Origin of the sequence: Phenylobacterium sp. SCN 70-31, assembly GCF_001724605.1 — a bacterium.
Classification (GTDB): domain Bacteria; phylum Pseudomonadota; class Alphaproteobacteria; order Caulobacterales; family Caulobacteraceae; genus Phenylobacterium.
In genome coordinates, this window is record NZ_MEEX01000018.1 from 1 (window position 1) to 54,866 (window position 54,866).

The window sequence follows — 54,866 nt, forward strand, 5'->3', positions numbered from 1 at the left end:
AAGTCTCCAGCTCCTCCCCCATCTCGATGGGGGAGGGGGACCGCGAAGCGGTGGAGGGGGCGCTGGCGACATCCGCAGACCCATGCCGGGCCATCCAGGCGCGGGTCACGTCCGGGTCGTCGACCGTCGCGCTCAGCCCCACCCGGCGCATGTCCGGCGCCAGCACCTGCAGGCGCGCCAGATCCAGGGCCAGAAGGTCGCCCCGCTTGCTGCCGTGCAGGGTGTGGATTTCGTCGAGAACGACGCAGCGGAGATCCTCGAAATAGGCCCGCGCGCCCTCCCACGCGCAGAGCAGCGCCAACTGTTCGGGCGTGGTCAGCAGGATGTCCGGCGGCTTCACCCGCTGGCGCTGGCGGCGGGCCAGGCCCGTATCGCCGGTCCGGCTCTCGGCGACGATGGGCAGGCCCATCTCGGCGATGGGCGCGTTCAGGTTCCGCTCCACGTCCACGGCCAACGCCTTCAGCGGCGAGATGTAGAGGGTGTGCAGCCCCCTCGGCGCGCCGGGCGGCGTATTGGCCGGCGGCCGCTCCGAGAGTTCGATCAGGCTGGGCAGGAATCCCGCCAGGGTCTTGCCCCCGCCCGTGGGCGCGATCAGCAGCACGTCCCGCCCCGCCCGGCCCCTGGCCACCATCTCGATCTGGTGCGGCCGGGGCGTCCAGCCGCGCTCGGCGAACCACGCCCGGAAGCGGGGCGGCAGCAGGTCAGGCTCGGGTCCCGCGGCGTCGGGCATCGGCGCGCTATATCACGTTCCCGTTCCGTTTCATCGACATCCGGATCGCGAGGGCTGGAATTTCGCCCGGATTCCGGGTGAGAAGATGGCCGATGCATTTCGGTTTCGCCCTGATCGCCGCCACCTTGCTGGCCGCCTGCTCGCCCCTGCCCGAGGCCGGTTCGCCCGAGGCCGGAGCTGCGGCGGCGCGAGACGCGGCCGGCTTCCCCGCCGCCGACCGGCCGGTGGCCGGGATCGTAGCGTCCGAGTGGTCGTCCGGACCCGACCGCGACGCGGCCGACGAGTCGGGCCAGCTCATCCGCGGCCTCGACATCCGGCCGGGCATGGCCGTGGCCGACATCGGGGCCGGCTCGGGCTACCACACCCTGCGCCTGTCGCCGGCCGTGGGGCCGCAGGGCGTGGTCTACGCCGAGGACATCGTCGAAGCCTACGTCTCGGGCTTGCGTCGCGAGGCCGAGGCGCGCGGCCTGAAGAACGTCCGCATCGTGGTGGGCACGGCCGAGGACCCGAAGCTGCCCGCGGCGTCGGTCGACCGGGCGGTGATGGTCCACATGTACCACGAGGTCGAGAGCCCCTACGCCCTGCTCTGGAACCTCGCCACGTCGCTGAAGCCCGGAGCCCAGGTAGGCGTCATCGACCTGGACCGGCCCATCGACCGGCACGGCACCCCGCCCGCTCTGCTGAAGTGCGAGTTCGAGGCCGTGGGCTATCGCCACGTCCGCACCGCGCCGATGACGGGCGGCGTCGGCTACCTGGCCGTGTTCGAGGCGCCGACCCAACGGCCGAAGCCGACCGACATCCAGCCCTGCGAAGCCCCCTGAAGTCGGACGGCCCGGGAAATGTGCGACACCCTGGTCAGTCTGGCGCCCTCCACGACCCGCGGGGCCACGCTGTTCGCCAAGAACAGCGACCGCGAACGCAACGAAGCCCAGGGCCTGGAGCTGTCGCCCGCGCGGTCGGGACCGGCCGGCGCACCGCTCCGGCTCACCTACATCACCATCCCCGACGTCGCACGAACCCACGCCTGCCTGCTCAGCCGGCCGTTCTGGATGTGGGGCGCCGAGATGGGCGCCAACGACAGGGGCGTGGTCATCGGCAACGAGGCGCTGCACGCCCGCGTCCCGGCCCAGCGCCGTCGCGCGCTGACCGGGATGGATCTGGTCCGGCTGGGCCTGGAGCGCGGCGGAACCGCCCGCGAGGCGCTCGAGGTGATCGTCGGCCTGCTGGAGGCGCATGGCCAGGGCGGCGACTGCGGCCACCTGGGCCGCTTCTACTACCACAACGGCTTCATCGTCGCCGACCCGGCCGAGGCCTATGTGCTGGAGACCGTGGGCCGGGACTGGGTCTGGCGGCAAGTGGAGGATCGCCGCGCGCTCTCCAACGCCTACTCCATCGCCGACGACTACGACGCCCTCAGCCCCGGCCTGGCGCGAGCGGGCCGCTACGACGTCGCCGCCAGCCTGATCGACGAAGCGCGCGATTCAGTGAGCTTCGGGCGCGGGCGCTGCGCCCGGGGCCAGGCGCTGCTGGACCGCGCCGCCCCCGCCCTCGCGCCGGCCACGATGCGGGCGATCCTGCGCGACCACGGCGACGCCCCGGACTGGAGCCCGGCCCACACGCGCGACCGTACGATCTGCATGCACGCCTCGTGCGGCCCGCGGCGCAGCCAGTCTGTGGCCTCCATGGTCAGCGAGCTTCGGCCCGATCGCGCGGTCCACTGGGTCACGGGCACGTCGGCGCCGTGCGTCAGCCTGTTCAAGCCCTTCGTATTCGGCGCCGCGACGCCACCCTTCGGGCCGTCGCCGACCGACCGGGCGGACACGGCGTCGCTCTGGTGGCGGCACGAGGCGCTGCATCGCGCCGCCCTGCCCGACTTCACCGCCGCGCTGGCCGCCATCGCGCCCGAGCGCGACGCCCTGGAGGCCGAATTCCAGGCGCAGATCGACGCCTCGCCCGCGGGCGAGGCCCTGGACGCCGCCATCGCCGCCTGCTGGGCCGAGGCCGAAGCGGCGGAGGCGCGCTGGCGCAGGACCTTGGCGCCGTCGATCCGGGAGCCGGCCCGCCATCGCGCGAGTTGGGCGCGCCTGAACCACGTCGCCGGCTTCACCGTCTGATCCCGAGCAGCCCGATCGCACGCACCCTGCGGGAGAGATGGAGCAGATTTCATTTCGCCCGCTCCCCTGAGGGCCGTAAGCCTCGCCCGCACATCGTTTCCGAGGGTCACATGCACCGCACAGCCTGTTCCGTCCTGGCGCTCAGCGCGGCCCTGATCGCCGGCCCGCTCCTGGCCCAGCCCACGCCCACCCCAACGGCCGCAACGACCAAGGCCCCGTCGGAAGACGCCCGCCTGGCGGCCTTCTTCCAGGAGGCCTTCATGGAGGCCGCCCGGCTGAGCCCCGAGACCCTGAGCCAGATCGGCCTGAAGGAGCGCTACGACGAACTGGGCGACTACACCTTCGCGGGCCAGAAGAAGGCCGTGGGCCTCGCCGAGAGCCGCCTCGCGCAGATGCGGCGCGAGTTCGATCCGGCGAAACTGAACGAGGCCTCCCGGCTGTCGTTCGCCCTGTTCGAGAAGTCGGTCGCCACCCAGAAGACCCAGTTCCGCTGGTACTGGCAGACCTACGCCGTCGCCTCGTTCGGAGGCCCGCTGGACGGCGTGCCGGTCTTTCTCATCAACACCCATCGGGTCGACACCGTCGCGGACGCCGAGGCCTATGTCTCGCGCCTACGCGCCGTCGAGCGCGTGGCCGGAGAAGCGGCCGACGATCTGGACCAGCGTACGGCGCGGGGATTCCTGCCGCCGGCCTTCGTCTTCGGCCGGGTGATCCCGGACGCGCGCAACCAGCTCAAGGGCGCCCCCTTCGACGACGGTCCCGATCATCCCGTCTGGGCCGACTTCAAGAAGAAGGTCGAGGCGCTGAAGACCGAGCCGTTCGACAGGACCCGGCTGCTGGACGCGGGCCGGGCGGCGCTGACCGGGCCGTGGAAGACCGGTTACACGCGCTATATCCGCGCGCTGGAGGCGATGTCCGCCAAGGCGACCACGGTGAACGGCGTCTGGGCTCTCCCCGACGGCGAGGCCTTCTACGCCGACATGGTGCGCTTCTACACCACCACCCCGCTGACCCCCGACCAGATCCACCAGACCGGTCTGGACGAGGTGTCCCGCATCCGCGGGGAGATGGAGGCGATCAAGGCGAAGGTGGGCTTTCAGGGCTCGCTCGAGGACTTCTTCGCCCACATCCGCAACGACGCCCGGTTCAAGTACCCCAACACCGAGGCGGGCAAGCAGCAGTACCTGGCCGACGCCAAGAAGGTGATCGCAGACTACATGGCCGTGGCCGACCGCCAGTTCTCGACCCTGCCGAAGCAGGCCCTGGAGGTGCGCGCCGTCGAGCCCTTCCGCGAGAAGACCGCCGCCGTGGCCTTCTACAACATGGGCGCGCCGGACGGTTCACGGCCGGGGATCTTCTATGTGAACCTCTCCGACATGGGCCAGGTGCTGAAACCGCAGCTTCCCGCCATCGCCTTCCACGAGGGCGCGCCGGGCCACCACTTCCAGATCGCCCGCTCGCTGGAACAGGCCGATCTGCCGCTCTTCCGGCGCTACGCATTCCAGGGCGCCTATATCGAAGGCTGGGGCCTGTACGCCGAGGCCCTGGGCAAGGAGGCCGGCTTCTATCAGGACCCCTACGACGACTTCGGGCGTCTCAGCCTTGAGATCTGGCGGGCCGCCCGGCTCGTGCTGGACACCGGCGTCCATCACAAGCGCTGGAGCCGCGAGCAGGCGGTCGACTACATGCGCCGCAACACCATCAGCTCGGACCGCGACATCGAGAGCGAGATCGACCGCTACTTCACCCTCCCCGGCCAGGCGACCAGCTACAAGGTGGGCCAGCTCAAGATCTCGGAAGCACGCGCCCGGGCCGAGACGGCGCTGGGGCCGAAGTTCGACCTCCGGGCCTTCCACGAGATCGTCCTGTCGGCCGGCCCGCTGCCCCTGGACGTGCTGGACTCCCGCGTGGACGCCTGGATCGCGGCGACGAGGTAGGGACGACCTTCACCGTCTCTGGTCCGCTACGAACCCACGAAACACGAACGGGTGGGTCATCCCCGAGCCTCCGCGCGAGCGGGGGCGCCGTCATGGAAACCACGGAAGACACGGAAATCGCAGCTTCGGCTTCCGTGGCCTTCTGCGTTTTCCTTGGTCCCTTGAATTCGAGAGGTGCCGCTTCGCGGCCCCGTCCGCGCCCGTCAGTTCCGCCTGGGGATGATCACCGGGAGGGTCTCGTAGCCCTTCACGAAGCTGGAGTAGACCCGCTTGGGCTCGTCCACCAGGATGACCTCCGGGAACCGCTTCAGGATCTCTTCCCAGATGATCTGGAGCTGGAGTTCCGCCAGCCTGTTGCCCACGCAACGGTGGATGCCGAAGCCGAACGAGATGTGCTGGCGCGGCCGCTCGCGGTCGATGATGTAGGCGTTCGGGTTCTCGATCACCTCGTCGTCGCGGTTGCCCGAGACGTACCACATGACGACCTTGTCGCCCGCCTTGATCGACTTGCCGCGGAACTCGACGTCCTCGACGGCGGTGCGGCGCATGTGGGCCAGCGGCGTCTGCCAGCGGATGGTTTCGGACACCATCGACGAGATCAGGTCGGGGTTGGCGCGCAGCTTGGCGTACTGGTCGGGGTTCTTGTTCAGCGCGTAGATCGAACCCGAGATGGTGTTCCGCGTGGTGTCGTTGCCGCCCACCGTCAGCAGCACGACGTTTCCGAAATACTCCCGCGGCTCCATGTCCCGCGTGGCCGGGCTATGGGCCAGCAGCGAGATCAGGTCGAAGCTGGGCGGGGCGTTGACCTTCTGGTTCCACAGCTCGGTGAAGTAGGCGTGGTATTCCCTGAAGATCTCCATCTTCTGCTCGAAGGTCTCGACGATGGCGCCCGGCATCGGCGCGGCCGTGACCACGTCGGACCAGTAGGTTATCTTGCGACGGTCTTCCTGCGGGGCGTCGAACAGCGTGGCCAGGGTCATGGCCGTCAGTTCCTTCGAGACCAGGTCGACCCAGTCGAATTCCTCGCCGATGGGCAGGCCGTCCAGGATCTTGCCGGCCCGCTCGCGGATCTGGGGCGCCATCTCGTTCAGGGCGTGGGGCGCCACCGCGGGCGACACCGCCTTGCGCTGGATGTCGTGCTTCGGCGGGTCCATGGCGATGAACATCGGCAGCGGGTCCATGTTCTGCTGGCCGCCGGCGATGGTGATGCCGCCCTTCATGAAGTCGGACGAGAACCGGTTGTGGTCGGTGTCGATCGCCATGATGTCGTTGTACTTGGTGATCGACCAGTAGGGTCCGAACTCGTGCTCCTCGGTGTAGTGGACGGGGTCCTCGGCGCGCAGGCGCTCGAAGATCGGCCACATGGCGTCGGCCTGGAACAGCGCCGGCTGCGCCGGGTCCAGCTTCTCGATCGGCAGCGAATAGGCTTCGGCCCGCGCCTGTTCCCTGGTGATCCCCGCGACGTGCCCGTCGGCCATACCGTTCCTCCTGGTTCTGTGGCGACAGTGAACGCCGATCAGTCACGTTTGGCTAGAGGGCAGCGTACGCATCCCGAGATTGCCCCTCGTAAAGCGCCGTGCTCCGCTGCCTCCATGCCTCGGCGGACTCTCGCTCCGCAGGGCGGGGAGTGGCCGGCATGGCGGGATCGATCGTGACGCGACCGGGGCGGGCGGGGCGCCGCCGGCTGCTGGCCTTCCTGCTGGTCGTGGCGATGCCCCTGGCGATCGTCGCCGCGGTCGTCTTCGCGGTCTTGGGCCGCGGCGCGATCCCCAGCGTGGCGGACGTGCAGGGACCGCCCGTCCGCGCCACCACCCCGGCGGGCGAGCGCGTGATGCTGCTGACCAGCCAGTGGCATACCTTCCGCTCGCCCGGCCGGACCAACCGCACGTCGTACACGCGACTGTATGTGGACGTCTGGGGGTTCGACGGCCGGACGGGACAGCCGGTCTGGCGGCGCCGCATCAGCGACGACCGCGCCGGGGTGAACATGGGCCGCACGCTCCTCGGCGTTCATGGCGGCGTGCTCTGGCTCCTCGACGGTCAGCAGCTTCTGGGGCTGGATCCGGCCACCGGCGCCGTCACCGCCGACGCCGCCGCCTTCGAGGCCGCCAACCCCGCCCTGCGCGGCGTCGTGCCGGCCGAGGCGCGGTACATCCGCTTCGATCCCAAGGGCCTCTCGTCCGACGGGCGCGACTGGCGGCTGACCGGAAAGGGCGCGCAGACCGCGCCGGACGGCCCGCGCCTGGACCTGGACGCCCAGCGCGCCGAGCCCGAGGTCGGCGTGTTCCTCCCCGCGCGGGTGGCTGGCGGCAACGGGACCTGGGCGTTCTACAGCCGCGGCCTCAGGGTCGGGGACCGCTGGCTGGGCCTGCTGGCCGAACCCGAGGTCGAGGGGTTCCAGAAGGCCGGCGGCATCGGCGGCGTCGATCCCAAGCGTTATCCGCGCACGCGGGTCTGGTCGGCGCGGGTCGGGTCGCGGAACACCTTCTTCGGGCCGCGTCCCACCTTCGGCGATTTCGCACCCCTGCCCGAGGGCCCCGAATTCCTGACCGCCGGCCTGGTCCAGGACGGCCGTTGCTGCCATGACACCCCGATCCTCGTTCGCGAGCCCGACAGCGTTCTGGTCCTCCATCGCGACCGGCTGGGCGAGGGAAGCCGCCTGCGCCTCACCCGCGTCACGGGGCCCGTCGGCGAGCCGGCCTGGACCGCCGACCTGCCGGTGGAATCGCTGGAGGCGGTGATGCCCGGCGAAACCACCCTGGTGCTGCTGGGCGCCCGCAACGAGCCGCCGCTGGTCCGCCGACGCGGGTGGCGGCCCGAGAGCGTGGATCACCTCGTGACCATCGATCTGGCGACCGGCCGCCAGTCGGTCTACGGCCTTCGCGTCGCGCCCACGCCGGGCGAGCGGATCCCGGCGTCCTCCACACCGTCCCCGCCGGCGCCGGCCGCATCGGCCCAGTAGGCGGCGCTCCATCCGCGGTGCTATCCGCAGGCCATGCCCCTGCTGCGGCGCCATCCCGATTCGCCCGAAGCCCCCGTGGACGCGATCGACGCCACGGTCGCGCGGCGTCCGGACGGCGGCCTGGACGTCCGGTTCACGCTTTCCGGCGACCTGTCGGCGCTGGCGATCCCCGGTCCGGCGTCGCCGGCGCGCCGCGACGAACTCTGGCGGCGGACGTGCTTCGAGGTGTTCCTGCACGCGCCGGCAGGTCGGGGCTATCTGGAGTTCAACCTCGCGCCCTCCGGCGCGTGGGCCGCCTACGCCTTCGCGGGATATCGCGAGCGCGCCGCCGATCCCGACATCGACACCCCCGCCATCGCCGTGGAGAGACAGGACGGGGCCCTGGTCCTCGACGCCCGGTTGGACACCCCCGCCGACCTGCCCGTCGATCAGCCCTGGCGCGCGAGCCTGACGGCCGTGATCGAAACGGCGGACGGCCGGCTCAGCTACTGGGCCGTCGCCCACCCGCCGGGCCGGCCCGATTTCCACCACGCCGACGGCTTCGTCGTCGACCTTCCCCCGCCCACACCGGAGGCCGCATGAACTTCGGCATCGACCGCCTGCTCGCCGAGCCCGGACTGCGCCGCCCCCTGGCTGGGCGCCGCGTGGCGCTGCTGGCCCATCCGGCGTCGGTCACGGCGGACCTGACCCACAGCCTCGACGCGCTCGCCGCCTGCCCCGACATCACGCTCTCGGCCGCCTTCGGCCCGCAGCACGGCCTGCGCGGCGACAAGCAGGACAACATGGTCGAGAGTCCGGATTTCGCCGACCCGATCCACGGCGTCCCGGTCTTCAGCCTGTATGGCGAGGTACGCCGGCCCACAGACGAAATGATGGACAGCTTCGACGTCCTGCTGGTCGACCTGCAGGACCTGGGCTGCCGCATCTACACCTTCGTCACCACCCTGCTCTACGTGCTGGAGGCCGCCGCGACGCACGGCAAGTCGGTGTGGGTGCTGGACCGGCCCAATCCGGTCGGCCGGCCGGTCGAGGGCCTGACCCTCCTGCCCGGCCACGAGAGCTTCGTCGGCGCCGGCCCCATGCCCATGCGCCACGGCCTGACGATGGGCGAGATGGGCCGCTGGTTCATCGCGCATTTCGGCCTCGACGTGGATTATCGCGTCATCGAGATGACCGGCTGGGACCCCGAGGCCGCCCCCGGCCGGGGCTGGCCGCTGGGCGAACGCGTCTGGGTCAACCCCAGCCCCAACGCGCCGAACCTCTGGATGGCGCGCGCCTACGCCGGGACGGTGATGCTGGAGGGGACCACCCTCTCGGAGGGCCGCGGCACGACGCGCCCGCTGGAACTGTTCGGCGCCCCCGACATCGACGCCCGCACGGTGATCGCCGGGATGCAAACCTTGGCGCCGCACTGGCTGGAGGGCTGCCGCCTTCGCGACGTCTGGTTCGAGCCCACCTTCCACAAGCATGTCGGCAAGCTGTGCGCCGGGGTCCAGATCCACACCGAAGGGCCGGACTACGACCACCGCGCCTTCCGCCCCTGGCGGCTCCAGGCGGCGGGCTTCAAAGCGATCCGGCGGTTGCGGCCCGACTATCCGCTCTGGCGCGACTTTCCCTATGAATACGTCCACGACCGCCTCGCCATCGACGTGATCAACGGCGGGCCGGGCCTGCGCGAATGGGTGGACGACCCCGCCGCCGGGCCCGACGATCTGGACGCCCTGGCCCGGCCCGACGAGGCTGCGTGGGAAGAGGCCCGCGCCCCGCACCTGATCTACTGAGCCCCTCTCCATTCCTCCCCTCTCCCGCCCATCTTGACGTGGGGTGACGGCTTACGCGGCCTGCGCCCGACGCTATCGTCCGCGGGAAGAACGGGAGGAACGGCCATGAAGGACTTCGCCGGAAAATTCGCCGTGGTGACGGGCGGCGGCACGGGCATGGGTCGCGAACTGGCCCGCCAGCTCATCGCCGAGGGATGCAGCGTCGCGATGTGCGACGTCTCGGACAAGGCCATGCAGGAGACGATCGCGCTCTGCCGGGCCGACGGCGTGCCCCAGGGCGCCAGGATCACCGCGCATGTCGCCGACGTATCGGACGAGGCGGCCCTGATCCGCTTCCGCGACGAGGCGGCCAAGCTGCACGACGCCGAGAAGCTGCACCTGCTGTTCAACAACGCCGGCATCGGCGGCGGCGGTTCGATCGTGGCCGACGGCCGCGACGAGTGGGAGCGGACGTTCAACGTCTGCTGGGGCGGCGTCTACTACGGCGTGCGCACCTTCCTGCCGATGATGCTGGCCGCCGACGAGGCGCACATCGTCAACACCTCCAGCGTCAACGGCTTCTGGGCCAGCCTGGGCCCCAGCGTCTCCCACACGGCCTATGCCGCGGCGAAGTTCGCGGTGAAGGGCTTCACCGAGGCGCTGATCACCGACCTGCGGCTGAACGCCCCGCACATCAAGTGCTCGGTGGTGATGCCGGGCCACATCGGCACCATGATCGCCGGCAACTCGCGCAAGGTGATCCGCGGCGTCGAGGACGACACGCTGTCGACCGACGAGATCGCCCGCGCCCGCCAGCAGATGACCCGCATGGGCGTGGACGTCTCGCAGGTCCCCGATGCGGCGATCCAGGCCCTGGCCGACGAGCGGGCTCGCCGCTTCCTGGAAGACGCCCCCACCACGGCGGCGCAGGCGGCGACGATCATCCTGGACGGGGTGAAGGCCGAGCGCTGGCGCATCCTCGTGGGCGACGACGCCCAGAAGATGGACGCCCTGGTCCGCGCCGATCCCGAGAACGCCTACGAACCCGCCTTCTTCACGCGGCTGGCCAAGGATGTCGGCTGGCAGCTCAACGGCATCGTCTCGGACGAAAGCGCCTGAGCCGCCTCCGCCGCTGACCGGCGTCAGCTTCGCGCCCGCCCACGGGCGGACAGCAGGTCGGACCAGCGCCAGGCGCCCGCGCCCAGCACCAGTCGCGGGCCGTCGTCGGTCTCGCCCAGCGCGATCTGGACCAGGCCGCGCACCGGCTGGGTCCGGCAGGCGTCGGGCGCGAAGCCCACCTCCCAGATGATCGCCTCGCGGACGGCCGCCAGACCGCCTCCCGCCTCGCCGGGATGGCGCACCCAGTCGCCGTTCCAGACCCGGATCGCGGGCGCGGCGCCCTCGTCGGCGCGGTCGGTCAGCGCCCGGCCCACCGCCGCCCGGACACGGGCGTCGCGGCGCAGCCGCGCCTCCAGGCGCTCCAGCATGTCGCACTGGCCGGCGCCCGAGCCGCCCGCGCCCCCTCCCCCGCCCGCGCGAGCGGCGCCGGCGAGTTCGGCGGCGCTGACGCCGCTGGCGTCCGCGAACACCGATGGCGCGGGTCGAGCGATCGGCGCGGCGGCCTCCACCTTCCGCGCCGGCGGCGCGGGACGCGGCGTCACGGGCGGGGCCGATGCGGCCGGCGCGTCGTCGGGCGGGCCAGGCGGCCTGTCGGGCTCCGCCGCCCTCGCCGGAGGCGGCGCCGGGCGCGGCGGAACGAGGGCGACCTCGACGACACGCGGCGCGACGACCGGCGGCGCCTGCGGCGCGGCCAGGAGCATGACCGCCAGAAGCCCGCCGTGCAGCACCGCGCTCAGCGCGGCCGCCCAGCTCCGCGCGCCCTTCCGCAGGCCGCGGCGGGCCGCCTTCATGCCGCGGCCGGGTCCGGCGTCAGGTCAGAACCACCAGGACGACACGCCGGTTCTGCTGGCGGCCGTCGCGGTTGTCGTTCGGCGCCATCGGCGAATCCGGGCCGTACGAGATCGTGCCCATGCGATTCAGGGCGACACCCTTCTGGTTGAGATAGCGCCGCACGGCCTCGGCCCGCTCTTCGCCGAGCCGATAGTTGTGGTCCTTGGAACCGGTGGCGTCGGTGTGTCCCTGGACCTCGACATAGACGTTGCGGTTCTCGGTCATCAGCCGCTCGACGAAGGCGTCCAGCCGGGCCTGCGCCTCAGGCGAGAGCGTCGCCTTGTCGACCGGGAACTTCATGCTGTCGTCTGACAGCACCTCCGTATAGAGGAACTTGCCCTCGGCCAGCTTGCCGGCGGCGGTCGCGCGGTCCAGGGCGTCCCGGGCCGTGCCTTCCACCGTCGCCACCCGCGTCTCCACCACATCGACGCGGCTTCCGACCAGCGCCGTCTGCTCGCGCACGAACCCCTTGGTGGCGCAGCCCCCAAGGCCGGCCATACCCAGCATCAGCGCCCCCGCCATCATCACCTTCGATCCCGCATGGATCATGTCTGGACCTCTCCGTTCGGTCGGCCCCACCAACCCAAACGCTCGCACCGGAACGCACGGTTTCGCCCGAAGACGGCCCTTTTCGGGCGCAGCTTGGCCGTGAAAGTCGCCGACCCCACACGGCATCTTAGGATTTTCCGGGTCTCATCTCCGCCGAACGACGACCGATCCAGAAAGGATCTGACAGATGGCTGACCTTTGCCGCCGCCGCCTCATGTGGGCGCTGGGCGCCGGCCTCGCCGCGCTGCCCCTCCACGCCCTGGCCGAAGGCGGGATCGAAGACGAAGCCACGCCCAAACCCAAGCCGAAGCCCCGCCCCAAGGCGCCCGCAAAGCCGGCCGCAAAGCCGTCCGAGGCGGCCAAGCCCGCCGCCGCCGCGGAACCGGAGGCCGCCCACGCCGCGCCGCCCTCGGTGACGCCAGAGGCGGCGATGACGCGCCTGATGGAAGGGAACGCCCGCTACGTGGACGGCCGCGCCACCCATCCCAACGCCGACGGCGCACGCCGCGTGGCGGTCTCGTCGGCCCAGCGGCCCTTCGCGACCATCCTGACCTGCGCCGACAGCCGCGTGGCGCCCGAGCTGATCTTCGACCAGGGCCTGGGCGACCTGTTCGTCATCCGCGTGGCGGGCAATGTGGTGGACGACGCGGTCCTGGCCTCGATCGAATACGCCGCCCTGCACCTGGGTTCGACGCTGGTGATGGTGCTGGGCCACGAACGCTGCGGCGCGGTGAAGGCCACGCTGGACGCGCTGGCCGGCCGGGGCGACCCGACGGACCGCGACACCCATATCGGCGCCCTGGCCGCGCTCATCACGCCGGCGGCCCAGGCGGTCCCGTCCGACGCGGACGACCGGCTGGACGCCGCGGTCTCGCTGAACGCCGCCCATGCCGCCGGCGAGATCTTCGCCGGCAGCCGGACGCTGCGGACCCGCGTCCTCGAGGGAAAACTGCGGATCGTGGCGGCCCGCTACGACCTGGACGACGGCCGCGTGACGCCCACCCGCGCCCGGCAGGCCTGACGGACCGGGAGGCCGAGCCCTCAGGGCGCCTTCGGTGGCCCCGCCCGCCGGGCCCGCCGCACCGCCGTCGCCAGGGCGCCGTCGTCAAGCGCTCCCTGAAGCAGGTAGGGCCCCACCACATAGGACGGCGTCCCCTGCAGCCCGAGGCCGAAGGCCTGGGCGTTGTGCCGGCCGATCTGCCGCTCGAGCGCGTCGGCATGCGCTTCGAGGTCCGCGGCCAACCGTCCGGGATCGGCGCCCGCCGCCGCCGCGATCGCCAACGACCGTTCGGGCGTGAGCGCGCCGGGCGCCGCCATCAGCGCGTCGTGGACCGCGTCGTAGCGCCCCTGGCGATGGGCCGCGAGCGCGACCCGCGCGGCGAAGATCGATCCCTCGCCGCGGATCGGCCAGTCCTTCCAGACCACCTGGACGCCGGAATCGTCCGCCAGCAGCCGGCGCAGGGCCGGGTCGGTGCGCTTGCAGACGCCGCACTGGTAGTCCGTGAACACCACCACGACCACGTCCGGCCGCGCCGCCCCCGAACGCGGAGAGCCGGGGTCGTCCAGGACCGAGGCGACCACCGGCGTGCGTGTCAGCACCGGCCCGTCCGGCGGCTGCATCCCGAGCGCCAGCGAGACCAACAGGCCGGCCCCCACGGCCAGCGCGAGCGACAGCCCCGGCCGGCGGCCCAGCCAGCGCCCGATGTCCGAGGCCGCCCTCATCCGCCCACCCTCATCCGCCCGCCATCCGGCGCAGTCCCGCAGGGTCCACCACGGTGAGAACCCCATAGGACCGTCGGATCAGCCCCGCCCGCTCGAACGCGGCCAGATGGACGTTGGCGGTCTTGCGGGTCAGGCCCACCATTTCGCCCAAGGCCTGCTGGGTGGCGTGGACCGTCCTGTCGGGCGCGGCGCGGGCCATCAGCTCCAGCCGGCGCGCCAGGCGTTCGCGCGGAGGCAGCGCCGTCAGCTCGGCCACCATCTCCAGCAGGTTGCGGAGCTGGAGATAGAGCAGGGCCGAGACCGCTTCCCACACCCGCGGGGCGTCGTGCGCGATGCGCGACAGCGCGCGGTCCGACACCTGCAGGATACGGCTCTCCGTCCGGCAGATGGCCGTCACCAGGCGCGGGCCGCCGCCGAAACGCGTGGTCTGTCCGAGCGCCGCGCCGGGCGGAAGCTGGCCGATCAGAACCTCCCGGTCGCCAGGCGCCTGGCAGTAGAGCTGGAGCACGCCGTCCAGCAGCACCAGCACGCCGGTCTGGTCGTCGCCCTCGGCCTGCACCCACTCACCCGGCCCCAGCGCCACGACCCGGCCGTGCGCCAGCAGCGCCCCGACGAGGTCGTCGCCACCCTGTCGCAGCCATTCGGCGCGACGCAGGCAGGCTTCGGCGAGGGCGCGATCGTCCGGAGACATTCTTCCAGTGTAACGATCGTGACATTCCTGTCCAAGTCCGCGTGGCCTGATCCGTTCAAAGACGAGGGAGGAGACGATGGCGGACGTCCTGGACATCGATCAGGTCGAGGGTTGCGGCGCGCGGGTTCGCGGGCTGGACGTGCGCAAGGCGTCCGACGCCCAGATCGACGCCATCCGCGAGGCCGTCTTCCATCGCGGCGTGGTGGCCTTCGACGATCAGGTCCTGACGCCGGACGACCAGATCGCGTTCGCGCGCCGGATCGCGCCCATCGTGGTCAACCGCTACTTCCCCAAGACCGAACGCTGGCCCGAGATCGCCAAGGTCGAGAAGACCGAGGACCAGAAGGCCAACATCGGTGGCGGCTGGCACACCGACCACAGCTACGACGCGGCGCCGGCCATGGGGTCGGTCCTGCTCGCGATCCACACCCCGCCCACGGGCGGCGACACCCTGTTCGCCGACATGTACGAGGCCCTCCCCGACGCCACGAAGGCGCGGATCGCAGGCCTTGAGGCGCCCCACGCCTCGGCCCATGTGTTCGGTGAGGGTGGCGCCTATGCCGGAACCGATCAGGCGAACCTGTCGGGCCACCCGGACACGCCGGAGGCGGTGCATCCCGTGGTCGTCACCCATCCCGGCAGCGGCCGGAAGGCGCTGTTCGTGAACCCGGCCTTCACGCGGGAGGTCGTCGGCCTCCCGGCGGAAGAGGGCGCCGCCCTGCTGACGGAACTGTACGCCCACGCGATCCAGCCCCGTTTCGTGGCCCGCTACGCCTGGCGTCCCGGGACGATGGCGGTGTGGGACAACCGCTGCACCTGGCATTTCGCCATGAACGACTACCACGGCCACTACCGCCTGATGCACCGGATCACCCTGGACGGGGGCCCCCTGGATGCCTGAGACGGGCCCAAGACGGGCCTGAGGGGTTCGAGACGGGTCGCCTACTCGGCCTGGGCGGGGCGGAACGCCGAGGGCGGAGTCTTGGCCCACTCGGATCGCCGGCAGTCGCCCTCCGGCTGAAGCTGGAACTCGGCGGCCGCCCGCCAGCAGGCGGCCTCCTCGCGCTGGATGTTCCAGGCCCACGCCAGCCAGACGCACATCAGGCCGAGCCCCACGCACAGCCCCGCCATCACGAGGATCGCAAATGGGGTTCCGGTCCGGCGGCGCATCTCAGCCATGTGCTGGCTTTCGCGCAACCCGAGGCGTCCGGCAAGAGGGCTGGATCTCAGCGGGCCGTATCCAGGCGCCCGACGGCCCCCACCTGGCGCTCGCCCTGCCACACGACGACCTCGACGGCGCTGTCGTGCTCGGACAGCACCCGACCGGCCCGCACGAGAGCGTGGGCGTCATCCTGATGCTCGAACGTCTCGAAAGCCGTCGACGACCCGTCGGACCGGCAGGGGTAGAACGTGAACAGCGGCATGACGCAACTCCCCGGCGACGAACAGGAGCGCAAGCACTCAACTTTGGATGCGCGGCCCCCCGCGCGGGTCTCACACCCTTATACATCCTTCACCGGAAAGTTGTGTCAGGCGCCCGACACTTTCGCGCATCAGGCGTATTTCCCGCTACGGTGACCGGCGGCCGCTCCGTTCCAGCGCCGCAGCGAGCCGATCCATCGCGACCTTGAGCTGGACCCGCAGTTCGTTGGCCGTCGCCAGGACCAGGGCTGAAACCGCCCAGAAGGTCAGCAGCGCCGCCGCGGCGCCCGGGTGGACGGCGCCCCCGGGGCTCAGGAACAGCCGCCAGCCGATCGCCCCTCCTGCGGCCATCACCAACACCCCGCAGAACGGCCCACGGGCCAGCCCGGCGGCCAGGACCGCCGCGACGTACAGCATGAACGGCGAGAGCGCGCCGAGGTCGCCGTTGAGCATGAGGCGGACGAGCGTCGCCGCCCCCACCAGGACCGCCGCCACGGCCAGGCTGATCGACGCCTGAAGCGCCCGGTTTCCGGAGGGTCTCGGCGAGGCGGCCATACGTCAGCTTTGTCGGACGCGGCGGGGGAAGGCAATCGGCTTCGCGGGCGATGCGAAGACCCGCCCGGGGAACGGGCGTTGTGGGAAGGGACGGCCAGGCTGGTTTCGGCCACCCGTGAAGGCCGATCCGGCGGGATTTCGCATGGGGGCGTCACCCCACCGGAAGAACCTGCGCGGAATCACGGATGGCCGAAATGAGCCCGGCCGCCAGCCCTCATCCCGTCGGCGCGTCCACCGGCGCCGCATCCCCGGCCGGCGCGGCTTCGTAGCCCGCGGGCGGCTCGTACGCCGGCGGCGCGGGAGGCGCATCGCAGCCCTTGCCCGAATAGAGGCCCACCATCACCGCCTTGCGGGTCGTGGCGGTCTGAACCTGGGCCTCGGCCTCGGCGCGCACCTGCGCGGCGCGCTGCTTGGCCATCGCCGCGGCGTTGTTGGCGAACATCCCCGCGCCGGGCACGCGGCCCAGAACGCCTGCCCGCAGCATGCCTTCGACCGCCACGGTCGAAGCCAGTCCCGCGCCCTGGGCCGAGCCGTCGGCCTTGACCACCCGGGCGTTGGCCTCGGCCACGATCTGGTCCATCCGCGCCGACTCGTTCGCGATCGCGTTGCAATCCATCTGGGCGTCGCCCGGATAGCTCACCTGCAGGCCCTGGGCCGAAGCCGGCGACGCGAGCATCAGCGCCGACGCAGCGGCCGCCATGATGATTGTACGTTTCACTCTCGCCCCCATGAACCCGCTTTCCAGCAAGCTACGTCCGGCCGGGCTGCGAAACCTCCCCCGTTTGGGGGTGCTGCGTCTCCCGCGCCGGTCCCAACCCTGGGACCGGGGGCTTCAGGCCAGCAGCTTCACGATCTCATCGGGATGCGTGAACTGGAGGAGGACACCCGCGCCGTCGATCAGGGCGCGCCTCGCATCCGGAATGGGCAACCAGGAGAAGTCGCCCTGGTCGGGCAGCGCTGCGGAAACCGCCACCGTCCAGCCGGCGCCGGCGCCCAGGTCCGCCGGCGGCTCCCAGCCTCCGGCGTAGACGGCGTGCTCCCCGGCGAAGCCCCAGGTCGACCGCGCGCACATGGCCTGGATGTCGCGCACCAGGAACCCCCGCACTTCCGGGTCTTCCAGGGCGCGGCCATCGACGGCCACCTCGCTCAGCGCCCGGAACATGACGCGCTCGATCGTCGGCGTGGTCAGTTGCCGACGCAGGAACTCGGCGAACACCGAGACGAGTTGCGGATTGCGCAGCAGGTGCTTCTGAACCGAGGCGACGAAGGTGGAGTGCGGCTGGCTCCGCGACATCGGCGGATGCGGATTCATCAGCACGGACGGCCCCAGAAGGTCCGGATAGGCGCTGGCGAACGCCAGCCCGGCGGGGACCCCGGTGTCCCGCACGATAAGGCGGACGCGCTTCAACCTGAGCCGCTCGACCACGGTCGCCATGTCTTCGGCCGCCGCCGCCGCGTAGTCGCCCCCCGCAGGGTCCGAAAGGCCGAAGCCCGGCCGCTGGATCACGATGGGCCGAAACCCGGCGCCGACGAGGCCGTGGCGGTAGGCGTCGGGCAGCCGCCGTCCCGCCGCCGAGCCGTGGAACACGAAGACCGGCTCCCCGTCGTAGGGTCCGTAGTCGATCAACGCGATACGCCGCGCCCCGTCCCGGGACGGCAGGATCCGCAGCCGCCCGCCCCCGGCCTCGTCGCCGAACACGGCTTCGGCCGCCGAGGCGACCGTGACCAGCTCCCGTCCCTCCGCGAACAGGCGCGCCAGATCCTTCGCCCCCTTGGCCCCGGTCTTCTGGAAGACGGCCTTCATGTGCGACTTGACCGTTTCGGGGCTGAGACTCAGCGCCTGCGCCGCCTCGGGCGTGGTGGCCCCCCGCGCGACCCGCACCGCCACCCTGGCCTCGCCAGGCGTGAGGCCGAGCGCTTCCTCGGCCAGGCTCTCGTCGTCCTCGCCCTGGGCCTGGACTTCGCACATCACGCCGATCAGGCGGGCGATCAGTTCCGGCGCGCGGCGCACCCCGGCCTTGGCGTTGATGCGCCGCAGCGCGTCGCGAGCCGTCTCGCGGCCCACCCCGGCGTCGGCCGCCGCGACCTCGAGGTTGGGCGCGAACAGAAGCGCTTCCGCCAGCCGGGCCTCCAGCGCCGTGAGATCCAGGGCCCGCGCCGCCCGGCGCGCCAGCTCGGACGAGCGCGACGGCGCGCTCACCACCACGACCAGACGCTGGATCCCGGCCTGGAGCGCGGCGGAGGCGTCGGGCGAAAGCGGCCAGCGGGCCGCCGCGGCCTCGTCGCCGATCCAGACCGTATAGGCCTCTCCGTCGGCGCCCTCGGCCAGGCTGACCACAGGCCCCTCGCTCAGGGCGCGCTTCAGCAGCGGACGCAGGTCGGCGGTGTCGGCGAACAGGGCGCGGAACGCCGGTTCGGCGAAGTACAGGGTCCCCTGCGCGGACGTAACGGCCTGCGCCAGCGCCCGCCGGTCGGCGATGGCCCCGGCCACCGGCGGAAGGTCCCGGTTGACCGCCGTGAAGGCCTCCATCGCCCGGCGGCCGTCAGCCACCAGCGCGTCCTCGACGTCCGACCAGGAATCGAGCAGCAGATCGACCGGCGCGCCCAGCGGAGCGCGGGCGCGCAGGAGGTCGGAAAGTCGGTCGCGTCTGAGTCTCATCGCTCGCAAGGAGTACGGCCCCGCTGTCCGTCCAGTTTCAAGGCCGGTTCGATCATCTTCCGTGCAAACCCCGCGCCACAGCGGGCGGCGCCGGAGTGGCGCAAGATGAACCGAATCTGAAGCTGCGGGTTCAGGACGGGTTCAGTCCGGCCCGTGTCTATGGCCGACCATGGGACAAGTAACCCGAGGAGCTGTCATGAAACATCTGCTGTACGCCGCCGTCGCCCTCGCGACCGTCGCCGCGCCGGCAGTCGCCTCCGCCCAGCCCGGATGGCAACAGGAGCGCCGGGAAGACCGCCGCGACCTGCGGGAAGATCGCCGCGACTATCGAGACACAGTGCGGGACGCCCGTCGCGACGGCGTCATCACGCCCCGCGAAGCGCGTGAGATCCGCCGCGACGCCGCCGAGGTCCGGCGCAGCGAGCGCGAGGTGCGCTACAACCGCCATCGCGCCGACACCTGGCGCGGCCGGCCCGAGTGGCGCGACTATCGCGGCGCCCGGTCCGGATACTGGTACGCCCCCGGCTACGGCTATCGGCCGGTGATGCGCGGCTACACCTGGCGCCAGGGCGCCTATGTGCCGCGCGCCTACCGGACCTACTATGTGCAGGATCCCTACTACTACGGCCTGCGCGCGCCGCCTCCCGGCCACCGCTGGGTCTACGCTGACGGCAACTTCGTCCTGATGGCCCTGGCCACCGGCCTGATCGCCAGCGTCGTGGCGAACGCCTACTAGCGGCCGCTCCGGAACGCCCGGAGAGTCGAAGAACGAGGCCGCGGCCGGCTCACGCCCGCCGCGGCCTTTTCGTGTCCGCCTTGCCGAAGGCGTCGGTTGGCGCGATAGGCGGGGGATGAACGACCGGGATGTCTTCCTCAAGCTGTCGGCCGTCGCGGAAGAGCTGATGGCCCTGTCCGAACAGGCCGAGACCCTGATCGGCGAGGCGGCGCTGCGCACCGCCGCCAACACCATCGGAGGCACGGCGAAGGCCGTTTACGAGCATGCGCTGAACGGCGACGCCCACTGAGGCGTCCGCCGGGCCTGGGCAGTGGGTCCTAGACCCTGGGCCCTGGCCGCCGGCGACGGCCGCGGCTAGCGTGACGCCATGCTGCTCCGGACCCTTGCCGCCGCCTGCGCCCTGGCGCTCGCCGCGCCCGCCGTCGCCGAACCCGTTCCGCCTCAGGCCGCCGATCTCGTGATCTGGGGCGGGCCGATCTACACCGGCGCACAACCCGCGACAGTCCAGGCGGTGGCCGTCCGCGGCGGCCGCATCGTCCAGGTCGGCGCCCGTGCGGACGCCCAGGCCCTGGTCGGCCAGGCGACCCGGATCGTCGACCTCGGGGGCGCGGCGCTGTTCCCGGGCTTCACCGACAGCCACGCTCACCTCCGCGGCGTCGGCGAACGCGAACTGTCCCTGAACCTGGAGGGCGCGGCGTCGGCGGCCGAGGCCGCGCAGCGGGTGAAGGCCCACCTCGACGCCCGAAAGCCCGAGGGTCCGATCTGGGGCCGCGGCTGGATCGAGACGGGATGGCCCGAGGGGCGCTTCCTGGAGCGCGGCGACATCGATCCGATCGCGCCGGATCGGCCGGTCCTGCTGACCCGCGCCGATGGCCACGCGCTGGTCGCCAACTCCGCCGCGCTGAAGGCCGCCGGAGTAGACGAGACCACCGTGGCGCCCCCCGGCGGCGAAATCCTCAAGGGACCCGACGGCCGGCTCACCGGAGTGCTTGTGGACAACGCCATGCGGCTGGTGGCGTCCCTGCGCCGCGCGCCCACCGAGGCGGACCGCCGCGCCGCGTTCGAGGCCGCATTCCGCGTGGAGACCGCCTACGGCTGGACCGGCGTGCATTCCATGAGCGTCGCCTGGGACGACGTGGACCTTCTGGAGCGAATGAACGCCGAGGGCGGCACGCCACTGCGCATCTACAACGCCGTGGACGCCGCCCAGGCGGGGCCCCTGTTCGAGGGCGGTCCCCGCGCGACCAGGGACGGCCTCATCGTCACCCGCGCGGTCAAACTCTACGAGGACGGCGCCCTGGGTTCGCGCGGCGCGGCCCTCTTCGAGCCCTACGCCGACGCGCCCGGCGCGCGCGGCCTGGTGGTCACCCCGCCCGACCGGATGCGGGCGTTCATGGCCCGGGCGCACGCCTCGGGCATACAGGTGGCCGCACACGCCATCGGCGACCGGGGCAACGCCGAGGTTCTCGACATGATGGCCGCCGAGAACGTGCGCGGCCTGCGTTGGCGGATCGAGCATGCGCAGGTGGTGCGGCCGTCCGACATCCCGCGCTTCGCCGATCTGGAGGTCATCGCCTCGATGCAACCCAGCCACGCCATCGGAGACCTGCACTTCGCACCGGCCCGCCTGGGCGACGCCCGCATGCGCGGCGCCTACGCCTGGACATCGATGCGGCGGGCGGGCGTGGTCGTGGCGGGAGGCTCGGACGCCCCGGTCGAGCGTGGCGATCCGCTGATCGAGTTCTACGCCGCGGTGGCGCGCAAGGATCTGAACGGCTTCTCCGCGCCCAACTGGGCGCCGCAGGAGGCCCTGAGCCGCGAAGCCGCACTGGCGATCTTCACCTCGGCGCCGGCCTACGCCCGCTTCGCCGAAGTCGAACTCGGGACCATAGAGGTCGGCAAGCGCGCCGATCTCTCGGCCTTCTCGGTCGACCTCATGACCGCCCCCGAGTCCGAAATTCCGAAGGGTCGGGCGGTCCTGACCATCGTGGACGGCAAGGTGGTCCACCAGGCGCCGTGAGGATCGGACCCGCACGGACCTTGCGCCCGCCGATCATGGCGGTGGATGTGGACCGGCCGGCGCGAGACTGGAATCCGCCAAATACAGGTCGACGCGCAGCGGGGACGATTCAGGCACAGCCATCTCGCCGGGAGGTTCTACTGAGACGTAGATTTCCGATATTCGCGCGTTTCGGCGCGACACAACTTCGCAGTGTCGAGTTATCGACAGTTTTTGTCCTTCGTGGCCGCTAGCGTGAAACCTGAGCCGGAAAACGGCGTTTCAGGTCCCGATGCAAAGGCCCGTCTCCGCGTTGCAGAATCGCCTGCTCGAAGCTGTCCCTCCCGGCGACGCCGCCCGGATCGCGCCGCACCTGGTGTCCGTGACGTTCGAGCGCGGGCGCGTCCTCTACGACCCGGGCGACCCGATGGAGTTCGTCTATTTTCCGCACGAAGGCGTCATCTCGCTGATGACGCTCATGGAGAGCGGCGCGGCCATCGAGAGCGCCATCATCGGACCGGAAGGAGCCGTGGGGCTCATGGCGGCCGTCGCCCCGCGCCAGTCGCTGTCGCGGGCCGTCGCGCAGACGCCCCTGCGGGCGTCGCGGATCGCCGCCGAGCGACTGAGGGAGATCTGCGCCGTCAGTTCTGCGGTGCGCGACCTCGTCGACCGGCACACCGAGGCGGTCTACGCCCATTCGATCCAGGCCGTGGCCTGCAACGCGCTCCACTCGGTCGAAGCCCGTTTCGCGCGCTGGCTGCTGAGCTGCCACGAACGCGTCCGAAGCGACACCATCGCCCTCACGCAGGAACTTCTGGCCGACATGCTCGGCGTCCAGCGCACGACCGTGACCGCCGTGGCGCGAACCCTCCAGGCCAGGGGCCTCATCCGCTATCGCCGCGGCGTCGTCGACATCCTCGACGGAGACGGTCTCGAAGCGGTGGCCTGCGAGTGCTACGGGGTCGTCCGCGGCCACTACCACCGCCTGCTCGGCGTGCCGCCGAAGCGGTCGTCGCCGCAGCGGGCCGAGCCCGCCCGACGCTGACATCGGCGCCGCTCGTCGCTCGAAGGTTGCCTTGGAGCGATATTCCCCCTTTCTTGCGCGGCCACGCCGCTTCCCACGCGGATCGGCCCGAATTGCTGTCGAGAAAAGGCCTATGATCTTCCATACACGCAAAATCCTGCTTTCGGCCGGCGGCGCCGCCGCCCTCGCCTTCGCCGCCCAGGCCGCGACGGCGCATGAGCACGACGGCCTGGATGCGACGCGCGCCGCCCAGGCGTCGTTCGCCGCGGCCGACACCCCCCAGGGCGCCGCCGCCTCGCTGGAATCGCCCCGGTTCGGGACGTGGGGTTTCGACATGTCGGGCATGGACCGCAGCGTGAAGCCGGGCGACGATTTCTACGCCTTCGCCAACGGGAAGTGGGCCGAGCGCACCGAGATTCCGTCCGACCGCACCCGCTTCGGCAACTTCGACATCCTGGCCCAGCTCTCGGAGAACCGGGTCCACGCCATCCTCCAGGAGGCCGCCGCCGGGCGACTCGACGACCGTGACGCCGCCAGGATCGGCGCCGCCTTCACCGCCTTCATGGACGAGGCCCGGGTCGAGAAACTGGACGCCAAACCCATCGCCGGCGACCTGGCCAAGATCCGCAAGGTCCGCACCCGCGACCAGTTCACCGCCCTGATGGGCCGCGCCAACGTCAGCAGCGTCTCCAGCATCCTGCCGGTCTACGTCACCATCGACGCCAAGAATCCCACCCGCTACGCCGTGGGATCGACGACCGCGGGGCTGAGCCTGCCCGACCGCGACTACTACCTGCTCCCGGCCTTCGCCGAAAAGAAGGCCAAGTACGAGGCCTATGTCGCGCAGATGCTGACCATGATCGGCTGGCCCTCGCCGGCCGACAACGCCAAGGCTGTCGTCGCGTTCGAGACCCGCCTGGCCGAGGCGTCCTGGACCCGCGCCGAGCGCCGGGACCGCGACAAGACCTACACCCCGATGTCGCCGGCCGAGCTGAACGCCGCCACCCCCGGGTTCGACTGGAACCGCTACCTCGCCGCCGCCGGCCTGCCGAACGTCGACCGCATCGTGGTGGCGACCGATTCGGCCTATCCGAAGTTCGCGGGAATCTACGCCGCCACGCCGGTCGAGACGCTCAAGGCCTGGCAGGCCTTCCGCGTGGCCGACGGCGCGGCGCCCTATCTGTCGAAGCGGTTCGTCGACGCCAACTTCGAGTTCCGCAACCGCACCCTGATGGACCAGCCCGAGCAACGGCCCCGCTGGAAACGGGCGGTCGCCTTCACCAACGGCGTGATCGGGGAGTCCGTGGGCCGCGTCTATGTGGCCCGCTACTTCCCGCCGGAGTCCAAGGCCAAGATGGACGAGCTGGTCGCCAACGTGCGCTCGGCCATGCAGGCGCGGATCCAGAAGCTGCACTGGATGGGTCCCGAGACCAAGGAACGCGCCCTCGACAAGCTGGCCAAGTTCACGGTCAAGATCGGCTATCCCGAGGAATGGCGCGACTACTCCGGCCTGCGCCTCGATCCGACCGACCTCTACGGCAACGCCATCCGCTCGGCCGCCTACGAGTGGCGCCGCGACGTGGATCGCCTGGACCAGCCGGTCGACAAGCGCGAGTGGGGCATGACGCCCCAGACGGTGAACGCCTACTACAACTTCGCCAACAACGAGATCGTCTTCCCGGCCGCCATCCTCCAGCCGCCGTTCTTCGATCCCGACGCCGACCCGGCCATCAACTACGGCGGCATCGGCGGCGTCATCGGCCACGAGATCAGCCACGGCTTCGACGACCAGGGCCGCAAGTCCGACGGCGACGGCGTGCTGCGCGACTGGTGGACCGCCGAGGACAACACCAAGTTCCAGGCCCAGGCCGCCCGTCTCGGCGCCCAGTATTCCGAGTTCGAGCCGCTTCCGGGCGTGCGTCTCAACGGCGCGCTGTCCATGGGCGAGAACATCGGCGATATGGGCGGTCTGTCTCTGGGCTACGACGCCTACCTCGCCTCGCTCAAGGGCAAGCCCGCACCGATCGTCGACGGCTTCACCGGCCAGCAGCGCGTGTTCCTCGGCTGGGCCCAGGTCTGGCGGTCCAAGATGCGGGACGAAGCCCTTCGTCAGCAGGTGGTCACCGGCCCGCACTCACCGCCCTACTATCGCGTCAACGGCACCATCCGGAACCTGCCCGGCTGGTACGAAGCGTTCCAGATCCAGCCGGGCGACAAGCTCTATGTCGCGCCCGCCGACCGTGTGGACATCTGGTGACGCGCCTGCCCGCCGGCGGCCCCCGCGGCCGTCGGCGGGGCCTGTCAGCCGCGCCGCGCACGATCCACGACCATGCGGTCGTGCAGGTCCCGCACCCGCCGGCTGGCCGAGGTCTGGAACGCGAACGGGAACAGGCCGTGCAGCAGGCAGGCCCCAGCGGCCGCCGCCAACGGCCCCGCGAAGCTCCACGCCTTCGCGAGGTGCTCCCCATAGGTTTCACCCATCGCCCGCGGATGGTCGGTGAAGGCCTTGAACACGTGCGCCCTCCTTCGGATCGGCAAGGTCGGAGGATGACGCGGGTCCGGGAGATTATCATCACCGATCTCCCGGCCGCTTGTCTGTTGGGCGAGAACGCCATTTCCGGACGCGCCGCGTGCGCGGGAACCACATCCTCCCAGCCCCCGCGCAGCCCAAGAGTTAATCATCCCTGAAAACGCTTCCGTAAGGCGCGCCGCAGGATCGTTGCCGAGGTCTTAACCCTCGCGCCCCGAGTTCCCCATGCAGTTCGTCGCCCTGCCCGTCGCCGGTTCCGGAGGCCGCGAGGTGCTGGTCAATCCCGAGCAGGTCGTCTGCATCCTCGACGCGGGAGAGCAGCGGACCCAGATCGTCACCACCGGGCTCTCCACCGAAAGCTCGATCAGCATCGTGGTCGCGCTCGGCGTGCGCGAGGTGGGTCTCCGCCTCGGCGCCACGATCGTCCACGAGCCCGCGGGGCTTCCGGGCTAGCGCGGCCTCCGCGCCCCTGGACGGTCCGGGAACGCCCCCCATCCCGGACCGACGCCCCCCGGGAGGGACGTCGGCCGTCACCGGCGTCCCTCCCGACGCGGATGATCTCAGGTGCAGCACCCACTGGACCCGTCGCGATCCGAATTGACTTCACGACTGTCGTAGGAGCCACCGGCGCTACAGGCCGTGAGCAGGCCGGCGAAGAACGGCGCGCACAGGTCGGGCCTGCCGCCGCAGCAGTCGTGCACTAGAAACTCCATCAGCTCGCCGAAATGAGCGTAGGCGACGGAATAGATGATCGACCGGCCTTCCCGGCGGGCCGTCACCAGACCGGCGTTCATCAGCACGTTCAGATGGCTGGAGGACGTATTCTGAAGCTGCTCGGTGCGGCGCGCGACCTCGCCCGCCGGCAGGCCTTCGGGGCCTGCTTCCACCAGCAGGCGGAAAGCCAGAAGCCGGCCTTCATGTCCGAGAGAAGCAAGGGTCCGGGCGGCCTTGTCCGATTCCATATATCGAAATATCTTGCATTGTCGGGGCATATCTGAGGCTGGCTACCCGGCTCCAGATGCGAGTGAATCTCAAGTCGACGATCTAGTCAGGTTTTCGAAGCTCCGTCGAGACTCTGACGAAATTCTACCGATCAAAAAGGGGCGTCGCTGCAACTGACGATGGGCCAGAATTGACAACCGCCCAAAAGGCGTGCGGGGCCTGCAGTCTCTGCTGCAAGATCGTCGCGGTTTCGGATCTCGACAAACCGGCGCACCAATGGTGTGTCCACAACCGCCCCGGCAAGGGGTGCGCGATCCACGGCTCGCATCCCGATGTCTGCAAGGCTTGGCAGTGCGGCTGGATTCTCATGCCGCAACTGGACGAACGCTGGAAGCCCGACGCGTGCGGTTTCATCATCCGCAATCGCTATGGCTCGCGACAACTCGTCATCGACGTCGAGCCCACCCGGCCCGACGTCTGGCGCAAGGAACCTTTCCATAGCCGGATCCGGGGCTGGGCGCAGAGCAGCCGCAGCGCGGGACAGTACGTCGTGGTTTGCGCAGGCCGGCGAGAGATCGCCGTCTTCGCCGAGGAAGAAATCGACCTCGGAGTGCTGGGCCCGGGTGAAACGGCCGAAATGACCTATCGGGATCAGGGAGCTTTCAGTCGCCCCGTTGTGCTTATCCGGAGCGCCGAGGGCCGACTGCTGCGCGAAGTGGCGGGCCGCCTGGGTCCGAAGGCCGGCGCTTCGGTCTCGCTTCCACGAACGTCCCGGTGAAGTCCGCGTGTGGAACGGCGATACCCAAACTGGGGGGCGAGGCGCCTGACCTCGAGCCGCACTATCGCCTGAGGCGAGCGGCGGAAAGCCGGCCGGCGCTGTCTACAGCAGATTCTGCAGGGAAATTCTCGCACGCCCCCCCGATCGTTGCGTGATCAAAGCCGCCGAATTGGAAAATTCGCCTTTCGAGGGAACGTCGTTTTTATATCCAAAAACCATGATATCTAGGTATCGATTGATATAGGTGGATTGTTCAGATGCTCAAGACTCTCCTGTTGGGCGCCGCCGCTGCGGCCAGCCTTACGTTCGCCGGCGCCGCTTCGGCGGCGACCTACGTTTCCACGCTGGCGCACAATGACGGCAACCTGTCGGTCGACGGGAACTTCGGCGCCGTGACGATCGTGGAAGAGGACGCCAACAACATCCTCGTCACCGTGATGCTCAATGCGCCGCTGACCCTGATCGTCGATACCGGCAAGCACAATGCGTTCACGTTCAACCTCGTGGACAGCCCGAACAGCACGGTCACGATCGTGGAGCCGGTCGGCGGCGGGTCGTTCACCTATGCCGGCGAGGGGGCGCATTCCAACCCGCCGTTCGGGAACAACGCCTGGACCAACGCCATCGAGTGCTGCGGCCGGGGTTCGTCGAACGGAGAACCGCCGCCGCTGGTCTTCCGGATCACCAACCTGTCGGGGATCACGTTCGCCGGCGTCGGCGCGACGTTCGACAGCGACGGCAAGCTGCTGACGACCGGGACGGGCAACCGCTTCGCGTCCACCAGCGCGGGCTGGTGGTTCGCGGTCGACACCTCGGACGGCAGCAACACCGGCGCCGTGGCCGCCCGGGACGCCTTCCTCGTGCCGACGACCACCGGCGCCATTCCCGAACCCGGGACCTGGGCGCTCATGATCCTGGGCTTTGGCGGCGCCGGAGCCATGCTCCGCCGTCGGCGGGCCGCCAGCGCGTTCGCCTGACGCCGGGCCGGGCCGGGCCGGGTACAGGCCACGGCTCCAAGGAACCGACGTCTCAAATCCCGGCGGACTCCATGAGTCCGCCGGGACATCGTGCCGTCCATGTATCCAGAAAAGCGAAGGGCCTCGGATCACTCCGAGGCCCTTTTGCTTTTCGGCGTCGATCGGATGGGCGGCGTGCGCTCGCCGCCCCGACATCCGCTATCTGATATCCGCTATCCGGCCCGTCGGCAGAGATCGGCGACGAAGCGCCCCTGGCTGAAGATCTCGACTTCCTCGCAATCGGGATCGAGCGCGAGCAGCGCCTCCGCCTCGCGTACGGCGTCCTCGACACCACCCTGCACCGCGACAAGGCCCGGCCAGGACAGATCCTGCCCCAAAGCACTCAGAACGAACTTCATGACGCCCCCCACAGCCCGGCCACACGTTACCCAAGCTTGGCCTTGGGGCCAACCCGAAGAACGCCGTCAGACGCAATCCGACGCCCGTCCCACACCGCCGTCGGGCCTGGTCTCCCGGCCGACGCCGATCCTACGCGCCGTGGACGATACGCCCTCCGATCAGGGTCATGCGCACGGCGTCCGCCGAAGGCTCGGCCAGGGCCTGCGCCAGCGGACGATCCAGCAGGACGAGGTCGGCCGGCGCCCCGGCCGACACCCGCCGCGCCTGCCCGCCGGGATCGCGCGCGGTCCCTAGGTAAAGCTCCAGTGCGGCGCGCGGGAGCAGCGCCTCGTCCGCCCCTAGCGCCAGGCCGGCGGCCGTCCGCCGGTCACCGGCCGCCGCGATCCCCGCCCAGGGATCGGGCGCGGCGTAGGGCGCGTCCGAACTGGCGGCCAGGGCCACGCCGCCCGCCCGGAGGCTGGCCAGACGGTAGAGGTCGCCCCGGTCGGCGGGGTCGGTTTCGCGCAGGTAGCGGTCGCCGCGCTCGCGCACGAAGGCGGGCTGACTCACCACCGTCAGGCCCAGGTCGCGCAGGGTCGGGATGGCGTCGGCTGGGATCACGCTGCCGTGCTCGATCCGGTCGCCGAGCCGCGCGCCGGCGGTCGCGAACGCCGCCAGGGTCAGCGCCAGTTCCGCCGCCGTCACGCAGTGAACGGCGACGGCGCGCCCGTCCCGCCGCGCCGTCGCGATGCGCGCGACGAAATCGTCCAGGTCGATCAGGTCGGCGTCGTCCAGCAGCACCTTCACCGGCCCCACGGCATAGGCGGCGTCGGCCGCCGCCGCCAGCGGCCCGCCGCTCATCAGCACGAGGCGCTGCGGCAGGTCGCCCGCGCGGTGCGCCTCGGCCAGCCCGGCGGCGGCCGTGGCGTCGGTCGTCACGCTGGCGTCGGTCAGGCCGGTCACCCCCATCGCGGCCAGTCGCGCGCCCAGGGGCGCCAGCGGCGGCAGGCCCCCTTCCCTCTTCGACCCCAGTTTCGCCCGCAGCCAGGCGTCGCCGCGCCACAGATGGCCCGCCGCGCGATCCAGCCCCGCCGGGTCGTCGCCGGCCGGCAGCGCGGCGAGCGCGCGGCTGTTCAACACCCACAACGCCCCGGTCTGGTGCTGCACCCGCACGGGATGATCCGGCGCCAGCCGATCCAGCGCCGTGCGATCCAGATCGCCCATCTGCGCCTCGTGCCAGCCGACGGCGCGGAGCCAGCGCCCCGCCGGGCGGGCCGTCGTAGCCTCTGCGATCCGCCGCGCCAGGTCGTCGGGATCGCGGGCGGCGAAGAGATCCAGGGACGCCTCGCGCGCCGCCAGCGCCAGGATATGGATGTGGTGGTCCCACAGTCCGGGGATCAGCGCGCCGCCCCGGCCGTTGATCTCGTCGGGCGCGCGATGCAGGCGTTCGCCGACGGCGGCGATGCGGCCGCCCTCGATCCGCACGTCCAGGCCGGATCGCCCCGCCACCTCCACATTGCGCAGGATCAGGCCCATGCCGCGCGCTCCAGACCGCTGGCGGTCGCCGCCGACGCCGCCGCGCCGGCCATCGACACCTCCAGGAACGCGCCCCGCCGATCCGCCAGCGCCGTCAGCACGGCGGCCGCGGCGGCGAGCCCCGCGACGGGATCGGCCAGGGCGTCGCCCAGGAAGGCGGGCGCGTCGCCGACCCGGCCCACCAGCCCGCCCGCCGCCGCCGCGTCGTCGCCGAACGCCACGCGCACGCCCGCCTCGCCGGCCCAGCCATGACCCGTGATCGCCACCCAGACCAGGCCCGGGTTCGTCCCCAACAGGGTGTCGGCGTCCAGACCCAGCGAGGGCAGCGCCCGCGGCCGCGCGCTGGTGATCAGGACATCGGCCTGGACGATCCGGTCGCGCAGGCCCGCCTGTCCCGCGGGTGTCGCCAGGTCGAGGGCGAGTTCGGCCTTGGCCCCGTTCAGCGCCTTGTGAAAGCCGGGCGTCGTCGCGCGCGTCGGATCGGGCCGGCGAACGCTCTCCACCTTCGTCACCGCGCCGCCCGTCGCCGCCAGGATCGCCCCGCACAACGGCCCCGCCCACAGCGCGGAAAGGTCCACCACCCGCCAGGCGTCGCGTGCGACGCGGTCCTCGCCATGCCGCAAGGCCCGCACCGCCGGCGCGCCCGCCGCCTCGCCCACCCGGCTGGCCGGCAACCCCAGCAGCGCCGCCCGCTCGACCAGCGCCGCGCACGAGTGGTCCGCGGCACGCGCCTCGACCAGATCCCAGGCGTCGCCCGTTTCGCCGGTCAGCAACCAGGCGGGTATCAGGTCGCGGTCTTCCTCGCGGGCCAGGTTCAGCGCCATCCAGCCGTCGGCGGCGCGCACCAGGCGGCAGGCGCCGTTGGGCGAGACGCGGCCGCCCGGCGGTCCCAGCGGCAGATGCCCGGCCCGGTCCAGCACCCCCAGGTCCTGCGGCCGCACCGTCTCGCCGACCCAGGCGGTCAGGCGCTCGACGCCCTCGCAGAGCGCGTCCAGGGCCGGCCGGATCGCGCTCACACCGCCACCTCGTCCACCAGCCGCCAGGCCAGGGCCGTGGCCAGGTCGACCTCGGCGCCGGTCACCGCCATCCAGCAGGTGCGGTGCCGGCCGATCCGCCGCGGGATCGTCGCCGTGCCCCCCGCGCCCGGGATCAGCCCCATGCCGACCTCGGGAAGTCTGAAGAAGGCGCCCGGCCCCGCGGCGACGCGCGCCGCCGCCGCCGGAACCTCGATCCCGGCGCCTACGCACGCGCCGTGGACCCGCGCGGTGGCCCGCCCGCCCAGCCGGTGCAGCGCCAGCGCCGGCGACCGCAGGGTGCGCACCAGATGCGCCAGGCCCGGATCGCCCGCGCGCCCGAACTCGTCCAGGTCGCCGCCCGCGCTGAACGCCGGCCCCTCCCCGCTCAGGGTCAGCGGCAGGGCGTCGGGATGATCGGCCGCGAAGGCCAGGGCCTCGGCCAGGTCGTCCCGCATCCGGGCGTCGAAGGCGTTGCGCGCGGCCGGCCGCGTCAGCCGGACCTCGATCTCCCGCCCCACGTCCACCCGCACCCGGGGCTGGCCGTCGTCGGGCCGGTCGCGCGACGGGTTCGCCGCCCGCCACGCCCGGAACCCGTCCGAAGCCAGCAGCATCGAATAGGCCAGGGATTCCATCGCCAGCGCGGTGTCGAAGGCCACGGCCTCGCTCGCCCGCAGCACCTGTATCAGCGCCGCGGCGGCCGCAGGCTGCGCCGCTACGGCGGTCTCGAGTTCGGCGACGGCCGCGTCCAGCCGCTGCGGCGCGACCGACACCCACGGCCGCGGCGCGCCGGCCGCCGTGGTCAGCAGGATGTCGAAGGCCTCCATCGGCCCGAAGGCCAGCGCGCCCTCGCGGTCCACGCCCACCCGCACCACACCGGGCGCGATCTCCGGCGGGGCCTCCGGGCCGAACGGCGCGACGGCGACGCCCGTCCCGCCAAGGTCGGTCAGGTCGGCGATGAGGGCCATGTCGCGCACGGGACGGCGGTTCCTGGAGGTCGGACGTCGAGGCCTAGGCTCAAAGGCCCGCCACGGCAAACCCTCAGGCCGGCGCCCGATCCTTGGCCATCTCGGCCTTGAGCTGCCGGCGGAGCAGCTTGCCGGTGTCGTTGTAGGGCAGCGCGTCCCGGAAGGCCCAGACCTCGGGGACCTTGGTGGAGCGCAGGCGGGCCTTCACCCACTGCGCGAGCTCGTCGGTCGACGGCGCCTCGCCCTGCGGCACGATCACCGCCGCCACCGTCTCGCCCCACTGGTCGTCGGGCGCGCCCAGCACGGCCACGTCGGCTACGCCGGGATGTTCGCGCAGGACATCCTCGATCTCACCCGGGCTCATGTTCTCGCCCCCGCGCACGATCACGTCGTCCAGCCGACCTTCGACGAAGAGATAGCCCTCCTCGTCGATGAAGCCGCCGTCGTTGGTGGCGAACCAGCCCTCGTCGTCGATCACCTTCTTGCCGGCGTACTCTCCCGAGACCTGCTCGCCGCGGACGTAGATCTCCCCAGGCTGGTTCGGCCCCACGACATTTCCATCGGGATCGCGGATCTCCACCTCCAGGCTGGGCAGCGGCTTGCCCACCGACCCCAGCCGGCGCCGGCCCGCCTCGTCGTCGGCGTATATCGCCATGCGGTGGTCGTCCGGCCCCAGGATCGAGATGGTCGAGGACGTCTCGGTCAGTCCGTAGGCGTTGGCGAAGTCCACGTGCGGCAGCAGGTTCAGCGCCCGCTCGATCACGGGCAGCGGCATGCGCCCGCCGCCGTAGCTGATGGCCCGCATCTCGGGCAGGCTCTCGCCGGTCGTCTCCAGCACGTCGAGGATGCGGCCCAGCATGGTGGGCACCACCATCGCGTGGGTAATCCCCTCCTCCACGGCCGCCCGCACCCAGCCCTCGGGCGTGAAGGCGTCCAGATGGACGATACGCCGGCCGGAGTAGACCCCCGTCAGCACCGCCGAGATCCCGGCGATGTGATAGGGCGGCACACTGACCAGCGCCGCCTCGCCCTCTTCCGAGCCCAGGAACTCCACCGTCGAGATCACATAGGACGTCAGGTTGCGGTGACGCAGGATCGCCGCCTTGGGCTCGCCGGTGGTGCCGCTGGTGAACAGCAGCACCGCGATGTCGTGGTCCACGTCCAGGAACTGAGCGTCGCAGTCGCCGTGGACCTTGCAGGCCGCCTCGAAGGCGCTGCGACTGACGATGGTCACCCCGTCCACCTGCCCCAGCCGCGCCACCATGTCGTCGTCCACCACGGCGGTCGACGGCGCCGTGCGCGCCAGCAGCTTCCGCAGGTCGGCGTCGGGCAAGCGGTAGTTGAGCGGCGCGAACGGCCGCGCCAGCATCCCGGCGGCGAACACGGCCACCGGCAGCGCCGGGCCGTTGAGGCCGACGAAGGCGACGTTGGTCCCGCCGAGTTGCTCCAGCCAGGCGGCCGCATGGTGCGCCCGCCTGCGGGTCTCGGAGAAGGTCAGCCCCTCGGCCCGCCGGCCCAGCGCCAGCCGGTCCGGCGCCGCGTCGGCGATCATGTCCAGCAAGAGCGCGGTGTGCATCGGATCAGTCCGACGACGGCAGCTTCTTGGCCTCCTGGGCGCCGATGGCCCGGCCGTCCACCGACAGCGAACCCGCCCCCGCCTTCGAGCAGAGGACTTCGAGTCCGGTGTCGGCGTCGGAGTAGCGCTTGCCGGCCGCCGAGCCGGCCGCGTGGTCGGCCGACGGCGCCGCCGAAGGATCGCGCGCCTCGGCGTGCGGGATCACGGATTGGCCGCCGCATTCGAGACTGACGGGCGTCTTGGCCGGGCGGACCACCACGAACTCGGCCTCGCATACCGCGCTTCTCCAGCGCGAACCCGGCTTCAACTCCATCGCCTCGACTCCCTTTTGGTATTTCGATCTCCTTAGAGCCTGTCGGCCCCGGAGGGAACCGGCTCACCCCGTCCGTGCGCCGCGACATGCGCGCCGGCGCGCGGTCAGTCCAGAAGTCGGCGAAACGCGGGGGACAGTCGCTCGGCGTGGCCCAGCGGCGTGCGCACCAGCAACAGGGCCGCCACGTCGCGCGCCTCGGCGAAGGCCAGCGCACGTTCAGGCCCCATGACCGTGAGGACGGTGCAGAGGGCGTCGGCCTCCATGCAGCGTTCGTGGACGACGGTCACCGCCGCCACCTGTCCGTCCACCGGCGCGCGGGTGGCCGGATCGAGCGTATGGCTGTAGCGGCGTCCGCCGGCCTCGAAACGGCGACGCCAGTCGCCCGAGGTGGCCACGCACAACTCGTGCAGTGCGATCAAGACGGGAGGTTCCTCCAGAGCGGTGTCCGACGTCGCCTCGGGCGGACGTTCGACCTCCACCCACCAGGGCTCGCCGTCGCCCTTCACCCCGCGGCCGGACAACTCGCCGCCGATCTCCAGGAGGGCGTCGCGGACTCCCAGCCCGGCGAGCGCGCTCGCGGCGAGGTCGACGCCATACCCCTTGGCGATGCCCGAAAGGTCGAGCGACAGGCCGCCCGGCTGGAGGAGGCGCATCCCCACCGCGTCGATCTCCAGGTCCCGCCAGCCCGTTTCCGCGGCGGCCAGCTCGGCGACGGACGGGGGCCGGACCACCGCGCCGGGCGGCCCGAACCCCCAGAGGTCGGTGAGACGGCCGACGGCGGGGTCGAACGCCCCGCCGCTCTCCTCGGCATGCCTCACCGCCGCGCGCACGATCGCCATCAGGTGTTCCCCGACGGGGACCCAGACGCCAGCGGGCGCGCGGTTGAACCGGGTGATCTCGCTCTCCGGCTCCCAGGTGCTGGCGGCCGCCACCACGGCGTCGCACGCGCCCTGGACAACGGCCGTGATGGTCTCGTCCCCCAGGCCGGACGGAGCCCGGGCGCGCAGGCGCCACGAGACCCCCATGGTCGGCCCCTGAAGCACGACGTCGCGGCCCTCGCGCGGCCGCGCCGCCTCGCGCCCGAGGGCGAGCGGGACGGCGATGCGCCGCGGAGCCGTCGGCTCTGGCCTCAATCCGGCAGCACCTCTAGCGTGGCCACATAGCCCGAGCTCTTGCGCGCGCCCGACGCGTCGGCGCCCTGCACCGTCGCTTCCAGCCACCACAGGCCGGCCTCGGGCCAGCTCACCTCGAACACGCCGTCGGCGCCCGTGGTCACCTTCAGCTCCGGACCCTTCTCGCGATAGCGGACGCCGCCCAGCACGATCTCCACCTCGACGCCCGCCGCCGGCTTTCCGTCGGTCAGCAGGCGGAAGCGGGCTTTCTCGCTCGCCACCAGGTCGTTGGGATGGGTGATCGGCTCCAGCTCCAGGCCCTTACCTTCGGGCTTCAGCGCCGTGGTGTTGGGCGCACCGGCGGTGACGAAAGTCTCGACCCGGCGGCTGCTGTACGTGACCTGCACGTCGGTGGCGTCCTTTGGCAACGCGGTCGCCAGTTGGCCCACCGCGCCGCGCCAGCGCTTGGTCTCGCCGCCCTGCTTGTAGGACGCCATCGCGCCCTCCGAGACATTGGCGATCTTGTAGGTGCCCGGACTGGCGAGTTGCACGTCGAAGGTCGAGCGGTACTTGCCGGTCGCTCCGTTCTGGATAGCCACGGGCGCGCCATCGGGCCCCACCGCCTTCACGCCGTCCAGACGCATGGGCACGTGGTCGGCGTAGAACAGGGTGTTGGACACCGCGCCGTCCACCGTCACCCAGGGCTGGGCGCCGGACAGGACGGTGGCGGACGGGGCCAGCCAGGAGCGGTGCGCCTGGGCGGCGGCGGGAGCCAGGGCGACGCCCAGAAGGGCGGCCACAGCGGCGAAGCGGAGCGCGGACATCGGCATTTCTCCAGAGGATCAGGGTTTGGCGGTGACGACGACGGCGCCGAGTTCGGTCGCGCCGGCGGCCTGCGCGGGACGGGCCGGCGCCTTGGGCGGCCACGCGAAGGGCACGCGGACGACCTCGCGGCCGCCCACTTCTCGCGACGCTTCGACCACGAGGGCGTACTGGCCGGGCGCAAGGCCCGCGAGCTGTGCGCCGGAGAACGTGACCTGATGCTTGCCCGGCGCCTTGGTGGGGCCGCTGACCCCGTCGGCCGGCATCGTCGCGGTGCGGCCGGCCTTGCGCCACCACTGACGCATGTCCTTCAGCCAGGTGTTGCCCTCGTTGTTCTTCAGCTTGACGTCGTACCAGACCGCCAGGGTCTTCATGGCCGCCTGATCTGCGTTCTCGATCCAGAGCGCCACATACGGCCGGTGGTATTCGGCGACCGACAGGCGCGGGATCTCGACGCTGACCGAGAGTTCGGCGGCGTTCGCCGCGGCCGGCGCGGCCGCCAGGCCCGATGCGGCGGCGAACAGGGTCCAGGACGGCTTCACGCGCATACGCAACGCACTCCTCAGTGGATCAGGAACAGGATCAGCAGAACAGGGATGACCACGCCCAGGCCCACCAGCGGCCAGGTGGATTTCCGCGCGTGGGCGTGGAGCTGGAGCAGGATCAGGCCGGTGATGCAGAAGACGAGGCAGCCCACCGAGAAGATGTCGATGAACCAGCTCCAGGCCGGGCCCGTGTTGCGCCCCTTGTGCAGGTCGTTGAGGTAGGCGACGAGGCCGCGATCGGTCCGCTCGTAGGCGACCGCGCCGCTCTGCGTCTCGAGCGTGATCCAGCCGTCGGATCCCGGCCCCGGCAGGGCCACGTAGGCTTCGCCCGGCGACCACTCCACGGGCCCCGCCGGAGCCTTGACCTTCAGGTCCTCGGCCAGCCAGCGGCGAACCGATTCGGGCAGTTCGCCGCCGGCGGCCTCCGCGGCCTGGAGCGCCGGCCGAAGCTCGGCCGGCAGCTCGCCGTCGCGGGTCGTGGTCCGGGGTTCGGCCTTGATGTCGCCGGCGTGGTTCAGCGTGACCCCGGTCGCCGCGAACAGGATCATGCCCACCAGGCAGACGGCGGCGCTGATCCAGTGCCAGCGCATGATCTGGCGCAGGAAGGCGGCGCGCCGTTGGGCTCGCTTCTTCGCCCGCGCACGCTCGGCGGCGACGGCCTCGGGATTCGGTGCGGACAGTTCGGTCGGGGGTGCGGCGTTCACGGCAAAACCGGCCAGATCGCCGGACTAATTAAGAACGCCTCGCATTATCACGTCGCGCGCGAGAGGCAAGCCTTGTTGTCCGAGCTTCCGGAAATCCCGGGGTCTTGCGCGACCTAGCGGCGCTCGTTCCAGCCGTAGGCGACCCAGTGGTGGCCGCCCAGATGGCGGGCCTCGATCACGTCGGTGGCGCGGCGGCGAGCCCGCACGTTCCGCCGGGCGCGCATGGCGAGAGCGGCGAACCCGAGCAGCGCCGAGGCCATCACGGCGATCACGGCGACGGTGGCGGCGGCGAAGACCGCGAGGACCGCCCCCACGATCACGGCTGCAGCGGTGGCGAGGGCCGCACCCACGGCGGCCAGGCTCCGAAGGGCCGATCCCTGGTTCGCGGGGTAGTCCTTGACCATTTCAGCTCCTCGCGGCGGGCCTGCGCCAATCCGTGAACACTTATGTCAGCACACTGAACCGGATAGTCAACCGCACATGTGACGGAAAGACGACCGCGACGCCCCCTGCCGCACCGACGCCTACGCCACGCCGACGGAAATGGATCGGCGCTCGCGCGAAATCTGATCGTAGGCGGCGTTGATGGCGGCCGCCTTGGCCTCCGCCACTTCGACGAACTCGGCGGGCAACCCCCTGGACCGGGCCCGGTCCGGGTGGGCCTCGGAAAGCTGGGCGCGCCAGGCGTCGCGGACCTCGGTGTCGGATGCGTCCGCAGCCACGCCCAGGATCACGTAGGGGTCGTCGTTCGCCGCGCCCAGGTGCGTGGCCTTCAGCCGCCGGACGGTCAGCGGCGAAAGGCCGAACAGCTCTCCCACCCGTTCGAGATAGGCCAGCTCGTCGGCGGTCACCACACCGTCCGAAGCCGCGATGTGGAAAAGGCCGTCCAGGACGTCCTCCAGCACCTGCGGGCAGGTCCCGTAGCGCTTGCGCAGACGTCGCGCATAGCCTTCGAAGCCCCGCGTCGTCTGGCGGGCCAGCTGGTACAGGCGGCGGATGTTGCCCTCGCTGCCCGGCTCGGCCTGGAAGACGGCGTGGAAGGTGTCGTATTCGGACGACTGAGCCTGCCCGTCGGCCTTGGCCAGCTTGGCGCCCAGAGCCGTCACCGCCGTGGAGAACGCGGGATCTTCGCCCGGCAGGCCGGGGGGACAGACGTCGCAGTCCGCCTCATCGACCTTGCGCGCCGCCAGGCCGGCTATCTTGCGCCAGAAGCTCATTTCGCTAGGGCATGCCTTACGTCCGCGGCGATCCCGTGACAATCGGCCGGAGAGGTTAAGTTTTGGACATGCCCGACCGTGGTCTCTGCGCCTTCTGGATCGACCGCGGCGGCACCTTCACCGACGTGATCGGCCGCTGGGACGACGGAACCGAGACCACCCGCAAGCTGCTGTCCGCCTCGCCGGCCTACGACGACGCCGCGGTCGAGGCGATGCGGCGCATCCTGGAGGCGCCGGCGGGCGCGCCGTTCCCGGCCGAGCGGGTCCGGGTCATCAAGATGGGAACCACGGTCGCCACCAACGCGCTGCTGGAGCGGCGCGGCGCGAAGACGCTGCTGGTGACCACCGAGGGGTTCGCCGACGCCCTGGTCATCGGCGACCAGGCGCGGCCCGACCTGTTCGCGCTGCATATCGAGAAGCCCGCGCCCCTGCACGCCGGAGTCGTGGAGGCCCGCGAGCGACGGGCGGCCGACGGCGCCGTGGTCGTCCCGCTGGACGAAGCGGCCCTGCGCGCGCGGCTGGACGCGGCTGCGGGCGAGGGCTTCACTTCGGCGGCCATCGCCTTCCTGCACGCCGACCTCGACGCGGCGCACGAGCGCCGGGCCGGCGAGATCGCCCGCGCGGCCGGCTTCGCCTTCGTGGCCCTGAGTTCCGAGGTCTCGCCCCTGCCCCGCTTCGTCCCCCGCGCGGAAACGACGGTGGCGGACGCCTATCTCACCCCGGTGCTCCAGGCCTATGTGCGCCGGGTGGCCGAGGCGACGGCCGGCGCGCCGCTCTACTTCATGACCTCGGCCGGCGGGCTGGTGCGCGCCGAGGCGTTTCGCGGCCGGGATGCGGTCGTCTCGGGACCGGCCGGCGGCGTGGTGGGCGTGGCGCGCACCGCCGAGGCGGCGAGATGCGACGCGGCCCTGGGGTTCGACATGGGCGGTACGTCCACCGATGTCTGTCGCTTCGCCGGCGCCCTGGAGCGGCGCGACACGGCCCGCGTGGCCGGCGTGAAGCTGCGCAGCCCCATGCTCGACGTCGAGACGGTTGCGGCCGGCGGCGGCTCGATCCTGAGCTTCGACGGCCTGAGGGCCCGCGCCGGTCCGGCGAGCGCCGGCGCGAATCCCGGCCCCGCCGCCTACGGCCTCGGCGGCCCGGCGACGGTGACCGACGCCAACCTGGTGCTGGGCCGGCTGGATCCCCGCGACTTCCCGGCGGTGTTCGGACCGGACGGGAACGCGCCCCTCGATCCCGACGCCAGCCGCGCCCGCCTCGCCGAACTCGCCCGCGAGATGGGCGCCGCCAGCCTTGAGGCGGCCGCCGAAGGCTTCGTGGCGGTGGCCGTGGAGCAGATGGCCCAGGCTGTCCGACGCATCTCCACCGAGCGCGGCTTCGACCCGCGGGATCACGCCCTCGTGGCGTTCGGCGGGGCCGCCGGCCAGGTGGCCTGCCAGACGGCGGAGGCCCTGGGCGTCGGCGAGGTGCTGTGCCCCGGCTACGGCAGCGTCCTGTCGGCGTGGGGCATCGGCCAGGCCCGGGTGACGGCCCTGCGACAGGCGGGGATCGATGCGCCGCTGGACGCCGCCGGCCTGGAGACCGCATCCGCGGCTCTGGAGAGGCTGGCGCGCGAAGCCGCGGACGACGTACGGGCTCAGGGCGGCGAGGTCGTCGCCATCCGTCGCATCCTGCGCCTGCGCTACGACGGCGCCGACGCCGAACTGCCGGTCTCGCCAGCGGACGCCGCAGCCGCCCGTGACGCCTTCGAAACGGCCCACCAGCGCCTGTTCGGCTTCGTTGAGCCGAACAGGTCTGTCCTGATCGCCGCCGTCGAGGCGGAAGCCGTATCGGGCGAGGCCGACGCCCCATCCGCACGGCCCGGCGCGGAAGGCGGCCCGGCCCGCACCGGGGACGGCGAACGGTTGAGGATGTTTGTCCGCGGCGCTTGGCGAGAGGCGCCCGTCGTCAGGGCCGGGACGCTGGACGCCATCGACGGGCCCGCCCTGATCGTCCGCGACGACACCCAGATCGCCGTGGCGCCCGGCTGGCGGGCCGCGGCCGGCGACGACGGCCTGATCCGGCTGACGAGGACGGCCGCGCCGGTGGAACAGGCCATCGCCCTCGACCGCCCCGACCCCGTCACCCTCGAACTGTTCAACCGCCGGTTCATGGGTGTGGCCGAGGCGATGGGCGCGGCGCTGGAACGCACGGCCCACTCGGTGAATATCAAGGAGCGCCTGGACTTCTCGTGCGCGCTCTTCGACGCCGACGGCGGCCTGGTGGCCAACGCGCCGCACATGCCCGTCCACCTGGGCTCCATGGGCGCCAGCGTCCGCGCGGTTCGCGACCGGCATGCCCGCTTCGAGGCGGGCCAGGCCTTCGCGCTCAACAATCCCTACGCGGGCGGAACCCACCTGCCCGACATCACCGTGGTGATGCCGGTGTTCCTGGGCGAGCGGGAGATCGCGCCCGCCTTCTACGTCGCCGCCCGGGGCCACCACGCCGACGTGGGCGGCGTCCAGCCCGGCTCGATGCCGCCGTTCTCCACCACCATCGAGGAGGAGGGGGTCCTCCTGGACGCCCTGCCGATCATGGAGGGCGGCCGCTTCCTGGAGGCCGAGGTCCGCGCCGCCCTGGCCGCCGGACGCTGGCCCGCCCGCGCGCCCGACCGCAACCTCGCCGACCTGAAGGCCCAGGTCGCCGCCTGCCAGGCCGGCGCCACGGCGGTGGCGGCGATGATCGCGACCTACGGCGGCCGGGCGGTCGCCCGCTACATGGCCTTCGTGCAGCAGAACGCCGCGGAATCCGTCCGCCGCGCCGTGGGCCGTCTTTCCGACGGCGAGGCCCGGGTCCCGATGGACGGCGGCGGCGAGATCGTGGTGCGGACCACGGTCGACACCGCGCGCCGCGAGGCGGTGCTGGACTTCACCTCATCCGCCGAAGAACTCGCCTCGAATTTCAACGCGCCCTCGGCCATCGTGGACGCTGCGGCCCTCTACGTCTTCCGCTCGCTGGTGGACGACGACATCCCGCTGAACGCCGGATGCCTGGAGCCGCTGGATATCCGCACCCGCGACGGCTCGATGCTGGCGCCGCGCCCGCCCGCCGCGGTGGTCGCCGGCAATGTCGAGACCAGCCAGCACGTGGTGGACGCGCTCTATACCGCCCTGGGGGTGATGGCCAACGCCCAGGGCTCCATGAACAACTTCACCTTCGGGGACGAGCAGCGGCAGTATTACGAGACCATCTGCGGCGGCGCGGGCGCCACGGCCCAGCGCGACGGCGCCGGCGCGGTTCACACCCACATGACCAACTCCCGGCTCACCGATCCCGAGATCCTGGAGCGACGGTTCCCCGTGCGGGTGGAGACGTTCCGCATCCGCGAAGGCTCGGGCGGGGCCGGGACGCGGCGCGGCGGAGACGGGGTGATCCGGCGCATCCGGTTCCTCGCGCCGATGGAGGCGGCCCTGCTCTCGTCGCGGCGCGAACATGCGCCGCAAGGGCTGGCCGGCGGCCGCCCCGGCGCACCCGGTCGCCAGCGTCTGATCGCCGCGTCGGGGACGACGAGTGAACTTCCCGGCTGTTTCTCCGTTACGGTCCAGCTTGGCGATGCGATCGAGATCGAGACGCCGGGCGGCGGCGGCTATGGATCACCGGCCTGAAAGGCTGGAGCCGTTCCGGCGCGAAGCTGACACAATCCGCCGACACAAGGCCCCGACCCACGATACAAGGCTCCGAATGACGCCCTTCGCTCTCGCTCTCGCCCTGTTCGCCCAAGACCCCGCCGCGGCGGAAACGGCCCCCGCGCCCGCGCCGGCGGCCGCCCCGGCGCCGGAGGATCGCCTGCCCCCCGGCGCCCCGCGGGAGGACTACCCCTTCGTGGCCTGGTGCTACGGCGCCCTGCGCGGCTACCTCGACCTGCACGACGAGATGATGCCCGAGGTGACCCGCATCGAGAAACAGTTCCGCAAGCCGGGGACCCGCCTCGAGGACGACCTCAAGGTCTACGCCGACATGCGGCGCGACGGCCGCGTGCGACTCCAGCAGTTCCAGGCCGCCCTGACCGCCGCCGAGAAGGCCTCGGTCCGCCCGATCAACGCGACCGGCGCCGTGGCCGTGCGCCAGGGCCGGCAGATCTGGAACACCGGCCCCGAGGTGACCAAGGCGCGCAAGGCTCAGGAATGGATGAGCTGGGCCCTGCCCGTACGCTGCGAGACGGTGTCCGCGTCGCTGGAGAGCCGCTCGAACCTCATCGGCGCCACGCTGCGGGCCAACCAGCAGGAGGTGCGTCCCTCCGCGACGGACGACGCCCTTCAGGCCACCGTGACGCCCGAGCCTCACCCCGCCACCGCCGCCCCCGGCGAAGCCGCCGCGCCGGAAACCCCGTAACGGAAGCCTCCCGTAAAGGGAGCCCCGTCTAGGCCTTGCGTTTCTGCGCCAGCGCGGTGCAACTCGCCGAGCCGATCGGGCCCCGCTCGTCGTAGACGAGGCATTCGCCGACGGCGATCCCGTCGCTGGCTCCGTGGTTGATGACGTCGAAGCCCACCCACTCCGAGACCGGATCGCGGTGGAGATAGAGCGTCAGGTCCGAGTTGATGTAGCCCAGGCCCTGGTCGCCGGCGTTGGCGAACGGGCTGGCGAAATCGGCGGCGGTCGCGACGCGCGCGTAAGGGGTGAAGGCCTCGCCTTCCACCAGTTCCCGCACCTCGGCCATCCAGAGCCGGCGCGGCATGCCGGGCTGGCCGAAGCCGCCCGAGATGGGCCGCACGGTCCACATGCCGCCCATGGCGCCGCGGCCGTCGTCGGGCGGGACGATGTCGGCGGGCTTGGGCGCGTCCCAGGGCTCGGGCGTCCAGACGTCGCCCGGCGGGTTCTCGGTGCGCCGCAGGAGCTGGCAGGTGGCGCGGCCGGCGCTCTGTCCGCCCGAGATGAATTCGGCGTCCACCACCTTGATACGATAGCCGTCCTTCACCACGCGGGTCACCACCTCGACCGGCGACAGGTCGGGCAGCCGGTACATGTCGACCGTGAGGCGCGCCGGCATGTAGTCGGGGGTGCGGAACTGGCGCTCGATCTCGGCGCCCAGCAGGCCGATGATCAGCCGGCCGTGCAGGCTGTCCCGGCTCCAGGGGCCGACACCGGCGCGGGTGGGAAGGAAACGCCCCTGGGCGTCCTTTCGAAAGAAGGGTTCGTTCGTCATGGCGGCGGGAACCTGCCGCAACCGCCTGCGCTTGACCAGAGGGTCAGGCTTGCCTGGAGATTCGAGCCTCGACGGCGGCTTCGGGCTCGTCGCGCGCCAGGATGGCGGTCACCGCCATGTCGCCGGTGACGTTGCCGAGCGTGCGGAAGATGTCGGGCACCACCTCCACCGCCAGCAGGATCGGCAGCAGTTCGATGGGCAGGCCCAGCGCCAGGCAGATCGGCGCCACGCTGACGATGAACGACACCTGCCCCGGAAGCCCGACCGAGCCCACGCTCACCGCCAGGGCCACCAGCACCGCGCCGGCGTACTGGAGCGGCGTGGGCTCGATCCCGTACACGTGGGCGACGAACAGGCAGACGGCGAGATTCACCGCTGGGCTGGTCATGCGGAAGATCGCGACGGCCAGGGGCAGCACCAGGTTGGCGATCCGGGGCGGGACGCCGAGGTTGTCCCGGGATCGCTCGATCATCGCCGGCAGGCAGGCCAGCGACGACTGGGTGGCGAAGGCCGTGGCCAGGACCGGTGAGGTGGCCTGGGCCCAGCGCGTCAAAGGAACGCGCCCGACGGTCACGGCGAGCAGGTAGGCCAGAATGCTGACGGCCAGCCCCGCGGCCGAAGCCACCACGATGTACTGGCCCAGAACGCCGGCGACGCCCGCCCCCGCCCTCAGGCCCACACCCAGCGCCAGGGCGAAGACCCCCAGCGGCGCGGCCAGCAGCACCCAGCGTACGATGACGATCATCGCATCGCCCAGCGCCTGGAACACCTCGAGCAGCGTCCGGCCGCGCCCGTCGGGGAGGCGCGTCAGGGCGAAGCCGACGAAGACGGCGAAGACCACCACCGGCAGGACCGCGTCCTCGGCGGCGGCGCGGACCGGGTTGGCCGGCGCCAGGCTCCGCACCCAGGCGGCGAAGTCGGGCGACGTGGCCGCGCTGTCCAACGGGGTCTCCGCGCCCGCGCGCAGGGCCGCGGCGGCCGCCTCGGCGACGGGCCAGACCGAGAGCAGGCCGTTCACCAGGAAGATCGCCGTCAGCGCCGAGACCGCCAGCAGGCCCGCGAACCAGGCCACGGCGCGCCCGGCGAGCCGTCCGGTCGCGGCCGCGTCCGCGACCTGGGCGATGCCGGTCACCAGCACCGCGAAGATCAGCGGGATCACGGTCATGCGCAACGCGTTGAGCCAGAGGCCGCCGACGGCCTCCACCGCCTCGACGACCCGCGCGCCGCCCGCGCCGCCGCCCCAGGCCACGGCCGCGCCCGCCGCCAGGCCGAGCGCGAGCGCCAGCAGGACCTGCACGCTCAGGGTCTTCAGGAATTTCAAGGCCGCCCCGCTCCGCCCCTCATGGGCGCGCTCCGATCTGGCCAGCCCCGCAGGCCGGGGGCAAGAGGCGGGTGTCAGCCGGGCCGGGTGCGGTAGCGAACCGAGATGGACGCGGGCGCCGACGTGTCGGCGTCGCGCAGGCGGTCGGCGATGTCATGCAGCGCCGCGTCCTGGTCGCCGTAGCGCGCCAGTTCAAATCCTTCGCTGCGGACGATCCACTCGTCCGCGTCCTCGACAACTTCGTAGCGCATAGGAGACCCGTTCTAGGCCCACGCATGTACGAACCCCGCTGCGCTGCAACAACTGCGCGCATCGTCGCAGCCAAGCTCACCTGCGACGCGAGCGGATCTCGACGTCGCATATGGTGAAGGCGGCGCCCCTTTCGCGCTTCAACGCCTCGACCTGCGCCTGGAACCCGGGGCCTCGCGGGTCGGCCACCTCGATGGCAGGCCGCTCGGCCGGCGGCATGTCGGCCATCAGGCGCACCTTCAGCATCAGGTCCGGGACTTTGGGCGGCTCGCCCGGGGCGACCGACAGGATCGCCGGCAACCCGTCCACCACCCGCCCGACCACGGTGTACTCGTGGTCCAGCCGCCGGGCGGACGCGCGCATGAAGAAGATCTCGCTGTTGGCCGTACCGGGATCGGCCTGTCGGCCCATACCCACCACGCCGGGGCAATAGGCGCCCCAGCCGCGCAGGCGGGGGTCGGCGCCGCGCGCCTGTTCGCCGGCCGAGACCGCCTGGATGGGCGTCGCGCCCACGAATCCCTCGCGCGAGTCGCTGCGCGAGACGGCGATCACCGCCTGTTCGGCCGGGATGCGGAAGCTGAACTCGGGCGCCAGGTCGGGATGGCGGGAGGTTCCGCCGTCGCGGTTGTCCGGGTTGCCCGTCTGGGCGACGAAGCCGTCGATGACGCGGTGGAACTGAAGGCCGTCATAGACGCCCTCGCGCGCCAGCAGCCGGATCCGCTCCACCGCCTTGGGCGCGATCTCCGGACGCAGTTCGACCACCACCTGACCCTTGGTGGTGCCGATCACCAGGGTGTTCTCGGGGTCCAGCGACCGCCAGTCGCCCGCGAAGGCCACGCCCGGCGCCATGCCCATAATAGCCGCGCACACCGTCATCGTCCGCCGCATCGCGCCCCTCCCGGCTCTGGAGTCCCGAGAGGGGCAGGCCTGCGGCCGCCGGTCAACGTTTCCGGCAGAGCAGGTCGCGGATGACCGTCGAGCGCCCGACATACTGGCCGTCGGGACCGATCGCCTGGTTCGCGCGCGTGCTGGAGTCGAACCAGACGGACCGGCCGAGACCGGCGCGCTGGCAGAAGGTGTCCGCGCCACGCTGCCCCGCCGCAACGTCGACGCCGCCGAGGGTCGGCCGGGCGAAGAAGACCGTGGAGTCGCCTTCGACGCCGCGCGACGTCGAACCCCCGCCCGGCCAGCCGCCGCCAGGATGACCGCCGCCGCCCGGATAGCCGCCGCCCGGACCGCCGCCAGGCCGACCCACGGGTTCGAGCGAGGTGATCTGCTCGGCCAGGCCGTAGGCGTTCAGATGGGGAACGTCTCCGCGCACCTCCTGGCAACGGCCCTTGAACTGGTCGTGCTCGCAGATCCGCCAGGTCCCTTCGAAGCGCGCGCTGCGGGCGCGGTCGTTGAACCGCCACTTGCCGAGGTCGGACACCGACTGGGTGATGGTGACGGAATTCCCCTGGAAATTGGGCTGGTCGTACAGCGTGGCCGTGGCGCCGCGACCGGGCTGGGCCTGGGCTGCGCCCGCCAGGGCGCAGGCGGCGATCAGGGTGGAGATGGCGATCCGCGTCGCGGGCTTGTTCATGGGGGGCTCCTCAGCCAATCCTGGCGTCAGCTTGAGCGTGCATCGCATGAACCGTCGCTGAAGCGCAGGGCCAGCTTCCGGTCAGCGACATAAATTCCCATTCGGAACCAATATAGTTCTTCCGAGCACATTTATCCCCAACACAGAAGGATTATCTTCTCCCTCGAACGGAGCGCACGGCGCCCCTACCCAGAGGGAGTGATGACGATGATCGACCGCAGACCCTTCGCGCGCCTCGGCGGCGCCGACCACGGATGGCTCAAGGCCCGCCACCACTTCTCGTTCGCCAGCTACCACGATCCCGACAACATGGGCTGGGGCCCGATCCGGGTGTGGAACGACGACGAGATCGCCCCGAACTCCGGCTTCCCGCCGCACCCCCATGCGGACATGGAGATCGTCACCTACGTCCGCTCGGGCGCGATCACCCACCAGGACAGCCTGGGCAACCAGGGCCGGACCGAGGCGGGCGATGTGCAGGTGATGAGCGCCGGTTCGGGCATCCGCCACGCGGAATACAACCTGGAGCCCGAAACCACGACGCTGTTCCAGATCTGGATCGAGCCGACGCAACGCGGCGGCGCGCCCAGCTGGGGCGCCCGACCCTTCCCCAGGGGCGACCGGGCCGGGAAGTTCGTCACCCTGGCCAGCGGCGTCCCGGGCGACGACGACGCCCTGCCGATCCGCACGGATGGACGGGTGGCCGGCGCCACGCTGAAGGCCGGTGAAACGACCGAGTATGTGCTGGGCAAGGGCCGCCACGCCTACCTGGTGTCGGCGGTCGGCAGCATCGAGGTCAACGGCGTTCGCCTGAACGCCCGCGACGGGGCGGCGGTGCGGGACGAGGATGTACTGACGGTCACCGCCCTGGAAGACGCTGAAATCGTGCTGGTGGACGCGGCCTGACGGGCCGAGCCCACGCCAGAAATGCGATGGGCCTGAAATGCGATGGGCCCGAGGCTGGGGCGGCCTCGGGCCCTTTTTCGCACGTCCGCTACGGAAGGGGGAGCTAGCGGGCGGCGAACGTCTGGGCCTGGGGCAGGGCGGCCAGACGCAGGTCGGCGAACTTTTCGACGAGTTCCTGCTCCACCGCGGCGCGGCAGGCGACGGCGCGGCTCAGTCGGACTTCGTTGCGGCAGAAATCGCGGGCGGCGCGCTCGGCGCGGGCCTGGAACACCGCCGAGCCTTCGGCGGTCGTCACGTCGAGATCGGCGACCTTCACGGCGGGAGCGGCCAGGGCCGAGGCGGGAAGCGCGGCTATCGGGAGCGCGGCCAGGGCCAGCATGGCGAGGCCGGAAATCTTGGCGGTCAGGTCGGTCATCGACGTTTCCTTCGGAGCGGTTTGTGCTCCGGCGGTGATGTCCGCCGGCAAGGAAACGAATACTTCGACAGGTGGATCAACACCCGTGAATATGGAGTAATGACATCGATTTAAGATAATTACGCAGACTTAATACTTTAACACCCCGTAATGCTGAGGCGACATCAGTGCAGACGCGTCGGCTCCACCACGGTCTGGCGCCACTCGCCGTCGTCGTCGCAAATCAGCACGGGCCAGGGCTGCTCGATCAGCCTCAGCCAGTCGCCGGCCGCCGCCAGCGCCTCGTCCCGGGTCTCGTAGGCGCCCAGGTCGCCGGCCTCCGCGTCCTGAAGCACCCAGTGGCCGCTGCGGGCGCGAACCGTGAAGTCGAACATCGAATCGGTCCTTCAACCTTCGACCACTGTCCGGCCGAAGTGTTGCCGAAAGGCGAAAAGCGGGCCCGCCAGGCCTGCGGCGCGCGGACGCAGGAAGGCGACGCCCCCGTCTCGCGGGGAACCAAGGCCACGCTTGGGCGTTGGGCTTGCGGGGTAGGCTGTCAGGCGCCGACGACCGGCCCCTACGGGGCCGAGGGGCTGCACTTTTCATTTGCGGGATGCACGGATGCCGAGTGAATTCGCCGACGCGGGTATTGGAGTCCGGGGAATGACGAGCCAGAGCGATCTGCAGGGACTTCGTGTCCTTGTCGTCGAAGACGAGATGATGGTCTCGATGCTGATCGAGGACATGCTGGCCGACCTCGGCTGCGTGGTGGTCGGACCGGCCGCCCGGCTGGAGGAAGCCATAGACCTGGCCAACCGCGCCGAACTGGACTGCGCCGTCCTGGACGTGAACCTGGGCGGGCAGCCGATCTTCCCGCTCGCGGACCTGCTCCGGGCGAAAGGCGCGCCCTTCGCCTTCGCCACAGGCTATGGCGATGCGGGTCTCCGGGATGTCGACAAGGGTTCGCCCGTCCTGCAGAAGCCTTTCCGCGAGGGCGATCTGGCGCGCGTCCTGGGCGAGTTGCGCGCGCGCGGCTGAGCGTAGGCGGGGCGGTCTACAGGTAGGCGAGCCCGCTGGCGGACCAGTCGCTGGCCAGCAGGCTCAGCGAGCCGGCGAGCGCGAGCAAGAGTTTCACGGTCCCGGTCTCCCTTCGTCCGACGGCTGCGCCGGACGCCCTGGAGATAAGGATTGGACCGCGTCTCGAACAGTGACGCTTTGCGCAGACGGGCTCTGCGGAAACGGGGGCGCGGTCGCATCCGGACCCCGGCGCCCGCGAGCTCAGCTTTCCATGTCGTGACGGATCGTCCGGCGGCTGAGCCAGAAGCAGATCATGGGCAGGATCATCAGGGCGGTGGACCACAGCATGGTCTGACGGATGCCCTGGGCGCTGGCGGCCGCACACACCCTGGCCGCCTCGCCCACGGCTTCGTGGCATGTGGAAACGGTGAGGCCGGCGTCGGTCAGCAGCCGGTTCGTCATGAAGTCGTTCGCGATCCCGAACAGCGTCGGCCCCCCGCCCAGGCCGATCATGTTCATCACGAACAGCAGCACAGCGGCCGCCGTGGCGCGCATGCCGGGCGGCACGAGACCCTGCACCCCGCCGTAGACCGGCCCGTACCAGAGCGCATGTCCGATGGTCGGCACGATCAGCAGCAGTAGGGCCAGCGGCAGGTTCGGCGTCAGGAACGCCCACCACAGTATGGGGGTCGAAAGCAACGGGAACACCGCCGGCAGCACACCGTACCAACGCAGGTCGCGGGCCCCGAACCTGTCGGCGAACCAGCCGCCGATGAGCGCGCCGACGATGCCGCCGACTCCCGAGATCACGCCCAACGCCGTGCCGAGAAAGCCGCGCGGCTGCATTCCGAACCCGGCGGCCAGTTCGGTCAGTTCCGGCGTGTAGTTGCGCACGAAGTACGAGGCCAGGAAGTGGGAGTGGGCGTAGGCCACCACCGCATAGAGCGCCGCGCCGATGGCGAAGAACCAGAACGTGGGCTTGCGCGACAGCACCCGCATCGCCGCGCGGAACGGCACGTGCTCGGCGGCGTGCGCCGCCGCGGCCCCGGCCGCCTTGAGCGCCCGTCGGGGCTCCTTGAGCGTGAAGATCGCGAACACCGCCAGCACCAGGCCGGGCATGCCGGCCACGAGGAAGGCCGTCCGCCACCCGTAGGACTCGGCCACCACGGCGCCCATCGCCATGCCGGCCATGGCCCCGATCGGGCCGCCCATCGAATAGACCGACAACGCCATCGCCCGCTTCTCGCGCGGGGTGTACTCGGTCAGCAGCGAGTGGGCGGTGGGCGAGCATCCCGCCTCGCCCACCGCCACGCCCATCCGCGAGGCCACCAGCATCGCGAAGTTCTGGGCGAAGCCGCCCAGCAGCGAGAAGCCGCTCCAGACCGTGAGCGCCAGCGCCAGGATGCGCGGCCGGTCGCCCCGGTCGGCCCAGCGCGCCAGGGGGATGCCCAGCAGCGTGTAGACCACGGCGAAGTAGAAGCCGGCCATGGCGCCCACCTGGCCGTCGGTGAGGTTCAGGTCCTCCTTGATCGGCTCGATCAGGTTGGTGATGACCATCCGGTCCAGGATGTTCACCGCATTGATGAGCATCAGCAGGACGAGGGCGTAGGTCCGGTAGCGCGTGGATACGACCGGCGTATCCGCCGCCGCGGGGCGGGGCGTCTCTCCGACGACGGCTTCGGTCACGATGTTGTCTCCCCCTGGCGCGGACGCGCGTCAGCGCGCCGGCGCGGGCCAGTAGTTCGCCTTGAGCGCCTGCTTCGAGAGCTTGCCCGTCGGCAGTCGCGGCAGCGTCTCCATGAAGTCGAAGCTGCGCGGGATGGTGTGTTTCGCGATCTGTCCGCTCAGGAAGGCGGTCAGCTCGGCGGCCAGCTCGGGCGTGCCGGCGACGCCGGCCGCAGGCTCCACGATGGCCTTCACCTCTTCGCCGAAGTCGGGATTGGGCACGCCGATGACCGCCACGTCGGCCACCTTGGGATGCAGGACCAGGGCGTTCTCGATCGCCTGCGGATAGATGTTCACCCCGCCCGAGATGATCATGAAGCTCTTGCGGTCGGTCAGGAACAGGTAGCCCTGGTCGTCGACGTAGCCGATGTCTCCGACCGAGGTCCAAGTCGGGCGCCTCGGATGCTGGGCGGACGCCGTCTTCGCGTCGTCGTTGTGATAGCGGAACACCAGCGTCGGCTGCTCGAAGTAGATCTGGCCGATCTCGCCGGGCGGCAGATCCTCGCCGTCTTCGCCGCAGATGTGGATGATCCCGGCCCGCGCCCGGCCGACCGATCCGGGCCGCTCCAGCCATTCGGCGCTGGTGATGCTGGTCGAACCGTTGCCCTCGGTGGCGCCGAAGTATTCCTCGATGATCGGCCCCCACCATTCGATCATCGCCCGCTTCACCTCGACCGGACACGGCGCGGCCGAGTGGACGGCGCAGCGATGGCTGGAAAGGTCGTGGGCGCGTCGCTCGGCCTCGCTCATCTTCAGGAAGCGGACGAACATGGTGGGCACCCACTGGCTGTGGGTGACGCGGTGGCGTTCGATCAGGGCCAGCGCGTCGGCCGGTTCGAACCGCTCCATGACGACGGCCGTGCCGCCGAAGTAGTGCGTGCCCAGCACATAGCTCAGCGGGGCCGAGTGATAGAGCGGCGCCGGCGAGAGATAGACCATGTCCGGCCCGAAGCCGTACTTGGCCTGGCTGGGCTTGAGCCGCCAGCCGTCCTCGATCGGACAGTCCTGGAGCGGCCGCTTGATGCCCTTCGGCCGACCGGTGGAGCCCGAGCTGTAGAGCATGAAGTCGCCGGCCCAGTCCTCCACCGGCCCGGGCCCTGCCGCGGCCAGAGCCTGCTCGTACGAGATGAACCCCTTGGCCACGCCATCGACCATCAGGCGCACCGCGCACTGCGGCGCCTGGGCCAGCGCGCCGGCCGCCGTCTCGGCCATCGCCGCCGAGGTCACCAGAACCGAGGCGCTACAGTCGCCCAGGATGAACCCGGCCTCGTCGGCCGTCAGGTAGCGGTTGATGGCGGTGACATACATCCCGCTCTTCAGGGCGGCCCAACAGACCTCCAGGAAGCGTGGATTATTCTCCATCAGGATCGCCAAGTGATCGCCCCGGCGAAGGCCCTGGTCGTGCAGCAGACGCATCAGCCGCCACGTCCGGTCGGCCAGTTCGCCATAGGTGACGACATGGCCGCTGGGCTCGAAGATGAGCGCCGGCTTGTCCGGGGAAACGTCGTGGTGATGCGTCAGAAGCTGCATGGGATCGCTCAGTGGATGAACTCGCCGCCGTTGGCGCTGACGGTCTGGCCGGTGATGTAGCTGGCCTCGTCCGAGGCCAGGAACACGACGAGGGCGGCGATCTCCTCCGGCTGGCCGAAGCGGCCGATGGGAACGCGGGTCCTGGCCTCGTCGGCGTAGTTCGGGATCGTTGCGGTCGCGGCCGTGAAGACGCCGCCCGGCGCCACCACGTTGACGTGGATGTTCCACTTCGCCAGTTCCCGCGCCCAGGTGCGCGTCATGCCCAGCAGCGCGCCCTTGGCGGCGGCGTAGTGCGAGCCGGACCGACCGCCCACCGTGCCCATGGCCGACGAGATGTTGACGATCTTGCCCGCCTTCCGCTGCTTCATGCCCGCCAGGACGATCTGCGCGCAGTGAAAGGCGCCTTTCACGTGGACCCCCAGCATCCGGTCGAGGGCGTCGTCGTCGATGTCCTCGATCGGCATCCGGCGACTCCCGACCCCGGCGTTGTTGACCAGCACGTCGATGATCTCGCCACCCAGCGCCGCCAGGGCGGCGTTCACCGCCGCCGTGACCTCGTCGCGCCGGGCCACGTTGGCTGGGGCGACCTCGGCGCGACCGCCCGCCGCGCGGATCGCCTCGACGGTGGCCTGCGCCGTCTCGGCGTTCAGGTCGTTCACGATCACGGCCGCGCCCCGCGCCCCCAGCAGCATCGCGCAGGCCCGGCCGATGCCGGAGCCGGCGCCCGTGACCAGGGCGATCTTGCCGTCGAAAGCCCCCGAGCTCACGCCGCCTCCGCCTTCTTGATGCTGACCGTGACGATGCCCAGGGCGTAGAGCTTGCCGGCCTCGTCCTCGACGCGGGCGCTGCCCACCGCGGTCGTCCGCCCGAAGTGATCCAGCCGGCCCCGGGCCGAAAGGTTCAGCCGGGCCGGAGCCGCGCGGAGGTAGTTGACCTTGAGTTCGATGGTCACGGTGCTGTCGGTATGGGCCAGCCGCGTGCGCGCCGCCTGCACCACGGCGGAATCGATCATCTGCGCGATGGCCCCGCCGGCCGCGTCGCCGCGACGGTTGGTGGCCCCGGCGTTGCCGTCGAATACGATCACCGCCTCTCCGTCGCCGGGCACCTTGAGCTTGAGGCCCAGGGTCCGGTGGATCGGCGAGGTGTCGTAGAACCCCTCAATCGCGTCGTAGTGCGCGCGATCCATCGCCGCGCCGCTCATTGCGCGCCTTCCTTGGCCTTGGCTTCCAGGAAGGCGGCGGCCTGCTTCTTGGCGGCGTTGGTCTGGCGCATCAGGCGGGTGACGCGGTCGGCGGCATGGGCCGAGACGCTGTAGGGCATCTCCTGGTTCTCGTAGAAGAAGCGCTTGGTCGTGTGGATCGCCAGGTCGTTGTACTGGGCCACCTCGCGCGCCATCGCGAAGGCGCGGTCGGTGACCTCGGCGTCGGGCGCGATCTCGTTGATCATGCCCAGTTGCAGCGCTTCGGCCACGGGAATGCGGCGCCCCGTGATCACCAGCTCGAACGCCTTGCGCATGGGCACGACAGCCGACAGGCCGATCAGGGCGAAGGTGGCGACCAGCCCATGGTGGACTTCCGGATAGCCGAACTGCGTCGTCTCGCCCGCCACCACCATGTCGCACGACATGGCGATGCTGGCGCCCAGGCCCAGGGTCGGGCCGTTCACCGCGGCGATCAGCACCGGGCGGGTGTTGCGGTAGAGGGCGGCCAGGTCCACCGCCATGGACGGCGGCGCCTTGGACTTCACCGGATTGGCCACCTCGTTCAGGTCGACGCCGCCGCAGAAGTTCCGGCCCTCGCCGCGGATCACCACGGCCTTCAGCTCCTGGACCTCCAGCGAGCGCAGGGTGTCGTAGAATTCGACGAACATGGCGTTGGTGAAGGCGTTGCGCTTCTCGGGCCGGTTGAAGACGATCTCGCCGATCCCCTCCTCCGCCTTGCGGAATACGATGTCGCTCATGAACTCTGGCTCCTGGCCACGATGAGCGCGTCCACGGCGACCACGCCGCGTCCTTCTTCGCGCACCATCAGGGGGTTGATGTCGATCTCGCGGTAGTCGTCGGCATGGGCCGCGATGAACCGCGACAGCTCCGCGAGCGCCGCGGCAGCGGCCTCCACGTCGCAACGGGGTCTGCCGCGCGCGCCCAGCAACAGGGGCGCGCCGCGCAGGCTGAGGATCATGTCGCGCGCCTGGTCCGCCGTGACCGGCGCGGGCGCGAAGACCGTGTCGTTTAGAATCTCGAGAAAGACGCCGCCGCTGGCCACCATGACCGACGGGCCGAAGGCCGGGTCCACGAAAGCGCCCAGGGCCAGCTCCACGCCGGCCTCGCGCGGCTGAACCACGATCGCGGCCGCGGGATCGCCGAGCCGCGCGCGCGCCTGGGCCACGCGGTCGTAGGCGTCGGCGACGGAGTCCGCGCCCACCGGGCCGACCACGCCGGCCGCTTCGGTCTTGTGGGCCAGTCCCGGCGCTTCGAGCTTGAGAAACACCGGTCCGCCGGCTTCGCGCTGACGGGCGACGGCGTCGTCGGCGCTGGCCACGGGCCAGGTGGCGACGTGCGGCAAGGCGGCCAGCCCCGCGAGTCGCGTCCGCGCGGCCTCGCCCGCGACGACGCCCAAGTCCCGCCTCCCGAGTTCCCGGCCTACGAAATCCGGACCGGCGGGGTGACCGGCCGACGTGCGCGTTTCGGACACGTCGGCCGGCCTGGCGCGCGGCGCGACCAACCCCAGCGCCTGCACC

At 71.4% G+C, this 54,866-nt stretch carries 59 protein-coding genes (1 of these 59 running past the window's edge); 21 read left to right on the plus strand and 38 right to left on the minus strand.

Features of this window, described 5'->3' with window-relative positions; genetic code table 11:
• A partial coding sequence (locus tag ABS78_RS14000; protein ID WP_293380253.1) for a DEAD/DEAH box helicase occupies positions 1–730 on the minus strand: 730 nt, incomplete at its 3' end.
• A 92-nt stretch (positions 731–822) separates the two neighbouring features.
• On the opposite strand from ABS78_RS14000, the gene ABS78_RS14005 reads away from it, so the two are divergent.
• The 3 genes from ABS78_RS14005 to ABS78_RS14015 all read left to right on the plus strand — a co-directional run bounded on the left by ABS78_RS14005 (position 823) and on the right by ABS78_RS14015 (position 4,781).
• A complete protein-coding gene (locus ABS78_RS14005; RefSeq protein WP_293380256.1) occupies positions 823–1,551 on the plus strand; it encodes a class I SAM-dependent methyltransferase in 729 nt (242 codons plus the stop codon).
• Between the two features lie 18 nt (positions 1,552–1,569).
• Complete coding sequence (locus ABS78_RS14010; RefSeq protein ID WP_293380259.1) at positions 1,570–2,844, plus strand: C69 family dipeptidase; 1,275 nt, start codon at positions 1,570–1,572, stop codon at positions 2,842–2,844.
• Between the two features lie 110 nt (positions 2,845–2,954).
• Complete coding sequence (locus tag ABS78_RS14015) at positions 2,955–4,781, plus strand: DUF885 domain-containing protein (RefSeq protein WP_293380261.1); 1,827 nt, start codon at positions 2,955–2,957, stop codon at positions 4,779–4,781.
• Between the two features lie 203 nt (positions 4,782–4,984).
• On the opposite strand, the gene ABS78_RS14020 is transcribed toward ABS78_RS14015, so the two are convergent.
• Positions 4,985–6,259 carry a cytochrome P450 gene (locus ABS78_RS14020; RefSeq protein WP_293380264.1) on the minus strand — a complete coding sequence of 425 codons (1,275 nt, stop codon included), beginning with the start codon at positions 6,257–6,259 and terminating at the stop codon, positions 4,985–4,987.
• 158 nt (positions 6,260–6,417) lie between these two features.
• Between ABS78_RS14020 and ABS78_RS14025 the strand changes: the two genes are divergently transcribed.
• The 4 genes from ABS78_RS14025 (at position 6,418) to ABS78_RS14040 (ending at position 10,622) form a co-directional block, all read left to right on the plus strand.
• Positions 6,418–7,743, plus strand: coding sequence for a PA2928 family protein (locus tag ABS78_RS14025; protein ID WP_293380267.1), 1,326 nt, complete (start codon positions 6,418–6,420; stop codon positions 7,741–7,743).
• Positions 7,744–7,776: 33 nt separating this feature from the next.
• On the plus strand, positions 7,777–8,325 hold the full coding sequence (locus ABS78_RS14030) for a DOMON-like domain-containing protein (RefSeq protein WP_293380270.1): 549 nt from the start codon (positions 7,777–7,779) through the stop codon (positions 8,323–8,325).
• The gene (locus ABS78_RS14035) at positions 8,322–9,524 is read left to right on the plus strand and encodes a DUF1343 domain-containing protein (protein WP_293380273.1); all 1,203 of its coding nucleotides are present in this window, start codon (positions 8,322–8,324) and stop codon (positions 9,522–9,524) included. Before ABS78_RS14030 ends, ABS78_RS14035 begins: the two co-directional genes overlap by 4 nt.
• Before the next feature lie 105 nt (positions 9,525–9,629).
• Positions 9,630–10,622 (plus strand): SDR family NAD(P)-dependent oxidoreductase, encoded by a 993-nt coding sequence (locus ABS78_RS14040; protein WP_293380276.1) that lies wholly within the window; start codon positions 9,630–9,632, stop codon positions 10,620–10,622.
• Between the two features lie 23 nt (positions 10,623–10,645).
• Here ABS78_RS14040 and ABS78_RS14045 read toward each other — a convergent pair whose 3' ends face one another.
• Together ABS78_RS14045 and ABS78_RS14050 are read right to left on the minus strand one after the other, a co-directional pair.
• Positions 10,646–11,413: a hypothetical protein gene (locus ABS78_RS14045; protein WP_293380279.1), complete on the minus strand. Its 768-nt coding sequence runs from the start codon at positions 11,411–11,413 to the stop codon at positions 10,646–10,648.
• A gap of 19 nt (positions 11,414–11,432) precedes the next feature.
• Positions 11,433–12,002, minus strand: coding sequence for an OmpA family protein (locus ABS78_RS14050; RefSeq protein ID WP_293380282.1), 570 nt, complete (start codon positions 12,000–12,002; stop codon positions 11,433–11,435).
• Between the two features lie 187 nt (positions 12,003–12,189).
• Here ABS78_RS14050 and ABS78_RS14055 point away from each other — a divergent pair, with 187 nt between their 5' ends.
• Positions 12,190–13,023: a carbonic anhydrase gene (locus tag ABS78_RS14055; protein ID WP_293380285.1), complete on the plus strand. Its 834-nt coding sequence runs from the start codon at positions 12,190–12,192 to the stop codon at positions 13,021–13,023.
• 20 nt (positions 13,024–13,043) lie between these two features.
• Here ABS78_RS14055 and ABS78_RS14060 read toward each other — a convergent pair whose 3' ends face one another.
• Positions 13,044–13,724, minus strand: coding sequence for a DsbA family protein (locus tag ABS78_RS14060; protein WP_293380288.1), 681 nt, complete (start codon positions 13,722–13,724; stop codon positions 13,044–13,046).
• Positions 13,725–13,734: 10 nt separating this feature from the next.
• On the minus strand, positions 13,735–14,415 hold the full coding sequence (locus tag ABS78_RS14065; RefSeq protein ID WP_293380291.1) for a Crp/Fnr family transcriptional regulator: 681 nt from the start codon (positions 14,413–14,415) through the stop codon (positions 13,735–13,737).
• Between the two features lie 76 nt (positions 14,416–14,491).
• On the opposite strand from ABS78_RS14065, the gene ABS78_RS14070 reads away from it, so the two are divergent.
• Positions 14,492–15,316, plus strand: coding sequence for a TauD/TfdA family dioxygenase (locus ABS78_RS14070; RefSeq protein WP_293380294.1), 825 nt, complete (start codon positions 14,492–14,494; stop codon positions 15,314–15,316).
• Positions 15,317–15,357: 41 nt separating this feature from the next.
• Here the strand turns inward: ABS78_RS14070 and ABS78_RS14075 are convergent, their stop codons facing one another.
• The 5 genes from ABS78_RS14075 to ABS78_RS14095 form a co-directional block, all read right to left on the minus strand.
• Complete coding sequence (locus ABS78_RS14075; protein ID WP_293380297.1) at positions 15,358–15,594, minus strand: hypothetical protein; 237 nt, start codon at positions 15,592–15,594, stop codon at positions 15,358–15,360.
• A 47-nt stretch (positions 15,595–15,641) separates the two neighbouring features.
• Complete coding sequence (locus ABS78_RS14080; protein WP_293380300.1) at positions 15,642–15,839, minus strand: hypothetical protein; 198 nt, start codon at positions 15,837–15,839, stop codon at positions 15,642–15,644.
• Positions 15,840–15,984: 145 nt separating this feature from the next.
• Positions 15,985–16,392, minus strand: a complete 408-nt coding sequence (locus tag ABS78_RS14085; protein WP_293380303.1) for a DUF4118 domain-containing protein — start codon at positions 16,390–16,392, stop codon at positions 15,985–15,987.
• Between the two features lie 214 nt (positions 16,393–16,606).
• On the minus strand, positions 16,607–17,110 hold the full coding sequence (locus ABS78_RS14090; RefSeq protein ID WP_293380306.1) for a hypothetical protein: 504 nt from the start codon (positions 17,108–17,110) through the stop codon (positions 16,607–16,609).
• Between the two features lie 114 nt (positions 17,111–17,224).
• Entirely contained in the window at positions 17,225–19,051 is a 1,827-nt protein-coding gene (locus ABS78_RS14095) for a LuxR C-terminal-related transcriptional regulator (RefSeq protein WP_293380309.1), read from the minus strand.
• Positions 19,052–19,247: 196 nt separating this feature from the next.
• Between ABS78_RS14095 and ABS78_RS14100 the strand changes: the two genes are divergently transcribed.
• From ABS78_RS14100 to ABS78_RS14120, 5 genes are all read left to right on the plus strand, one after another.
• Positions 19,248–19,787, plus strand: coding sequence for an RcnB family protein (locus tag ABS78_RS14100; RefSeq protein ID WP_293380312.1), 540 nt, complete (start codon positions 19,248–19,250; stop codon positions 19,785–19,787).
• A 115-nt stretch (positions 19,788–19,902) separates the two neighbouring features.
• Positions 19,903–20,076 carry a hypothetical protein gene (locus ABS78_RS14105; RefSeq protein WP_293380315.1) on the plus strand — a complete coding sequence of 58 codons (174 nt, stop codon included), beginning with the start codon at positions 19,903–19,905 and terminating at the stop codon, positions 20,074–20,076.
• 78 nt (positions 20,077–20,154) lie between these two features.
• Positions 20,155–21,807 carry an amidohydrolase gene (locus ABS78_RS14110; protein WP_293380318.1) on the plus strand — a complete coding sequence of 551 codons (1,653 nt, stop codon included), beginning with the start codon at positions 20,155–20,157 and terminating at the stop codon, positions 21,805–21,807.
• A gap of 271 nt (positions 21,808–22,078) precedes the next feature.
• Positions 22,079–22,831, plus strand: coding sequence for a Crp/Fnr family transcriptional regulator (locus ABS78_RS14115; protein WP_293380321.1), 753 nt, complete (start codon positions 22,079–22,081; stop codon positions 22,829–22,831).
• Between the two features lie 112 nt (positions 22,832–22,943).
• Entirely contained in the window at positions 22,944–25,067 is a 2,124-nt protein-coding gene (locus tag ABS78_RS14120; protein WP_293380324.1) for a M13-type metalloendopeptidase, read from the plus strand.
• A 44-nt stretch (positions 25,068–25,111) separates the two neighbouring features.
• Here the strand turns inward: ABS78_RS14120 and ABS78_RS14125 are convergent, their stop codons facing one another.
• A complete protein-coding gene (locus ABS78_RS14125; RefSeq protein WP_293380327.1) occupies positions 25,112–25,324 on the minus strand; it encodes a DUF6356 family protein in 213 nt (70 codons plus the stop codon).
• A gap of 241 nt (positions 25,325–25,565) precedes the next feature.
• Between ABS78_RS14125 and ABS78_RS14130 the strand changes: the two genes are divergently transcribed.
• A complete protein-coding gene (locus ABS78_RS14130; RefSeq protein ID WP_293380329.1) occupies positions 25,566–25,793 on the plus strand; it encodes a hypothetical protein in 228 nt (75 codons plus the stop codon).
• 107 nt (positions 25,794–25,900) lie between these two features.
• Here ABS78_RS14130 and ABS78_RS14135 read toward each other — a convergent pair whose 3' ends face one another.
• On the minus strand, positions 25,901–26,302 hold the full coding sequence (locus tag ABS78_RS14135) for a helix-turn-helix transcriptional regulator (RefSeq protein ID WP_363083282.1): 402 nt from the start codon (positions 26,300–26,302) through the stop codon (positions 25,901–25,903).
• A gap of 170 nt (positions 26,303–26,472) precedes the next feature.
• Between ABS78_RS14135 and ABS78_RS14140 the strand changes: the two genes are divergently transcribed.
• Together ABS78_RS14140 and ABS78_RS14145 are read left to right on the plus strand one after the other, a co-directional pair.
• The gene (locus ABS78_RS14140; protein ID WP_293380335.1) at positions 26,473–27,060 is read left to right on the plus strand and encodes a hypothetical protein; all 588 of its coding nucleotides are present in this window, start codon (positions 26,473–26,475) and stop codon (positions 27,058–27,060) included.
• 257 nt (positions 27,061–27,317) lie between these two features.
• Entirely contained in the window at positions 27,318–28,037 is a 720-nt protein-coding gene (locus tag ABS78_RS14145; RefSeq protein ID WP_293380338.1) for a PEPxxWA-CTERM sorting domain-containing protein, read from the plus strand.
• A 212-nt stretch (positions 28,038–28,249) separates the two neighbouring features.
• Here the strand turns inward: ABS78_RS14145 and ABS78_RS14150 are convergent, their stop codons facing one another.
• From ABS78_RS14150 to ABS78_RS14205, 12 genes are all read right to left on the minus strand, one after another.
• Positions 28,250–28,435 carry a hypothetical protein gene (locus ABS78_RS14150; RefSeq protein WP_293380341.1) on the minus strand — a complete coding sequence of 62 codons (186 nt, stop codon included), beginning with the start codon at positions 28,433–28,435 and terminating at the stop codon, positions 28,250–28,252.
• 130 nt (positions 28,436–28,565) lie between these two features.
• Entirely contained in the window at positions 28,566–29,951 is a 1,386-nt protein-coding gene (locus ABS78_RS14155; RefSeq protein ID WP_293380344.1) for an amidohydrolase family protein, read from the minus strand.
• Positions 29,942–30,967: a CoA transferase gene (locus ABS78_RS14160; protein ID WP_293380347.1), complete on the minus strand. Its 1,026-nt coding sequence runs from the start codon at positions 30,965–30,967 to the stop codon at positions 29,942–29,944. The genes ABS78_RS14155 and ABS78_RS14160 overlap by 10 nt, the downstream gene beginning before the upstream one ends.
• Positions 30,964–31,932, minus strand: a complete 969-nt coding sequence (locus ABS78_RS14165) for an enoyl-CoA hydratase/isomerase family protein (protein ID WP_293380499.1) — start codon at positions 31,930–31,932, stop codon at positions 30,964–30,966. The genes ABS78_RS14160 and ABS78_RS14165 overlap by 4 nt, the downstream gene beginning before the upstream one ends.
• A 73-nt stretch (positions 31,933–32,005) precedes the next feature.
• Positions 32,006–33,508 (minus strand): class I adenylate-forming enzyme family protein, encoded by a 1,503-nt coding sequence (locus ABS78_RS14170; RefSeq protein WP_293380350.1) that lies wholly within the window; start codon positions 33,506–33,508, stop codon positions 32,006–32,008.
• Positions 33,509–33,512: 4 nt separating this feature from the next.
• Complete coding sequence (locus tag ABS78_RS14175; protein WP_293380353.1) at positions 33,513–33,821, minus strand: hypothetical protein; 309 nt, start codon at positions 33,819–33,821, stop codon at positions 33,513–33,515.
• 104 nt (positions 33,822–33,925) lie between these two features.
• A complete protein-coding gene (locus tag ABS78_RS14180) occupies positions 33,926–34,954 on the minus strand; it encodes an FAD:protein FMN transferase (RefSeq protein ID WP_293380356.1) in 1,029 nt (342 codons plus the stop codon).
• On the minus strand, positions 34,951–35,757 hold the full coding sequence (locus ABS78_RS14185; RefSeq protein WP_293380359.1) for a DUF4198 domain-containing protein: 807 nt from the start codon (positions 35,755–35,757) through the stop codon (positions 34,951–34,953). Before ABS78_RS14185 ends, ABS78_RS14180 begins: the two co-directional genes overlap by 4 nt.
• Positions 35,758–35,775: 18 nt before the next feature.
• Entirely contained in the window at positions 35,776–36,303 is a 528-nt protein-coding gene (locus ABS78_RS14190) for a DUF2271 domain-containing protein (RefSeq protein WP_293380362.1), read from the minus strand.
• Between the two features lie 14 nt (positions 36,304–36,317).
• On the minus strand, positions 36,318–37,004 hold the full coding sequence (locus tag ABS78_RS14195) for a PepSY-associated TM helix domain-containing protein (RefSeq protein WP_293380365.1): 687 nt from the start codon (positions 37,002–37,004) through the stop codon (positions 36,318–36,320).
• A gap of 113 nt (positions 37,005–37,117) precedes the next feature.
• Positions 37,118–37,408, minus strand: a complete 291-nt coding sequence (locus ABS78_RS14200) for a hypothetical protein (RefSeq protein WP_293380368.1) — start codon at positions 37,406–37,408, stop codon at positions 37,118–37,120.
• A gap of 120 nt (positions 37,409–37,528) precedes the next feature.
• Positions 37,529–38,221, minus strand: coding sequence for a molecular chaperone DjiA (locus ABS78_RS14205; protein WP_293380371.1), 693 nt, complete (start codon positions 38,219–38,221; stop codon positions 37,529–37,531).
• A gap of 68 nt (positions 38,222–38,289) precedes the next feature.
• On the opposite strand from ABS78_RS14205, the gene ABS78_RS14210 reads away from it, so the two are divergent.
• Entirely contained in the window at positions 38,290–41,865 is a 3,576-nt protein-coding gene (locus ABS78_RS14210; protein ID WP_293380374.1) for a hydantoinase B/oxoprolinase family protein, read from the plus strand.
• A gap of 76 nt (positions 41,866–41,941) precedes the next feature.
• A complete protein-coding gene (locus tag ABS78_RS14215; protein WP_293380377.1) occupies positions 41,942–42,592 on the plus strand; it encodes a hypothetical protein in 651 nt (216 codons plus the stop codon).
• A gap of 28 nt (positions 42,593–42,620) precedes the next feature.
• Here ABS78_RS14215 and ABS78_RS14220 read toward each other — a convergent pair whose 3' ends face one another.
• From ABS78_RS14220 to ABS78_RS14240, 5 genes are all read right to left on the minus strand, one after another.
• On the minus strand, positions 42,621–43,403 hold the full coding sequence (locus tag ABS78_RS14220; RefSeq protein ID WP_293380380.1) for a thioesterase family protein: 783 nt from the start codon (positions 43,401–43,403) through the stop codon (positions 42,621–42,623).
• A gap of 43 nt (positions 43,404–43,446) precedes the next feature.
• A complete protein-coding gene (locus ABS78_RS14225; protein ID WP_293380383.1) occupies positions 43,447–44,724 on the minus strand; it encodes a cation:dicarboxylase symporter family transporter in 1,278 nt (425 codons plus the stop codon).
• Positions 44,725–44,798: 74 nt separating this feature from the next.
• A complete protein-coding gene (locus ABS78_RS14230; protein ID WP_293380386.1) occupies positions 44,799–44,975 on the minus strand; it encodes a hypothetical protein in 177 nt (58 codons plus the stop codon).
• A 76-nt stretch (positions 44,976–45,051) separates the two neighbouring features.
• Entirely contained in the window at positions 45,052–45,861 is an 810-nt protein-coding gene (locus tag ABS78_RS14235) for a peptidylprolyl isomerase (protein ID WP_293380389.1), read from the minus strand.
• Between the two features lie 52 nt (positions 45,862–45,913).
• Positions 45,914–46,555: a beta/gamma crystallin-related protein gene (locus ABS78_RS14240; RefSeq protein ID WP_293380391.1), complete on the minus strand. Its 642-nt coding sequence runs from the start codon at positions 46,553–46,555 to the stop codon at positions 45,914–45,916.
• Positions 46,556–46,762: 207 nt separating this feature from the next.
• Between ABS78_RS14240 and ABS78_RS14245 the strand changes: the two genes are divergently transcribed.
• Complete coding sequence (locus tag ABS78_RS14245) at positions 46,763–47,461, plus strand: pirin family protein (RefSeq protein ID WP_293380394.1); 699 nt, start codon at positions 46,763–46,765, stop codon at positions 47,459–47,461.
• 103 nt (positions 47,462–47,564) lie between these two features.
• Here ABS78_RS14245 and ABS78_RS14250 read toward each other — a convergent pair whose 3' ends face one another.
• Both ABS78_RS14250 and ABS78_RS14255 read right to left on the minus strand, forming a co-directional pair.
• Positions 47,565–47,876, minus strand: coding sequence for a UrcA family protein (locus ABS78_RS14250; RefSeq protein WP_293380396.1), 312 nt, complete (start codon positions 47,874–47,876; stop codon positions 47,565–47,567).
• 164 nt (positions 47,877–48,040) lie between these two features.
• Complete coding sequence (locus ABS78_RS14255; RefSeq protein ID WP_293380399.1) at positions 48,041–48,250, minus strand: hypothetical protein; 210 nt, start codon at positions 48,248–48,250, stop codon at positions 48,041–48,043.
• Between the two features lie 268 nt (positions 48,251–48,518).
• Between ABS78_RS14255 and ABS78_RS14260 the strand changes: the two genes are divergently transcribed.
• A complete protein-coding gene (locus ABS78_RS14260) occupies positions 48,519–48,893 on the plus strand; it encodes a response regulator (protein WP_293380401.1) in 375 nt (124 codons plus the stop codon).
• A 240-nt stretch (positions 48,894–49,133) separates the two neighbouring features.
• Here ABS78_RS14260 and ABS78_RS14265 read toward each other — a convergent pair whose 3' ends face one another.
• The 6 genes in view from ABS78_RS14265 to ABS78_RS14290 are tightly spaced (at most 30 nt apart) and all read right to left on the minus strand, a layout consistent with a single transcriptional unit that may run on beyond the window.
• Entirely contained in the window at positions 49,134–50,558 is a 1,425-nt protein-coding gene (locus tag ABS78_RS14265; protein ID WP_293380404.1) for an MFS transporter, read from the minus strand.
• A 30-nt stretch (positions 50,559–50,588) separates the two neighbouring features.
• Positions 50,589–52,127: an acyl-CoA synthetase gene (locus tag ABS78_RS14270; RefSeq protein WP_293380407.1), complete on the minus strand. Its 1,539-nt coding sequence runs from the start codon at positions 52,125–52,127 to the stop codon at positions 50,589–50,591.
• Between the two features lie 8 nt (positions 52,128–52,135).
• Positions 52,136–52,894, minus strand: a complete 759-nt coding sequence (locus ABS78_RS14275) for an SDR family NAD(P)-dependent oxidoreductase (RefSeq protein WP_293380410.1) — start codon at positions 52,892–52,894, stop codon at positions 52,136–52,138.
• Positions 52,891–53,328 carry a PaaI family thioesterase gene (locus tag ABS78_RS14280; protein WP_293380413.1) on the minus strand — a complete coding sequence of 146 codons (438 nt, stop codon included), beginning with the start codon at positions 53,326–53,328 and terminating at the stop codon, positions 52,891–52,893. The genes ABS78_RS14275 and ABS78_RS14280 overlap by 4 nt, the downstream gene beginning before the upstream one ends.
• Complete coding sequence (locus ABS78_RS14285; protein WP_293380416.1) at positions 53,325–54,086, minus strand: enoyl-CoA hydratase/isomerase family protein; 762 nt, start codon at positions 54,084–54,086, stop codon at positions 53,325–53,327. Before ABS78_RS14285 ends, ABS78_RS14280 begins: the two co-directional genes overlap by 4 nt.
• Positions 54,083–54,866, minus strand: the end of a protein-coding gene (locus tag ABS78_RS14290) for an acetate--CoA ligase family protein (protein WP_293380419.1). The gene runs 1,352 nt beyond the window's last position; the window shows 784 of its 2,136 coding nt (coding positions 1,353–2,136); the start codon falls outside the window, past its right edge; the stop codon is at positions 54,083–54,085. The genes ABS78_RS14285 and ABS78_RS14290 overlap by 4 nt, the downstream gene beginning before the upstream one ends.

Excerpts from the sequence above, each read along its gene's own strand:
- ABS78_RS14005 (WP_293380256.1), top strand. The coding sequence starts at position 823 with ATGCATTTCGGTTTCGCCCTGATCGCCGCCACCTTGCTGGCCGCCTGC.
- ABS78_RS14010 (WP_293380259.1), top strand. The coding sequence starts at position 1,570 with ATGTGCGACACCCTGGTCAGTCTGGCGCCCTCCACGACCCGCGGGGCC.
- ABS78_RS14015 (WP_293380261.1), top strand. The coding sequence starts at position 2,955 with ATGCACCGCACAGCCTGTTCCGTCCTGGCGCTCAGCGCGGCCCTGATC.
- ABS78_RS14020 (WP_293380264.1), bottom strand. The coding sequence starts at position 6,259 with ATGGCCGACGGGCACGTCGCGGGGATCACCAGGGAACAGGCGCGGGCC.
- ABS78_RS14025 (WP_293380267.1), top strand. The coding sequence starts at position 6,418 with ATGGCGGGATCGATCGTGACGCGACCGGGGCGGGCGGGGCGCCGCCGG.
- ABS78_RS14030 (WP_293380270.1), top strand. The coding sequence starts at position 7,777 with ATGCCCCTGCTGCGGCGCCATCCCGATTCGCCCGAAGCCCCCGTGGAC.
- ABS78_RS14035 (WP_293380273.1), top strand. The coding sequence starts at position 8,322 with ATGAACTTCGGCATCGACCGCCTGCTCGCCGAGCCCGGACTGCGCCGC.
- ABS78_RS14040 (WP_293380276.1), top strand. The coding sequence starts at position 9,630 with ATGAAGGACTTCGCCGGAAAATTCGCCGTGGTGACGGGCGGCGGCACG.
- ABS78_RS14045 (WP_293380279.1), bottom strand. The coding sequence starts at position 11,413 with ATGAAGGCGGCCCGCCGCGGCCTGCGGAAGGGCGCGCGGAGCTGGGCG.
- ABS78_RS14050 (WP_293380282.1), bottom strand. The coding sequence starts at position 12,002 with ATGATCCATGCGGGATCGAAGGTGATGATGGCGGGGGCGCTGATGCTG.
- ABS78_RS14055 (WP_293380285.1), top strand. The coding sequence starts at position 12,190 with ATGGCTGACCTTTGCCGCCGCCGCCTCATGTGGGCGCTGGGCGCCGGC.
- ABS78_RS14060 (WP_293380288.1), bottom strand. The coding sequence starts at position 13,724 with ATGAGGGCGGCCTCGGACATCGGGCGCTGGCTGGGCCGCCGGCCGGGG.
- ABS78_RS14065 (WP_293380291.1), bottom strand. The coding sequence starts at position 14,415 with ATGTCTCCGGACGATCGCGCCCTCGCCGAAGCCTGCCTGCGTCGCGCC.
- ABS78_RS14070 (WP_293380294.1), top strand. The coding sequence starts at position 14,492 with ATGGCGGACGTCCTGGACATCGATCAGGTCGAGGGTTGCGGCGCGCGG.
- ABS78_RS14075 (WP_293380297.1), bottom strand. The coding sequence starts at position 15,594 with ATGGCTGAGATGCGCCGCCGGACCGGAACCCCATTTGCGATCCTCGTG.
- ABS78_RS14080 (WP_293380300.1), bottom strand. The coding sequence starts at position 15,839 with ATGCCGCTGTTCACGTTCTACCCCTGCCGGTCCGACGGGTCGTCGACG.
- ABS78_RS14085 (WP_293380303.1), bottom strand. The coding sequence starts at position 16,392 with ATGGCCGCCTCGCCGAGACCCTCCGGAAACCGGGCGCTTCAGGCGTCG.
- ABS78_RS14095 (WP_293380309.1), bottom strand. The coding sequence starts at position 19,051 with ATGAGACTCAGACGCGACCGACTTTCCGACCTCCTGCGCGCCCGCGCT.
- ABS78_RS14100 (WP_293380312.1), top strand. The coding sequence starts at position 19,248 with ATGAAACATCTGCTGTACGCCGCCGTCGCCCTCGCGACCGTCGCCGCG.
- ABS78_RS14105 (WP_293380315.1), top strand. The coding sequence starts at position 19,903 with ATGAACGACCGGGATGTCTTCCTCAAGCTGTCGGCCGTCGCGGAAGAG.
- ABS78_RS14110 (WP_293380318.1), top strand. The coding sequence starts at position 20,155 with ATGCTGCTCCGGACCCTTGCCGCCGCCTGCGCCCTGGCGCTCGCCGCG.
- ABS78_RS14115 (WP_293380321.1), top strand. The coding sequence starts at position 22,079 with ATGCAAAGGCCCGTCTCCGCGTTGCAGAATCGCCTGCTCGAAGCTGTC.
- ABS78_RS14120 (WP_293380324.1), top strand. The coding sequence starts at position 22,944 with ATGATCTTCCATACACGCAAAATCCTGCTTTCGGCCGGCGGCGCCGCC.
- ABS78_RS14130 (WP_293380329.1), top strand. The coding sequence starts at position 25,566 with ATGCAGTTCGTCGCCCTGCCCGTCGCCGGTTCCGGAGGCCGCGAGGTG.
- ABS78_RS14135 (WP_363083282.1), bottom strand. The coding sequence starts at position 26,302 with ATGGAATCGGACAAGGCCGCCCGGACCCTTGCTTCTCTCGGACATGAA.
- ABS78_RS14145 (WP_293380338.1), top strand. The coding sequence starts at position 27,318 with ATGCTCAAGACTCTCCTGTTGGGCGCCGCCGCTGCGGCCAGCCTTACG.
- ABS78_RS14150 (WP_293380341.1), bottom strand. The coding sequence starts at position 28,435 with ATGAAGTTCGTTCTGAGTGCTTTGGGGCAGGATCTGTCCTGGCCGGGC.
- ABS78_RS14155 (WP_293380344.1), bottom strand. The coding sequence starts at position 29,951 with ATGGGCCTGATCCTGCGCAATGTGGAGGTGGCGGGGCGATCCGGCCTG.
- ABS78_RS14165 (WP_293380499.1), bottom strand. The coding sequence starts at position 31,932 with ATGGCCCTCATCGCCGACCTGACCGACCTTGGCGGGACGGGCGTCGCC.
- ABS78_RS14170 (WP_293380350.1), bottom strand. The coding sequence starts at position 33,508 with ATGCACACCGCGCTCTTGCTGGACATGATCGCCGACGCGGCGCCGGAC.
- ABS78_RS14175 (WP_293380353.1), bottom strand. The coding sequence starts at position 33,821 with ATGGAGTTGAAGCCGGGTTCGCGCTGGAGAAGCGCGGTATGCGAGGCC.
- ABS78_RS14185 (WP_293380359.1), bottom strand. The coding sequence starts at position 35,757 with ATGTCCGCGCTCCGCTTCGCCGCTGTGGCCGCCCTTCTGGGCGTCGCC.
- ABS78_RS14190 (WP_293380362.1), bottom strand. The coding sequence starts at position 36,303 with ATGCGCGTGAAGCCGTCCTGGACCCTGTTCGCCGCCGCATCGGGCCTG.
- ABS78_RS14200 (WP_293380368.1), bottom strand. The coding sequence starts at position 37,408 with ATGGTCAAGGACTACCCCGCGAACCAGGGATCGGCCCTTCGGAGCCTG.
- ABS78_RS14205 (WP_293380371.1), bottom strand. The coding sequence starts at position 38,221 with ATGAGCTTCTGGCGCAAGATAGCCGGCCTGGCGGCGCGCAAGGTCGAT.
- ABS78_RS14210 (WP_293380374.1), top strand. The coding sequence starts at position 38,290 with ATGCCCGACCGTGGTCTCTGCGCCTTCTGGATCGACCGCGGCGGCACC.
- ABS78_RS14215 (WP_293380377.1), top strand. The coding sequence starts at position 41,942 with ATGACGCCCTTCGCTCTCGCTCTCGCCCTGTTCGCCCAAGACCCCGCC.
- ABS78_RS14220 (WP_293380380.1), bottom strand. The coding sequence starts at position 43,403 with ATGACGAACGAACCCTTCTTTCGAAAGGACGCCCAGGGGCGTTTCCTT.
- ABS78_RS14230 (WP_293380386.1), bottom strand. The coding sequence starts at position 44,975 with ATGCGCTACGAAGTTGTCGAGGACGCGGACGAGTGGATCGTCCGCAGC.
- ABS78_RS14235 (WP_293380389.1), bottom strand. The coding sequence starts at position 45,861 with ATGCGGCGGACGATGACGGTGTGCGCGGCTATTATGGGCATGGCGCCG.
- ABS78_RS14240 (WP_293380391.1), bottom strand. The coding sequence starts at position 46,555 with ATGAACAAGCCCGCGACGCGGATCGCCATCTCCACCCTGATCGCCGCC.
- ABS78_RS14245 (WP_293380394.1), top strand. The coding sequence starts at position 46,763 with ATGATCGACCGCAGACCCTTCGCGCGCCTCGGCGGCGCCGACCACGGA.
- ABS78_RS14250 (WP_293380396.1), bottom strand. The coding sequence starts at position 47,876 with ATGACCGACCTGACCGCCAAGATTTCCGGCCTCGCCATGCTGGCCCTG.
- ABS78_RS14255 (WP_293380399.1), bottom strand. The coding sequence starts at position 48,250 with ATGTTCGACTTCACGGTTCGCGCCCGCAGCGGCCACTGGGTGCTTCAG.
- ABS78_RS14260 (WP_293380401.1), top strand. The coding sequence starts at position 48,519 with ATGACGAGCCAGAGCGATCTGCAGGGACTTCGTGTCCTTGTCGTCGAA.
- ABS78_RS14270 (WP_293380407.1), bottom strand. The coding sequence starts at position 52,127 with ATGCAGCTTCTGACGCATCACCACGACGTTTCCCCGGACAAGCCGGCG.
- ABS78_RS14280 (WP_293380413.1), bottom strand. The coding sequence starts at position 53,328 with ATGAGCGGCGCGGCGATGGATCGCGCGCACTACGACGCGATTGAGGGG.
- ABS78_RS14285 (WP_293380416.1), bottom strand. The coding sequence starts at position 54,086 with ATGAGCGACATCGTATTCCGCAAGGCGGAGGAGGGGATCGGCGAGATC.